This window comes from Brucella sp. NBRC 12953 (genome assembly GCF_040369775.1).
GTDB lineage: Bacteria > Pseudomonadota > Alphaproteobacteria > Rhizobiales > Rhizobiaceae > Brucella > Brucella pseudogrignonensis.
The window spans coordinates 346,029-403,300 of sequence record NZ_BAABSV010000006.1; the positions used below are offsets into that span (position 1 = coordinate 346,029).

Consider the following 57,272-nt stretch of genomic DNA (forward strand, 5'->3'; position numbering starts at 1 on the left):
GATCGTTGGAACGACCCGGCTTTTGCAATCTATAATCCGATCACTTAATCACGGTTGCCAGTGAGGATTTCACGCTTACCAACATGGTTAGCCGCGCCGACAAGGCCTTCCTGTTCCATACGCTCGACAAGTGAAGCCGCGCGGTTGTAGCCAATGCCGAGGCGACGCTGGATGTAAGAAGTCGAGCACTTCTTATCACGCAAAACAACCTTCACAGCCTGCTCATAGACATCGTCACTGTCTTCCGAACCCATTGTCGAAGCGTCGAAGACTGCAGTGTCCTGCACGGTATCTTCGTCTTCCTCGTCTTCGGTAACAGTCGCCAGATAATCTGGACGGCCCTGTTCCTTCAGATGATTCACGACCTTCTCAACTTCTTCATCCGAAACGAATGGGCCATGGACGCGTACAATGCGGCCACCACCGGCCATATGCAGCATATCGCCCTGACCGAGAAGCTGTTCGGCACCCATTTCACCAAGAATGGTGCGGCTGTCGATCTTCGACGTGACCTGGAACGAAATACGGGTCGGGAAGTTGGCCTTGATCGTACCGGTGATAACGTCAACCGAAGGACGCTGCGTCGCCATGATAAGGTGGATACCAGCAGCACGCGCCATCTGTGCAAGACGCTGCACAGCACCTTCGATGTCCTTGCCCGCAACCATCATCAGGTCGGCCATTTCGTCGATAATCACGACAATATATGGCATTGGCGTCAGGTCGAGTTCTTCCTGAACATAGGTTGCTTCGCCGGTTTCCTTGTCAAAGCCGGACTGCACCGTGCACATGACGGTTTCGCCCTTGCCCTTGGCAGACGCTGCACGCTGATTGAAGCCTTCGATGTTGCGAACGCCCAGACGTGCCATCTTGCGATAGCGGTCTTCCATTTCGCGCACGGCCCATTTCAGAGCCACAACGGCCTTCTTTGGATCGGTCACCACCGGCGTCAGCAGGTGCGGAATACCATCATAGATGGAGAGTTCCAGCATCTTTGGATCGACCATGATCAGGCGGCATTCTTCCGGCTTGAAGCGGTAGAGCAGCGACAGGATCATCGTATTGATGGCGACAGACTTACCCGAACCGGTGGTACCAGCTACGAGCAGGTGAGGCATCTTTGCAAGTTCTGCGATGATTGGCTCACCACCAATGCCTTTGCCCAGGCAAAGCGGCAGGCGGTAGTTCGAGGATTCGAACGTGCGGGAGTCAATCATTTCGCGCAGATAGACGGTCTCACGATTGGCATTTGGCAATTCGATGCCAATGACGTTACGTCCCGGAACTACGGCAACACGCGCGGAGAGTGCCGACATCGAACGCGCAATATCATCAGCAAGTCCGATCACGCGGGACGACTTAACGCCGGGAGCTGGTTCAAACTCATAGAGCGTGACGACAGGGCCGGGACGAACATGAATGATTTCACCACGTACACCGAAGTCTTCCAGCACGCTTTCGAGCAAGCCAGCGCTACGCTCAAGCATTTCCTGCGTGATGACATTGCCATCAAGCGAAGGCGGTTCCTGCAGCAGATCACGCGGCGGAAATTCATAGTCTCCATGCATGACGACAGCTTCTGTCCGGGGGAGGGGCTGCGGCTGATAAAGAGCAATTGAAGGGGCTGTCTTCGCAGGGGCTTCAACCTTTGGCGCTTCTGCAACAGGTGCAGGAGCAACAACTTCCTCAACCACATGCTCTTCTGCTTCAGCGACAGTAAGCACGACTTCATCTTCCGTTGCTTCAGCAGCAACATCAGTGACGACTTCGACAGGTGCCTGAGGTGCAGCCACTTCGATATGCGCACGAGGTGCTTCAATCTTCACTTCTGCAATGGGAGCAGCAACTGGCTGTGGAGCTGGAGCAACCTGAGCAGGCTGAACGACTTCAGCAACCGGAGCAGGCTGTTCCACGACAGCAGCAGGTGCCTCCTGAGGCTTGCCCTTGTTCCATTCAACCGTGCGGAACTGTGCGATGATCGATTCAACAGTCGGCGTAGCACGCTTTGGCGCTGCAACTTCTGCAACAACGGCAACAGGCTGAACTGGCGCAGTATCGAAATCAAAGCTTTCCCAAAAAGCAAAATCCGACAAATGTGCGAATGCCGAGATAGCTGCGGCTACATTTGCTACAGGCTCAACCTCAATCGATTGGGCAGCCAAAACAGGCGCCACTTCTACAGGCTGGACCACGGTTTCGGCTGGTACGGTCGTCAGAACAGGCGGCACGGGTGCGACAGGTGTGCGAACCATATTCTGTGAAACGGAATGCTGAAGAGCAGCAACAGCCATTGGCTGAGCTTCTGCAACTTTTTCGATCTCGATCGGAGCATGATCAGCTTCCACCTCTGCAGGCTTCGCACGACCATTGATATCCGGCAGATCTTCACCGCGACGACGCACAAGATCAATCTCTGGCGTGCGGGTGAAACGTACATTCGCACCAAGCGAAAAATACGATTTCCACGTCCCGTCCGAATTTGGCGAATGCGCTCCCAACGGGTCGCGCTGCGGCTTCTGCTCTGGAGCAGACTCTGCACGATTTCCATCTGTATGGGGAAGATTTTCTCTCAAATTACGCATGATACCCGAACCATAGATATGTCGCCTGAATGAGCCTTAGTAATAAAAAATGAAGGTTAACAACCCCCTTCATAATTCACTCAAAACCGACAAATTTCTTTGGTCACATCAATCGACCCAGGGCATTAACTTGTAGAAGAAAACAACATTTTATTATTAAATAACAATGAGATAAATATTTAAAATAATCTATTTTATTAAAACATCAGAAAACTTCTGCTCGGTTTACGAGCCGTGGAAGCTGTACTGCCACGGCCCTTTCATCAGACTCAGTGAGACTCGGAACTTTTAAGCCAATCCGCCAAGGAAATACCGCGATTTCCGCCACGGCCAACAAAGGTTTCAGCCGCACACATGGAATTCAGCACGGCCTCCTGTGTGGCCTCTGCGGCGGCCCGGAAAAGAATGTCGATACGATTCTCGTTCAGAGCCTTTAATGAAATCAGGTCGGATGCTTCATCGTGATCGAATGTTGCAGCCGTTGAAAAACCAATAGCAATATCGCCGCTGCCATTGCCCCAAAAAGCACCGAGGCGAGCCAATCCCGCACCACAACGTTTCGAAACACGCTTTAATTGCCGATGTTCGAGCGGCACATCGGTTGCGAGCACAAGGATAACCGAGCCTCTTTCCGGTTGCGCAATGGTCTTAGGCGATGGCCTGCGCCCATCCGGCAGAATCAGATCGCCAGTGCGCCCAAAATTCGTGAGCGCCAAAATGCCAAGGTGATAGGTTTCGCCATCCAGATCAAACCGACGAGATGCACTACCAACACCACCCTTGAAACCGAAGCATGTCATGCCGGTTCCTGCACCGACATTGCCCTGAAGAAAATGATTGCTGGCATTTCCAAGTGCTAGCCGCGCATGATCCTCAGTTATCGCCAAAGCCTGAATATCATTGAATGGCCCATCATTACACTCGAGAACAACGGGATTGACGGTTGCGGTCGTCCTGCCGATATCAGGATTTGCGGCAATTGCCTCACGAATAAGGGCATTAGCGCAAGTTCCGATGCCAAACGTGTTGGTGAGCAAAATAGGGGTCTCGATAGTGCCCAATTCCTCCACCTGCATCAGACCGATGCTTTTGCCAAAGCCGTTGATGATATCGCAGGCGCCCAGAACTTTCTGCCGATAGAGATTGCCGCTGTGAGGCATGATGGCCGTGACGCCGGTATTAATGTCGCCGTCTTTAACTGTGTGATGCCCCACCAGAACACCGGGAACATCGGTGATATCGTTCTTTTCGCCTGTTGGCATTGTTCCACAAACGATACCAAAATCTCTTGCCGTATAGGTCATGCTCTCATCCCACCTCAATATATCAACAGTCCTAGACGTTTTTGAGATCGCGCGAAACTCACAAACAGACATTGAGGCGTGACCAGAAAACCGCACGTTAAAGATACTTATGCTCATTTTAAGCAAAAGTGTCTTATTTCGATCAAATCACGATTGACAGACGAGGCTGAGAGGCGCAGCAAAAGCACCGTAGAATTTCGGCCGGAAAGAGGGGATCATCGCGGCATGAAAGTTACTATCGAACAAACGCTCGATCAGGCCGGAGCCGGCCCCTTCCAGCGCAATCTTCTCGGTGTATTCGGACTTGTATGGGCTGCAGATGCCATGCAGGTGCTGGCGGTAGGTTTTACCGCAGCCTCAATCGCCGCAACTTTCGGCCTCACCGTTCCACAGGCATTGCAGACTGGTACGCTGTTCTTCTTCGGAATGTTGATTGGCGCAGCACTGTTTGGCAGGCTTGCCGACAAATATGGTCGCCGCCGCGTTCTTCTCATTACAGTTGCATGTGATGCAGTGTTTGGCTTGCTGTCTGCTTTCTCGCCGAACTTTGCTATTCTTCTCGGCCTTCGCTTTCTGACCGGTATTGCGGTCGGCGGAACCTTGCCCGTTGATTATGCAATGATGGCTGAATTTCTGCCATCCAAGAATCGTGGCCGCTGGCTGGTTATGCTCGAAGGTTTCTGGGCTGTTGGCACAGTGATCATTGCGCTTGCTGCGTGGGCCGCAAGCCTTGCAGGCGTGGCCGATGCGTGGCGCTACATTTTCGTCGTTACCGCCGCACCGGCTTTGATCGGCATCTGGCTGCGTATCTGGATTCCTGAATCCCCGATGCATTTGCTCAAAACCGGTCAGACACAAGAAGCAAAGAGTGTGATGAATCGCGTTCTGCGCCGTAATGGCAAGCCGGAGCTGCCACCAAAGGCTGTTCTTGATGCACCGCTTCTGGTGACAAACGAAAAACTTCTTTCACCAAATCTGCGTCAGCGCACGCTGACCACGCTGGCGATATGGTTCCTTGTTTCTGTATCCTATTACGGAATCTTCACCTGGATACCGGCCAAACTTGCGAGTGATGGCTTCGGCTTCGTGCGTGGTTATGGCTTCCTGGTCGTCGTTGCACTGGCACAGCTGCCCGGTTATGCGCTGGCCGCATATGGCGTCGAGGCTTGGGGCCGTCGTAAAACGCTGATTGGCTTCCTGTTCATCAGTGCCGCTGCCTGCGCACTTTTCACTGTCGCCGGAAGCTCTGCCCTGGTTGGCGCATCGATCCTTATCATGAGCTTTGCTCTGCTCGGCACATGGGGTGCGCTTTATGCGTTTACGCCGGAGCTTTATCCGACAGCATTGCGTGCAAGCGGTATGGGCGCGGCCGGCGCTATGGCACGCCTTGGCGGATTGCTTGCACCTTCGGCGTTGGCGATTGTCGTCACACAGAGCTTCAATACGGCTGTTGCAATGTTTGCAGGCCTGCTGGCGCTTGCGGGAATAATCGCCTTCTTCATCAATGTGGAAACGCGAGATAAGGCGCTCAACTGATAAAAAAGCGCCCGGGTTTCTGGTTTGAAATCCGGGCGCCTTTAGTTTAAATTACTTTATTAATTAATGCCATCTAACCATTGTATTTTATAGTTTTTATATGCTTCATTAGCTGGATTGAAGATACGTTCAGACATTGCCGGAACTGCGGCTCCGGCAAGTAAAGCAGCCCCCATCGCAGTTCCCGTCGTCCCTGAAACAGCAACCACATCTCGACCAGCGAAACCTGCCAGAGCATGAAGATAGATGCTGTTTGCCGCGAATGGACCTTCGACGATTATCGGACCATCGGCACCCAGAAGCTCAAGGCAACTTTGCGTCATCAGTGCTGCATAAAGGCAGGAAGCTACATAACGCTCCGCTGGGCTTGCATCTTCGGCGTTTAACCAGCGTAGTGAAGTATCCGGATACGGCCCGCAACCCGGCACAGCAGAAGGTAAAGCCATGATGCCGTGTGCCAATACCTGATCCAGAACGCGTTCATGCACTTGTTCGCTCGGGGGCGTCAGATTTGCAGTCATCATGTCGAATTCGCGTCCGCCCATATAGCGGGCAGAGGGAACAGCGCGACCATAGGCATCGACATTGGCGAGCGTATCGCGTTCCGGATCAAGCCCTTCGAGATCACCGCCAACTGCAAAACTCACAACCCATGTACCCGTCGAGACAACCGAAAAGGGCGGCTCACGATCCATGAGATGCGCAAGCAAGGAGGCGTTTGAATCATGGATACCGCAATAGACGGGAACAGTGGCGACAAGCCCGATTTCCTGCGCGAGTTCGGGCAGCAGATTGTCCAACGCATCGAATGCCGATCGAAGCGGCGGAAACTTGCCCTCAAGGCCAAGGCTTTCGACCAGCGACGAATAAGTACCGCTTTTCGGCAGCCACAGATCCGTATGGCATCCGAGTGATGTCAGCTCGACCGCAGGAACCCCGGTCAACCTATAGGCCCAGTATTGCGGATAGGTCACGACCAGCGCCGTTTCAGCAAACTGTTCAGGAAAAACTGTCTTCAGATAATGAAGCTGTGCGCCGACATTGAGCCCCAGCGAAAGTGTCGGTGAATAGGTCAGCGCGAAGTCCGGCTTGATGCGCGCATAGGCTTCGCGAGTTTCAGCACCATAATCATGCTCGTAATCAAGCATGGGCATGGCAAGCTCACCATCCTTGTCGAGCAATACTGCACTCGCACCATGGGTTGTAATCGAAATAGCGTCAAAGCCCGTGGCTTCTGCAAACTCGGTAAGGCTTTTCAGGAAAAAGCTCCACAGCGTCTCCAGATCATAATGCGGATAAGGGCCATCGTGCAGCACTGTGTTTGGGATGCGCCGCACGGCAATCTCTTCACCTGTTAATGCATCAAGCAGAACGGTCTTGGCATTGGTTTTGCCGACATCGAGAATGGCAATATGCTTCATGACATATGAAAGACAGGTTTGAGGTCGATGGAAATCGGCGAATTATCGGCATTCGTTTCCATGATGTCAGCCATATGCGCCCACCATTTCTTCATGACCGGATGATCTGGCAGCGCTGACATACCGTGCGTCTTGGTTCGGGTAAGCGTGCCGAAAAGGATATGTGTGTCTTCATCCAGCCATATCGAATAATCAGACACTCCGGATTGCTGCAGCAGATCGATAAGCTCGGGCCAGATTTCATCATGACGGCGCCGGTATTCTGCTTCCTGACCGGGATGAAGCTTCATACGGAAAGCATAGCGTTCACTGGTCATGACTTTTGCCTCGCTTTGAATTTGCGCCCGAGGATTGGCAGCGAGATCGTGATAATCAGCAAAAGCCCAATGAAGATCGACATGACAATGCCCGGCACATTGAGAAGGCCGAGACCGAAGGTCACAAGCCCCATCACAAAAGCCGCTATTACAACGCCGATGATGCTGCCTGCGCCACCGAGGATCGACACACCACCGAGCACGACCATCGTGATGATTTCAAGTTCCCAGCCCTGTGCAATGGATGGCCGGGTAGAGCCAAGGCGCGAGGTCAGGCACACGGCAGCTATACCGCTCATCAGCCCCGTCAGCATGAACAATGTAAACTTCATGCGTTCGACAGGGATGCCCGAAAAGCGCGAAGCAAACTCATTATTGCCGATGGCATAAATGCGTCGTCCGAAAGTGGTGGCATGCAGCAGTATGCCGAAAATCAGTGCGAAAGCGATGAACAGCACAAATTCAAACGAGAAAACCCAGACGACATAGCCCTGTCCGAAATAAGCAAAGCTTTCCGGATAACCACCATAGGCTTTGTCGCCGAGCACAATATAGGAAATGCCACGAAACAGACTCATCGTACCGATGGTGACAACGATAGACGGAAGCTTAAGTCCGGCCACGAGCCCGCCATTGATCGCCCCGCAAACAAGACCTGTACCGATACCGATCAACACGAGACCGGGCGTGCCTACACCCATCTGTGCTGCGGCCCCCATGGCGGTCGATGCTAAAGCAATGATCGCAGCGACCGACAGGTCGATCTCACCGGAGATGATGAGCAACGTCATTGCAAAGGCAATGAGCGCTTTTTCAGTGAAATTGAACGTTGCGTCTGAAAGGTTCCAGGCATTGAGGAAATATGGCGAGGCAAATGAATTGGCGATGAAAATCGCAATCGCTACGCCAAGCAACAACATTTCCCAACTGGCAAACAGCCGCGTGTAGGACGTTCCCAGCCGGTCCGGGATATGACGGCGTTCCGTTATCTCGCTCACGCTGCTGGCTCCTCATAAGTCTTTGCGGCCTTGTCGCGCAGAATGATACGTCCGCCGCGTTTCTCCTGTCGGGCATTGAAGATCACGGCTGCGATGATAACTGCGCCGGAAATCGCCATTTGCCAGAAGGGTGAGATGTTGATGACGGGCAGGGCGTTTTTGATGACGCCTAGAAACAGCGCACCCAGCACTGCGCCAAAGGCCGTGCCAATGCCGCCGATGATTGAAATCCCGCCGATCACGCAGGCAGCAACGCTGTCGAGTTCAAATCCGTTGGCGATATCCACATAAGCAACCGCATAGCGTGAAACCCAGAGATAACCGCATAATCCTGCCAACGAGCCGGACAGCACAAAGGCGAAGAAGCGCGTGCGGCCCACATCGATACCGGCATAGACCGCAGCCGTCGGATTGCCACCTGATGCATAAAGTGCTCGGCCAAAGAAGCTGCGAGTGAGCAGCACATAGATGAGGCCGATGATGAGCAGTGCCGTCCAGCCAAGGAGCGGAAGCCCCAGAAACACCGTGCGCGGCGTATTAAGAAACGGCCCGGTCATCTGATGAGCATTGACCCAGCCACCACCCGACAGAACAAAGGCCATGCCGCGATAGATGGTCAGTGTGCCAAGTGTGACCACAATGGCTGGAATATCCAGCTTCCAAACCAGAATGCCATTGATCGCACCCAGAATGGCACCAATACCTACGGCTGCAACAATCAGCACGACCAGCGGTATTTCAGGGTAGGCGGCATTGAGCATCGCCACCGCCATGCCGGTAAATGCCAGATTGGCCGCGACCGAAAGATCGATGGACTTTGTCAGGATCACCGACATCTGACCCAGAGCCAGAATAATCAGGATCGACGTGTCGTTGAAAATGTTCGCGAGATTGCGCGGCGAGCTGAAACCCGGCGCACGCATTGAGAACAGCCCGATCATGATCGCAATGATGACAAGAAGCAGGAGTTCGCGCTGTTTGAGAAGCTGTTTCATATCTTACTCCGCATTCTCACCGGCATTTCCAGTGGCCGCACGCACCAGAACTTCGGCATCAAGGTCGGCACGATCAAAAATGCCTTCCACCAGTCCTTCGCGCATCACCATGACGCGATCCGACATGCCTATAATTTCGGGTAGTTCGGACGAGATCATGATGATGCTCAGTCCTTCCGCAGCCAATTCGCTGATAAATTCATGCACAGCGGCTTTCGAGCCAATGTCGATGCCTTTGGTCGGTTCATCGAGAATGATGACCTTTGGATGGGTCGCGAGCCATTTACCGATAACCACCTTCTGCTGATTGCCACCGGAAAGCGTTCCCACCGGCACTGAAAGTGCGGCGGCGCGCAAATCAAACCGCTCGGCATATTTGCGTGCGAGCTTGAATTCTTCCGCCATGCGCAGAAACCCGCGCCGCGATGTGCGCGTCAGCGAGGGGAGCGATACATTCTGAAAAATCGGCATCTGCAAAACCGCGCCATGCCGTCCGCGCTCTTCTGGCACATAGACAATGCCTTGAGCAATTGCATCGCCCGAGCGGCGGATTTTGATTTCCTTGCCTTCCAGCACAACTTGACCGGATGAGGGCGTCGTCATGCCAAACAGCGATTGCGCGAACTCAGAACGACCAGCGCCCACCAGACCATAGACACCGAGGATTTCACCGCGCCGCAGTTCAAAGGATATATCGCGAAACTCGGTCGGATGAGAATAATTCGCAACCTTCAGCACTGTGTCGCCAAGCGCAACATCCTGCTTGGGAAAAGCCTTTTCCACCGAACGTCCAACCATCAGCCGGACAATTTCGCGTTCATTCATCTCCGACAATAGTCCGTGCCCGACCGCACAACCGTCGCGGAAAACCGCATACCGATCCGCTATCTCATAGACTTCATCGAATTTATGGCTGATGAACAGGATTGCTTTGCCCTGCGATTTCAGTCGCTCGACGATGCGGAAAAGATCATCAACTTCTTTGCGCGACAGAGCTGCTGTCGGCTCATCCATGATGACGACGCGGGAATCCACCGAAAGCGCACGCGCAATCGCCACCAGATGCCGCTGCGCGATGGAAAGTTCTCGTAGCTTGATACGAGCATCAACCGTGATTTCCAGCGAAGAGAGCAGAGCCTGTGCCCGTGCAAAAACTGCCGCCCAATTGACGAAGCCAAGCTTCGTGCGGGGCGCGTGGCCGAGATAGATATTCTCGCCAACGGATAATTCGTCGAAAAGCACTGTTTCCTGATGAATGGCGGTTACACCGGCGTCGGTCGCATCCTGCGCAGTCGAAAAATGAACCGGCTGACCATCAATCAGAATTTCGCCTTCGTCCGGGTGATAAATTCCCGTCAGAATTTTGACAAGCGTCGACTTGCCCGCTCCGTTTTCGCCGATCAGTGCTGTTACCTGGCCTGGATAGAGCGCGATATTGACGTTATCGAGCGCTCGCACTCCGGGAAATGTTTTGGCAATGCCGCGCATTTCCAGCAAAGGCGTATCCGGATGGCCGGCAGGCAACACCGATTGCCCGCTTTTCTGCAAAGCTGCATTCATCAGAAATACCTGAATTCAATTCGGAAAATAATGGCGGTGCAAGATTATCCTTCGCACCGCCAGCCACAGTCTTAAAATTAAAAGACCTTGGAGAATTCGTCGATGTTCGACGCGTCATAGACAAATGGATCACTCATCGCGGCTTCGCCGTTTTCGCCGATCTTGATTTTGCCCATGCGACCGGCTTCGATTTCCGAGCCAGGCTTGCCGTCTGCATCACCCTTTACGAGATGATAGGCAATCTGCGTTGCCGAATAACCCAGATCGATCGGGTTCCAGATCGCGAATTCCTTGGTTGCACCCGACTTGATGGCGCCAGCCATTTCAGACGGCAGACCAAGGCCGGTTACATAAACATCGCCGATTTTGCCTGCGTCTTTGACAGCCTGCGAGGCAGCAAGCACGCCAACCGTAGTTGGAGCAACAATCACCTTCACATCAGGATTGGAAGTGAGCAGGCCCTGTGCTTCACGGTAGCTTTTGTCGGCAAGGTCATCACCGTAAACGGTGGTGACGAGATTAAGGCCCGGAAAATCCTTGAGCTGCTTCTTCATCTCGTCAATCCAGATATTCTGGTTGGTCGAGGTGGTCGTTGCCGAAAGGATCGCGAAATCACCCTTACCATCTGGCAAATGATGCGCTGCCAGCGTCAGGCACATTTTGCCGATCAGATCGTTCGATGATGGATTGAGATGGACGATGCGGCCTTCAGGCGCGACACCGGAATCCCACGAGATAACCTTGATACCGCGCTGCGCAGCCTTCTTGAGTGCTGGAACAACCGCATCCGGATCGTTTGCAGAGATTGCAATGGCATCCACGCCTTGCGCAATCAGCGAATTGATGACTTCAATCTGACCTTCGGCAGTCGTTGTCGTTGGGCCAGTATAGATGACTTCAACGCCACCCAGTTCCTTGGCAGCTTCCTGTGCGCCCTTATTGGCCGCTTCAAAAAAGCCATTGCCCAACGATTTCGCAACGAGTGCGATTTTCATGTCGGCAGCCTGTGCGGCATTCGCCATGAAAGCAACAGCCAGCGCTGTGCTCAATGCCAGTTTCTTGAAAAGTTTCATGTCCCATTCCTCCCGATTAAGAACATTCATATGTTTGGTTACAGCTTAGGCAACTTCTGTGGCTTCCCCCCGTTCGTCACCCTTGCCAGCATTTGCAGAGACCTGCGCTACGATGAGCTTGATGCCCGCATTCTCCACCATTCGCCGCGCATCATCCGAAATGCCTTCATCGGTGATCAGCGTGCTGACCCGATCAAGAGGGCAGAGGATAAGGCTTGAGCGACGTGTGAATTTCGATGAATCGACCATCAGGACAATTTCGTCCGCCTGGCCCATGAGTTTCTGCTCGCTCTGGATAATCAGGGCGTCAGCTTCCATCACGCCGAGAGGGCTGACACCCTGACAGCCCATGAACATGCGGCGTCCGTAGAAGTTACGGATCACATCATTATCGAATGGCGACAGAATAAGGCTCTGATCACGATAGATCGCGCCTCCCGGCACAATGACCGTGCTTTTTGACTGGCGCAAAAGGTGTTCAGCGATGGCAAAGGAATTGGTCAGCACCTGCAGACGACGCGCCGCGAGATAATGCACCATCTGGAAAGTCGTAGAACCACCGTTGATGATGATGCTGTCGCCTTCTTCGCAAAGCGAAACAGCTTCGCGAGCAATCACGCGCTTGCAATCCGTGTTTTCCGATTCCGAAACCTTGAAAGGTCGGCCTGCAAGGCTGCCGAACTGCGGGGGATGTATAGCCTCCGCGCCGCCGCGAACCCGCTTGATACGGCCCTGCATGTGAAGCGATGCAATGTCGCGCCGAAGGGTCGCTTCCGACGCCTCCGTCAATTCCACCAGATCCTGAATGGTGATCACCGGCTTTTCCTGAACAGCACTCAGGATAATACGGTGGCGCTCTCTTTCGTGCATGGCTCCTCCTTTTTCTTGTATCGAACACAAATGCGGGCAGTGTCAATCATAAACAATCATCATAGTGCACTAAAATAACATATATGATTATTTATGATCGTTTTTGATTGACAATAATTTGCACAATACGCCATATCTTTTCCCAACATGATCGTTTGTGCGTGAAAAAGAAAGCGCGCATTCCGGTCTTCACCATAAAACGGGAGGATGAAATGGTGGCCCAAAGCAGGCTCTTGGATAATCGCTGGGATGACGCCAAAGCGGCAACGTTGGATGAGCCAGGCAAGCTGCTTTATCGTTCAAACCTGCTCGGTTCCGATAAGCGCATCACCAATTATGGTGGCGGGAATACATCGGCAAAAGTACAGGAAATCGATCCGCTGACCGGCGAACAGGTTCCAGTACTTTGGGTCAAGGGCTCGGGCGGCGATGTCGGCACCATTATGCTCGACGGCTTTGCTACGCTTTATCAGGACAAGCTCGACGCGCTGAAAGGCATCTATAAGGGCGTTGAAGACGAAGACCGTATGGTCGGTTTCCTTCCGCACTGCACATTCAATCTCAATCCTCGTGCCGCTTCCATCGATACGCCGTTGCATGGTTTTGTGCCATTCACCCATGTTGATCACATGCATCCTGATGCGATCATCGCAATTGCCGCATCAAAGAACTCACGCGAGCTGACTGCCGAGATTTTTGGTGATGAAATTGGCTGGCTGCCATGGCGTCGTCCGGGCTTCCAGCTTGGTCTCGACCTCGAAACCTTTGTGAAGTCAAATCCGAATGCAAAGGGCGTAGTCCTTGAAAGTCATGGTCTTTTTACCTGGGCCAATGACGCTAAGGACTGCTATGAACTGACGCTTGCCATTATTAACAAGGCTATCGAGTGGCTTGATAAGAAGGGTGAAGGCAAGGCCGCTTTTGGCGGTTCCGTGACCCAAAGCCTGGATGTTTCGGAACGCCGTTCAATTGCTGCGCGTCTCATGCCAGAGATACGCGGGTTGATCGGAAAGGAAGAGCGCAAGCTTGGCCATTTCGATGATCAGGATGCGGTTCTGCAATTCGTAAATTCAAAAGAACTAGAGCCACTCGCACGCCTTGGCACATCTTGCCCGGATCACTTCCTGCGCACGAAAATTCGCCCGCTTGTGGTTAATTTCGATCCCGCTAAACCGGATGTTGATGGTGTCGTTGCTGGCCTTGAAGCTTCACTCGAAGCCTATCGCGCCGATTACACGCGCTATTATGAGAGCTGCAAGCACGACAATTCCCCGAAAATGCGCGATCCCAACCCGGTCATTTTCCTGATCCCCGGTGTCGGCATGTTGTCTTTTGCGCGTGACAAGGCGACAGCACGTATTGCCGGTGAGTTCTACGTCAATGCGATCAATGTCATGCGCGGCGCATCATCCGTATCTGAATATCAGGGGCTGCCCGAACAGGAAGCCTTCGATATTGAATATTGGCTGCTTGAAGAAGCCAAACTCCAGCGTATGCCGAAGCCTAAAAGCCTAGCCGGGCGCATTGCCTTGATCACCGGTGGTGCAGGTGGCATCGGCTATGCCACCGCTGAACGTCTGGCAGGTGAGGGCGCTTGCGTGGTTCTGGCAGATATCGATGCAGAGTCGCTCAAAACCGCTCACACAAATCTTGCCAAGCGTTTTGGCTCCGATCAGGTTCGCAGCGTCGAGCTGAACGTCACCAATGAGCGTGCCGTCATCAACGCTTTCACAGAGGCAAGTGTTGAACTTGGCGGCATTGATATACTGGTTTCAAACGCCGGTATTGCATCGTCTGCTTCGGTCGAAAATACCGAGCTTTCGATGTGGAACCGCAATATCGACATACTTGCTACGGGATATTTTCTTGTTTCTCGTGAGGCATTCCGGCTTTTCCGGCGTCAAAAACTTGGCGGAAACGTGGTTTTCGTTGCTTCCAAGAATGGGCTCGCCGCTTCGCCGGGCGCATCCGCCTATTGCACGGCAAAGGCTGCGGAAATCCATCTGGCGCGTTGTCTTGCCCTTGAAGGTGCCGAAGCTGGCATTCGTGTGAACGTGGTCAATCCGGATGCTGTGCTGCGCGGTTCGAAAATCTGGGACGGCGAATGGCGCGAACAGCGTGCAGCGTCATCGAAGATTGATGTGACGGAACTGGAAGAACATTATCGCAAGCGCTCGCTGCTCAAGCTCAATGTACTGCCGGAAGATATTGCTGAAGCGATCTACTTCCTTTCAAGCGATGCATCTGCCAAGTCCACCGGCAACATCATCAATGTGGACGCCGGAAACCAGCAGAGCTTCCCGCGTTAATTACTCAGAAGGCAGGTAAGGCGATCTTGCCTTCCTGCCTTTTATCCAAGAAATTGAGGACATTCTGGGAGGAACCATGTCCGAACAACGTATTGCAGCCGATTTCATCGCTGAACACAATTCCGGCTTTGAGAATGCACAAAAGAGCGACTATCAGGCTCTTGGCGAACAACTTGCTCGCCGCGGCATTGAAATTGAAAAAATCACTGAGAAAGTTGCAAAATATTTTGTCGCTGTTCCCTCGTGGGGGACTGGAACGGGTGGTACACGCTTTGGCCGTTTCCCCGGTCGCGGTGAGCCGCGCGGGATTTTTGACAAACTCGACGACTGCTCGGTCATCAACGAACTTTCACGCGCAACGCCGAATGTTTCGCTGCATATTCCGTGGGATAAGGCTGATCCGAAAAAACTGAAAGCCCATGCAGAAGCACTCGGGCTCGGTTTTGACGCGATGAATTCCAACACGTTCTCGGATTCGGCTGATCAGCAGCATTCCTATAAATATGGCTCGCTTACCCATGTCGATCCGGCCGTGCGTGCTCAGGCTGTTGAACATAATATTGAATGCATCGAGATCGGAAATGCCATTGGTTCCAAAGCTCTGACCGTCTGGCTCAGCGATGGTTCAAACTTCCCCGGCCAGCAGAATTTCACCCGCGCATTCGAGCGTTATCTGCATTCGATGGGTGAAATCTATAAAACACTTCCGGATGACTGGCGGCTGTTCTCTGAGCACAAAATGTATGAGCCAGCCTTCTATTCGACAGTCGTTCAGGATTGGGGCACGAATTACCTTATAGCCTCGACGCTTGGTCCAAAGGCGCAATGTCTGGTCGATCTTGGCCACCATGCACCAAACACCAACATTGAAATGATCGTGGCGCGGCTGATCCAGTTCGGAAAGCTCGGTGGCTTCCATTTCAATGACAGCAAATATGGCGACGACGATCTGGATGCGGGATCGATTGATCCATACCGTCTGTTCCTCGTTTTCAACGAGCTGGTCGATGCCGACTATCGCGGTGTAAAGGACTTCCATCCTGAACATATGATCGATCAGTCGCATAATGTGACCGACCCGATTGAAAGCCTGATTTCGTCTGCCAATGAAATCCGCCGCGCTTATGCGCAGGCGTTGTTGGTGGATCGGGAAGCGCTGGAAACCTATCAGCAGGAAAACGATGCCCTGATGGCATCCGATACGTTGAAGCGCGCTTATCGTACCGACGTCGAGCCAATTCTGGCAGAAGCGCGTCGTCGTACCGGCGGAGCAATCGAGCCGATTGCGGCTTATCGCGCCAGCGGCTATCGCGAGAAGGTTGCGAAAGAACGCCCTGAAAGCAAAAGCGACGGCGGTGCGTTCAACTAGAGCGCGTTCGATCTGAATATTTGTTTTAACGCGCATCGCGAAAAAAATGCGCGTTCCAAATGAATGCAGAGAGTTAAAGACAACCCGCATCTAATTGGATTTATTTAGCTTTTCTGAATGTAAGATTATAGCGATTTCGACCAAGTTGCGGATACTCTCCATCCTTCAATGGCAGAATGCCATGATAGAAGAGTCGGGATGGTCCACCCCAAACGACCACATCGCCGTGGTGCAGCACGAATTTGCGTACCGGGTCACTGCGCTGCAATCCGCCGAATTGAAATGTCGCGGGTAGTCCCAGCGACACAGAGACAATCGGATTTTTGAAATCCTTCTCGTCCTTATCCTGATGCAAAGACATTTTTGCGCCGGGTTCATACCGATTGATGAGACAGGCATCCGGCAAGAAATCAGGATAACCGGCTTCGTCCGCAGCACTTTCTGCAAGATCGCGAAATGCCCCCGGCATTGAAGGCCACGGCTTTTCCGTTTCAGGATCAACGGCGCTGTAACGATAGCCCTTCCGGTCCGTCACCCAGCCAAAAGACCCGCAATTGGTCATAGCAACCGACATGCGAAATCCGCCTGGCGTCGTCATATTCCGAAAAGATGCATCATTCTCAACATCTTGCATGGCGTTGAGAATTTCGGCTTCGTTTGCGAGCGCAAATCCCCGCAAAAGAACGGCACCATCGGCAAGCTTTTCTCGAGTTTCAAGCTGGGAAAACAGATCAATCATAAGGTCATTCTAACACAAAGCCGCACAAGAACGTCCCGAAAATTGCTTTCATATTATCGCCTCTCTTGACAGAGCCGAAGACTCGTAACATATAAAGTTACATGAAAAAAGATAGCAAACTTTCGGGCGTCCTCCACGTCCTCCTTCACATGGCTGAGTATAAAAAGCCCGTGACCTCCGAAGTCCTCGCAAAAGCGATGGGCACCAATCCCGTTGTCGTGCGTCGCGTCATGAGTGGTCTGCGAGAGCAGGGCTATGTGCGCTCCGAAAAGGGTCATGGCGGCGGATGGGAGATCGCTTGCGATCTTAGCAAAGTCACGCTGCATGACATTTACAACGCCATAGGCAAACCGTCGCTGCTTGCAATGAGCAATCGCACAGAAATGCCGGGTTGCCTCGTCGAGCAGGCCGTCAACGCATCGCTTAACAAAGCATTCAGCGATGCAGAAGAGCTTTTATTGAAACGTTTTGGCGAAGTGACACTCGCCATGTTGAGCGCGGATTTTCATCAGCGCGCGATTGAACGCGGCGCAACTTTCGACTTGGAGACAGCCCATGACGCATCATGATGTGATTATTATCGGTGGCAGCTTTGCCGGACTTTCGGCGGCGACCTATGTGGCGCGCGGCAGACGCTCGGTTCGCGTGATCGATACAGGCAAGCCACGCAACCGCTTTGCCGAACATTCACATGGTTTCTTCGCTCAAGATGGAAGCAGCCCGGCAGCGATGCTCGAAACGGCAAAAGAGCAGGTTAAAGCCTATCCGACTGTAAGAGTAACGGAGGGTAAAGCTGTAAACGGAACCGGGCAGATTGATGACTTCTCGATTGAACTCGAAACAGGCGAAATCGTCAGTGGGCGCAGACTGATCTTTGCCTTCGGCATTTCTGACGTTTTGCCAGATTTACCGGGGTTGGCTGAACGCTGGGGCAAATCGGTTATTCATTGCCCTTATTGCCATGGCTACGAGTTCAGCGGCAAAAAACTGGGCGTGTTGAACCTTTCGCCGATGTCGTCTCATCAAGCCATGCTTATCTCCGAATGGGGACCGACCACATTCTATCTGAATGGCGGTGAAGAGCCTGATGCTGCAACTTTGGCAGAACTCGAAAAGCGTGGCGTCACTATTGAAGCGAAACCGGTCGCAGGCATAAGAGGTGAGGGAACATCCATCTCCGAGATCGAACTTGCTGACGGTCGCCTGTTGCAAGCTGACGCATTATTCATTGGACCATCCAACCGCCTGAACAGCCCGCTCGCTGAGCAATTCGGCTGCACATTGGAAGACATGCCGCTTGGAAAAGCCATTAAAACTGATGAAATGAAAGCGACAAGCATTCAGGGTATCTATGCCGCCGGCGACATTTCAAGGGGCGCACATAGTGTTGCATGGTCCGTTGCGGATGGTGTTTCCGCTGGCGTTTCCACCCATCGGTCTTTGGTATTTTAGATTTATATCACTTTATAAGAAAACGGGGCCAACGCCCCGTTTTTATTTAATTTAGTCGTTTGTACCAAACCGCTCTTCGCTCAGCGCTGCGGCCATGAGAGCCTTCGTATAATCCTCATAGGGGTTATCGAAAACCTGTTCTGTATCGCCTTGCTCGACGATCTTTCCGTTCTTCATAACAATCACATAGTCGGACACGGCACGTACCACCGCCATGTCGTGACTGATGAAGAGATAGGAAAGCCCGTGTTCCTTCTGCAGATCACGCAAGAGCGTAACAATCTGCTTCTGCACGGAACGATCCAGCGCACTGGTCGGCTCATCAAGCACGATCACCTTTGGTTTCAGGATCATTGTGCGTGCGATGGCGATACGCTGGCGCTGGCCACCTGAGAACTCGTGCGGGTAGCGATTACGCATTGCCGGGTCCATGCCGACTTCGCGGAGCGCTTCCTGCGCGCGACGATCCCGTTCCTTTGCCGAAAGGTTCGGTTCATGGATAAGCAGACCTTCGGTGATGATCCGGCCGACGGTCATACGCGGGCTAAGCGATCCGAACGGATCCTGAAACACCAGCTGAAGCTCACGGCGCTTGGGCCGCATGGCCTGCGATTCCGTCGGTAACTCTTTGCCCAGATAAGCAATCCGACCTTCTGACGGAAGAAGGCGCAGGATCGCGCGGCCAAGTGTCGATTTACCTGACCCAGATTCACCGACAATCCCGATGGTCTGGCCTTCCTTCAAGGTCAGAGAAACATCATTTACCGCCGTCATGTAGGTAGCGGCACCAAGCCAGGGCTTATTGATAAGGAAGTTCACCTTCACATTATCAGCACGGATAAGGACCGGCGCTTCTGCAGGCGGAGACAGCTTTTCACCTTCCGGCTCTGCATCAAGCAGCATCTTCGTATAGGGATGCTCTGGCTCGGTAAAAAGCTTTTCCGTCTCGTTGGTTTCCACCACTTCACCCGAACGCATCACATAGACGCGGTCGGCAAAGCGGCGAACGATACCAAGATCATGGGTAATGAACACAACCGCCATCCCCAGCCGCTGCTGAAGATCAGCCAGCAGGTCGAGAATTTGCGCCTGAATGGTGACATCCAGAGCCGTTGTCGGCTCATCGGCAATGAGAATATCCGGCTCATTAGCCAGCGCCATGGCGATCATCACGCGCTGGCGCTGACCACCTGAAAGCTCGTAAGGGTAGCTATCGATGCGGCGTTCCGGTTCAGGAATGCCGACCAGCTTCAGCAGTTCCAGAATACGTGGCCGTGCCTGCTTCTTGCTCAATCCGCGGTGATAGCGCAGGGGTTCTGCCAGCTGATCGCCAATCCGATAAAGTGGATCAAGCGATGTCATCGGCTCCTGAAAGATCATGGTGATCTTAGCACCACGGATTTTGTTCAGCGCCTTATCGGACATGCCGATAAGATCCTGACCGCGATAAAGCGCCTGTCCTGTCGCTTTACCGTTTTGCGCCAGCAATCCCATCATCGCCATGGTGGTCTGGCTTTTGCCAGAACCGGACTCACCTACGATTGCGATTGTTTCACCAGCTTTGACATCGAGATTGATGCCGCGCACAGCATCAATGGGACCGTCATGCGTGTCGAAAGTGACGCGAAGATCGCGAACGCTCAGAATATTTTCTTTTGTCATCTCAGCGATCCTTCGGGTCAAGACTGTCGCGCAGACCGTCGCCAAGGAAGTTCAGCGCAAACAGGATGATGGTGAGGGTTGCGGCAGGCCAGATCAATTGCCAGCTTGCGCCGCGCATGTTCTGAGCGCCTTCCGAGATGAGGAGGCCGAGCGAGGTGAGGGGATCCTGCACGCCCAGACCAAGGAACGAAAGAAGGCTTTCAAGCAGAATGGCTTTTGGCACCAGAAGCGTCACAAAGACAATAACCGGCCCCAAAGCATTCGGGATAATATGGCGGGTGATGACGCCGCGACGGGTTGCGCCGAGCGCTTCTGCCGCCTGCACAAATTCCTGCCGCTTGAGGCTCAATGTTTGTCCACGCACGATGCGCGCCATATCCAGCCATTCGGTTGCACCAATGGCAATGAAGATGATGAAGATCGACCTCCCGAAGAAGACGAGCATCAATATGACGAAAAAGATGAAGGGCAGGGAATAAAGAATATCAACAAGCCGCATCATGATGTTGTCGGCACGGCCACCGAGATAACCCGAAATAGCACCATAGCCAACGCCAAGTACCAGAGCCATGGCTGAAGCCAGCAAGCCGATTGCCAGCGACATGCGCACACCGATGAAGATGCGGGTCATGAGATCGCGGCCAAGATTATCTGTACCGAGCACAAAATAGTTGCGCGCGACATTCAATGTCAGCTTGCCACTCAAACCATCGGCAGCAAGTTCGATCTTAGGATTACTGAACAGGTCCGAGCGCTGGAAGTAGCGAAGAACGCGCTCATCGGTCGGGCGTTGCGCAGTGAAGTCAATGACCACATTGCTTCCGGTCAGTTCTGGCTCAGCTGATGCTGTGAGGCGAGCACGAGCCAATTCACGTTCCAGTCCCGGCATGATCGTGTCAGCGCGCGGATAGGCTTCCAGACTTGGAGCCACGCGAACAAACTGCGGATAGATCTTGTCATAGGGATGCGGGCTAAGCATCGGCCCGAAGATACCGACAAGTGCAAGCACGATCAGCACGATAGCACTTGTTACAGCTGCCTTGTTCTTGCGCAGGCGCAGCCATGCGTCCTGCCAGAGTGAACGGCTTTGTACTGAACCAAGCTTTTCCGTTTCAACGGCTGCAGTAAAATCAGTCATAGCGAACCCTCGGATCAAGCCATGCATAAAGAAGGTCGACGATGAGATTGAACACCACGACAAAAACGGAAATGACGACAACGGTTCCCATCACCATCGTATAATCGCGGCTCAGCGCGCCTTGCACGAAGTAACGGCCAATGCCGGGGATACCGAAGATGGTTTCAACGACAACCGAGCCAGTAAGGAGAGCAGCAGCTGTCGGCCCCAGATAGGAAACCGCCGGCAACATGGCAGCACGCAGAGCATGAACGCCAACGACCACGCGCGCGGGCAGGCCGTAAGCGCGAGCCGTCCGAACATGATTGGCGCGCAAGGCTTCAATGGTTGCGCCGCGCACGAGGCGCGCAATAACGCCAACCTGCGGCAGCGCCAAAGTCAGCACCGGCAATATCCAGTAAAGGATATTGGCCGAAGACCAGCCACCAGCCGGCACCCATCCGAGTATGACGCCGAAAAGAAGGCTCAAAAGAGGAGCAACAACAAAATTCGGTGTGGTAATGCCAAAAGTGGCGAGTGCTACAACGAAATAATCAATCGGAGAATTCTGTTTCAGTGCCGCGATTGTACCGAGAAATGTTCCGATAATCGCAGCCAGACTAAGGGCCAGCGCACCAAGCATAATCGAAACCGGAAGGCCGGAAGCGAACAAGTCATTGACGGTGAAGTCGCGGCGCGTGAAGCTTGGGCCAAGATCACCGCGCAACAGATTGCCCAGATAAATCAGATACTGCTGCCAAAGCGGCGCATCCATATTGTAGGCTTTCTTGAGGTTTTCGAGGATCAGCGGATCAATCGGGCGCTCAAGGTCGAAAGGACCACCCGGCGCAAGCCGGATAAGGAAGAAAGTCAGTGTGACGATGATAAAGATAGTTGGTATTGCACTACCCAATCGTCGGAGCGTGTAGCCCAGCATTTTTATTTCCCTTCTTTGCCGGAACGCTCAAAAAAGCGACCCGGCAAATCCCACTAAGGGCGTTCCTGTTTTTGTTTAGCCTTTTATCGACAGCCAGTGTGTGGCGTGCGAATTCATCAGGTTGTCGTCGTAGCCTTTGACCTTGTCAGCAACCAATGCGGTAGATGAATAGTAGAGCAGAGGAATAGCAGCCCCGTCTTGAAGCAAAATCTTCTCTGCATTGGTGAGGATTTTCGCCCGTTCACCCAAATCTGCTGTGATGGCTGATTTCATCATCAGCGCGTCATAGTCCTTGTTCGACCATTGCGCGTAGTTGAAGTAGCTGTCGCTCGTGAAGAGTGACAGAAACGAGTTCGGATCATTGTAATCCCCAACCCAGCCATCGCGTGCGATATCAAACATGCCTTTTTGCTCAAGATAATTGAAATAGGTCGTGCCATCGACTTCGTCGAGCGTGGCATTGATACCAATATCCTTGAGCATGTCGGCAATCGCCGCCATCGTGTTCTTGTGATTTTCCGATGTGCTATATCTCAGCACTATCGACAGACTACCAGGTGTGAAACCGGCATCTGCCAACAGCTTTTTTGCCTTGTCTTCGCGATCAAGAATGTCTTCTTTGGCGTAGCTTAGCTGCGGTCCGTCTTTAACGTAATTATTGATGCCGGGAGGCACCATCGAGCTGGCAGGGAGCATTGTACCGCGCCAGACTTCCTGTGCCAGAAAATCACGATCAATCGTCATTCCAATGGCTTGTCTGACACGAGGGTTGCGCAACTTGCTGGAAGGCTCACCTTTGATATCGATGTAATAAATGCCCAGCAGCGGCGCCTGATGAAACCATTTACCGAGGTTCTGTTTCACATAGTCCATCTGTTCAGCGGCAACATCAGAGCAGATATCAACTTCTTTCGCCTCAAACCGGCGCATACAGCTGGAGCGGTCCTGAAACGGTATCCAGTTTACCTGATCAATCTGAACATGCTCCGCATCCCAATAGTAGGGATTTTTCTTCATAACGATCTTGTCGTTCGGATTGAAACTGACAAGCTCATAAGCGCCATTGCTGACCATATGGCCTGGCTGGCTAAACTTTGACCCGAATTCCTTTACGGCTTTCGGATTGACCGGAAATCCGGTGTTATGGGTCAATAATTCAATGAAATATGGAGTAGGGGCGTTGAGCGTGATCTGGAGCGTTTTGTCGTCCAGTGCCTTCACGCCAAGCTGATCAACGGACATATGGCCAGTCGCGATCTGCTCGGAGTTTTTGATTGAATAAAAGACACTGGCGTAGCCCGCAGCCGTCTTAGGGTCCATCAGGCGGCGAAATGAAAACTCGAAATCGCCTGCCGTTACTGGATCGCCATTCGACCATTTTGCATTGTCGCGCATGTGAAAAGTATAGGTGAGGCCATCGGGCGAAATTTCCCATGATGTCGCCGCACCGGGAACTGCTCTGCCGTGGCTATCCTGCGCCACCAGTCCCTCATAAAGATCTTTTAAAACGCGGTCTTCCTGAACTGTAGTGGTGAGCTGCTGATCCAGCGTTGAAGGATCCATATCATTGCCACGGTTAAGCACAATTGCAGCAGACGCGGCGCTGCCAAGCGAAATCAGGCAAACGCCTGCCAATAAAATTTCGCGAACCATCGTGAAACTCCCATAAGTCTTAAAAAATATCTGTCCCATGAAAAGAGGGACCCTCCGACCCTCCCAGGTCGAAAGAAAAAGGGGCCGCGCCCAAAGGCGCAGCCCGAACTGAAAATTTATTGTTTGAACGAGAGCCAGCGGGTTTTGTGGCTGTCCATAAGGTTGTCGTTCCAGCCATCGATCTTGTCAGACACAAGAGCGCGCGAGGAATAATAAAGGATAGGAATATTGCTCATGTCATCGAGCTTGAGCTGCTCGGCTTCAGCCAGAACCTTGGCGCGGGCATCCAGATCAAGGATCTTCGCTGCTTCAGCCATCTTCGCATCATATTCCGGGTTTTTAACCTTGGAATAATTGAAGCTGACATCACTCTGGGCAATGTAGAGGAAGTTCTGCGGATCGTTGTAATCGCCGATCCAGCCAGCGCGTGCGATATCGAACGGGCCGTCTTCACGCAGGAAGTTGAAGTAGGTAGCGCCTTCGGTTTCGTTGAGCGTTGCCTTCACACCGATATTTCCAAGCTGATCGGCAATTGCTGCCATCGTGTTCTTGTTGTTTTCAGATGTGTTGTAGAGCAGCTCAATCGAAAGCGTGTTTGGCTCAACGCCTGCTTCCTTCAACAGCTCTTTGGCCTTGTCTTCACGATCCAACATGTCGTCGGAATAGTCGAGCTTAGGCGCATCCTTGACGTAGTGGTTGATACCTGGAGGAACCAGCGAATAACCTGGGAGCATGGTGCCCTGCCAGACCTGATCGGCAATGAAATCACGGTCGATCGCCATGGAAAGAGCCTGACGAACGCGCGGATCTTTCAGCTTGCTGTCAGCAGTCTTGCCTTTGACCGGCAGATAATAAACCCCGAGATAAGGTGCCATACGGAATTCGTTGGCGAGGTTCTTCTTCACATAATCCATCTGTTCGGCTGGAACGTCCGAGCAGACCTGAACTTCCTTGGCCTCGAAACGGCGCATGCAGCTGGCGCGGTCTTCGAATGGAATCCAGTTGATGGTATCGATCTTGACCTGATCGGCTTCATAGTAGTTCGGGTTCTTCTTCATGACGATTTTGTCGTTCGGCGTGAAGCTGACCAGTTCGTAAGCGCCGTTCGTCACCATTTTCCCAGGTGTCGTGAACTTGTCGCCATTTTCTTCAACGCTCTTCTTATGCAGCGGGAAGCCGGTCTGGTGCGTCAGAAGTTCAAGGAAATAAGGAGCAGGGGAGTTGAGCGTCACCTTCAGCGTGTGATCGTCTACAGCTTCAACACCCAGCTCATCGACAGGCTTTTTACCACCAGCAACGTCTTCCGCGTTCTTGATGACAAACAACATGCTCGCATAGCCGGCAGCTGTCTTAGGGTCCATCAGACGGTGAAAAGCGAAGCTGAAATCACCAGCAGTTACCGGATCGCCATTCGACCATTTCGCGTTATCGCGCAGATGGAAAGTGTAGACCAAACCGTCTTCCGAAATATCCCATGACTTCGCCACACCCGGTACGGCTTCACCATTCGCGTTCTGGATGGTCAAGCCATCATACAAATCGCGAAGTACGTTGCCTTCAGACACGGTGGACGTGCGATGATGATCGAGCGTTGCCGGATCAGTGTCATTGCCGCGATTAAGAACGACCTCAGCCGATGCCGCTCCCATCAGTGTCAGAAGACACACGCTTGTCAGTAGAGTTTTGCGAAACACGATGAACCCCTCCTAGGTAATTTTTGAAATGGCGTGCATCTTATGGATAAGATTGGTTCTTGCAAGAGAAGTTCTCAAGATACTGAATTAGTTACCAGATTGACTACGCTGCAGCTAATTTAGAAGGCAAAAAACTGGTACGCAATGGCGATTTTAAAGCGCTTTTGAATGCAATCTCAGAGGATGAAAAATCAAGAAAACTCCATATTTTGCGGCACTTTTATAAGCTGCTGCCAGCATTTTTATGCAGGCTACGACATCCGATTCGCTTAAATTTTCACCAGAGTTTTCGAGTTGTGGAAAACACGCAAAGGAAAGCGCCATTTGAACTTGGTTTGAGTGACCATCACCGCATCATATTGGGGCGGGCAGAAATGTTTCATCTCAACAAGTTGCTGGCTTTTCATTCTTTTGTTTGTTCCATAACATACGTTATGCAATCCACATTTGCGCTCTGGTACATTCTATTTTAAACTGCAACATGCCAATGAATTCATGTGGTTAGCCATGGAGGAAATTGGATGTCGAATTGCTACTCACAGATCACTTTGGCGGAACGTCGCCGGTTATTTGAGCTGAAACAGCTTAAACTCCCTCTCGGCGATATTGCGCGGCTGATGGGCCGTCATCGCTCGACGATCTATCGCGAGATCAAGCGCAACAGCTTTCGGGATGCCGAGATTCCAGACTATAATGGCTATCATAGTGTTGTTGCCGACAACATCAGCAAAGACCGCAGAATGCGGTTGCGCAAGCTCAGACGTTACCCAGAGCTGCGCAAGTTCGTCATTGAACAATTGGAAGCACACTGGTCACCAGAGCAGATCTGCGGCCGACTGATTAGCCATGATCTGAGCGCGATACGTCTATGCGCAGAAACGATCTATCGCTTCATTTACTCAAAGGAAGAATATGGGTTAAAGCTGTATGAGCATCTGGCCGAGATGCGCACAAAGCGCTGCCCACGCGGCACCAGAAGATCGCGCAGCTCCCGCATTCCAGAAGCGTTTCGCATTCATCAACGTCCTGATTTTATTGGCAATCGTCTGCAATTCGGCAATTGGGAGGGTGATTTGATCATCTTTGATCGTGACCTCGGAGAAGCCAATGTCATGACACTTGTTGAACGCAAAAGTCGTTACTGCGTCATCATTAAAAACAGCAGTCGGCACTCAAAGCCTATCATGAACAAAATCATTCAGGCCTTTGCAGCGCTGCCTTATCATGCACGCCGCAGTTTTACCTTTGATCGTGGTTCCGAGTTTATGGGTTATAGGGCTTTGGAGGATGGAATGGGGGCAAGAAGCTGGTTTTGTGATCCAAATTCACCCTGGCAAAAAGGCACTATTGAGAACATCAACAAGCGCATCCGACGGTATTTACCCAGCAATACGGATCTGGCGCAGGTCAGCCAGGCTCAGTTAACCGCCCTCGCCCATAAGCTCAATGCGACCCCGCGCAAGTGTCTTGGATTTAAGACACCCGCAGAGGTGTTTGCTAAACTTTTGCAGGAAGCAGCTTAATCAGATACCCTCACCGCCGGCATGATGCAGTTGGGGTAGCTTTTCCATCTCTTCAGAGCCAACCACGATCCCAGGCAGGCTCTCCGTGCAGATGATCGACCAGATAATCCACCAATGCGCGCACTTTGATCGCCAGATGCCTGGCTGGAGGATAAACAGCGTAGATGCCCAGCGGCTTATCTTCGTAATCACGGAGCAATTGCTGCACACGGCCATCACGAATGGATGGCCCAGCGATGAATGTGGGCACATGCGCAATGCCCAGACCAGCTGCAGCAGCCTCCAGACAAGCTTCGCCGTTGGAAAACTGCAGACGTCCTGAGATGGCAGCTGACTGGATCTCACCATTCTGCGCAGGCTTGAATCGCCATATGAAAGGATCCCGGAAATTCGTGTCGATAATACAGCTATGATCAGACAGGTCGCGCGGATGCGTGGGTAAGCCCTGCTCGCTAACATAGGAAGGCGCTGCAACCAACACCACACGCGCGTCGCAGAGCCGTCTCGCAATCAAACTGCTATCAAGCGGTTTGCCGATGCGAACACCGATATCGAAGCCCTCGTCCACCAGATTGACGATGCGATCTGAGAAACTAACGTCAATTTGTATATCTGGAAATGTTTTCGCAAACTCCAAGAGGATTGGGGTCAGCTGCAATGTCCCGAAAGACATGGGCGCCGTCAGCCTTATACGCCCGCTCGGCGCGCCGGATGCGTTGCGTACAGATGCATCCAATGCATCAAAATCCTGCACCAAACCTTTGATACGCTCATAATATGCGTAGCCGACCTCTGTCGGCGAAAGCGCTCGTGTTGTGCGCTTTATAAGCTGAACACCTAGACCAGCTTCAAGCTTGGAAATGAGTTTCGACGCCTGCCCGCTGCTCGTGCCAAGCCTTTGAGCAGCAGCTGAAAAACTGCCCGTATCAAGGACCGCGACAAACATCCGCTCACTATCAAGGCGATCCATTGATTGTTTCCGTACTGGCTATTTTAACACTGCTTTTGTGCAAAATAGCCAAAATATGGAAATAATCAAAGCTGCTCGTCAGATTTGCACGCTTGCAATCCCCGGTAAATCTGGACCAACCGGAACAATGCCTGTGGGGTTTAACGCCTTGATCGAATAATATCCCCGCTTGATATGGTCAATATTGACCGTTTCACGCACGCCCGGAATATTCAGAACGCGCAACAGCCAGCCACTCAGCGCCGGATAATCCTTCAACTGACGGAGATTGCATTTGAACAAGCCGTAATAGGCAGCATCAAAGCGTATGAGCGTCACAAACAGCCGAATATCCGTTTCCGTCAGGCTCTCGCCAAACAGGAATGGACCTTTTCCATCGAGCTTTTCCTCAAGCACAGCAAGCGCCTTAAATACGTCGCGGAAAGCTTCCTCATAGGCGATCTGCGTTGTGGCGAATCCCGTGCGATAAACGCCGTTGTTGAGCCGAGGATAAATATACTCGTTCAACTCGTCGATTTCTGAGCGCAATGCTTCCGGATAAAAATCGAAATCTGCGCTGGCAAGATCGCCAAAACCTGAGTTGAGCATCCGAAGAATGTCAGCGGACTCATTGTTGACGATGGTCTGTTTTTGCCTGTCCCACAGCACAGGCACTGTAGCGCGGCCCGTATAATGTGGATCTGCTTTGGTGTAGATCTCGTGCATATAAGTGGCGCCATTGAGACCATCACGATCAGCACCCGGATAGTCGCCAAATCGCCAGCCCTGATTGGTCAGAGCAGGTTCGACCACCGAGATCGAAATTGCATCTTCCAGCCCTTTGAGCTTACGGCCGATTAAGGTGCGCGACGCCCATGGGCAGATATAAGCGACATAAAGATGGTAGCGACCTGCTTCTGCTTTGAAGCCCGCCTCACCCGTTGGACCTGCGCTACCGTCGGGAGTTATCCAGTTTCGAAAGCCGGAAATCTGGCGCACGAAACCGCCCTTTTCATCTTTCGCTTGAACTGGCTGCCAGTCTTCTGTCCACTTACCATCTACAAGCATGGCGCTTAATCCTTGAAAATTGTCGTTAGAATTGCGGAGAGTTCCCTCCCCGCATATCCAGCAAATGGCGATGTCTGCTATTTAGGCAGATGCACCCGGCTTCACAGCATAGGCGCCATTGCCACCCAATGCCACGACGATAAGCCCTACGATCCAGAATGCCGGAAACTCCCAACCACCATTGGCGTTGGTGAAAAAGAAGCCAGCTGCACCGTGAACGGTGAAAATCGCACCGAGCAGGATTGGAATAAGAGCAACAGCTGCAATGCGCGGAAAGATGCCGATAATCAGCGCGATAGCGCCGACGACTTCCCAGAGAATCGTTACGTAGGCAAACCAGCCAGGCAGACCAAGCGATCCGAAAAATGCTGCCGTTCCTGCAGGTGTGAAGACGAAAATTTTCAAGCCAGCATGGGCGAGAAAGAGAATGCCGAGTGCCAGACGCAGAATAAAAATAGCATAAGGCGCAGTACGATTGTCGATCACGATAGACCTCATTTCCGATGATGAATGTTTGAGGCAGACCATGCCGAAAAGCGCCGATAATGATTAGATAGCCAACGCGAAATGAACTTCTTCCAAAATGGAAGAAATCAAAAAATCGCTTATTTTCTCGCATTTAGCCATCTTGCAGCTGACGTCAGATCGCATTAACAACAGCCTCATTCTTGCGGAGAATTTTTATGGCAGTTGGACGCCAATCTATGCCGCCGCTCAACGCGCTTGTCGTCTTCGACAGCGCTGCACGGCTTGGCAGCTTTTCGCGCGCGGGTCTGGAGCTCGGCCTCACCCAAAGCGCCGTCAGTCGTCAGATTGGCAAACTTGAAGCGTTCATCGGCTCCAAGCTGTTCAACCGCCTCCCCGTTGGCGTTCAGCTCACCACAATGGGTGAAAGCTATGCCTCAGATGTCAGCCGCCTGCTCGGCGATTTGACGGCAGTCACCGACGGCCTACGTGCCTGGACAGGCCCACGACAGATAACCATTGCCTGTTCGCGCGGCATTGCCGACCAGTGGTTCTTGTCGCGTGTTGGAATGCTGAAAGCGGAACTTCCCGGCATCGAAATCCGGCTGCGCGTGACCGACGATGTGGCGCATTTGCGCCTCGATGAATTTGATCTGGCGCTGTTCTATCGCAAGGAACGTCCGATTGGTGTGAATCTAACCGTACTGGGGCGCGAAGAAGTTGTGCCGGTTTCTGCCCCCGGCGTGGCAAACATCATGGAGCAGGAAGCGCCGGTTCTGCTCTCAATCGAAGACACCATGCGCGAATGGCAAGGTTGGCCTGAATGGTGGCAGGATGCGCGGCTTTCCCCTCCTCCCGGCGCACTGGAATGGCGCTTGGGCGATTATGGCCTCTGCGTTGCAGCGGCCACGCAAGGAATCGGCATCACGCTTGGCTGGACTTGGCTCATCAAAGAGCAGCTTGCAGCAGGCACGCTCGTACCCGTCCACGATCATATGATGCGATCAGACGCTTACTTCTATCTGATGCGGCCAGCCGACCGCCATCAGCGCAAAATCGTGCGTGAAGTGTCCGACTGGCTGATTGCAAGCAATGGAACGGACGCAATCACGTAAAGATGATGAGATTTATTCGGCAGGTATAACAGCTGCACGACGACGAGCCATCATACGGAACCGTACGTAACCAACGACAGTAAATACCAGCCAGGCCACCTGCGTGATGATGGAACCCAGATTGAAGTTCCACGAGAGCGAATAAATCAGCGCTACACCGCCAAGAATATTGAGCACGGTGATGATGGCATCGTCCACCGTGTAAATACGTAGCTGAATCAGGGCATAAGCAGAAAGATAGAAAACTGCACCCAACAAGCCAACAATATCCGGCAAACTCATTTTGATCTCCACGATCAGCAAAATTTCAATCGCAGAGGCAACTTTTTTGTGGAAGAAGCGCCACCGCAGGTCTCTGTGGAATGCTCCTTTATCCCTGTTCCCACAAAAGCCAAGAGGTACATTTGGCATGGGGGTATGCATAAAAGTCATATCATAAAAACCGCTTATAACCCTTGAAAGTTTCGAGCTGTGTGGGCTAGTCCAACCCGCAAAATCGATTTAGCTATGCATAAAATACAAGCTAAGACTTCAACAGGGGTAACGCATGACTGAGTACCGAAACGATTTTAACCTCTCCCGCCGCAGCTTCATGACAGGCGCCGCAGGTCTTGGCCTTCTCGCCGCTACTGCCATGAGCGGTCTGATCACCTCGGCAGCAGCCGCTGCAGCCGATGGCGCGCCAAAGAAGGGCGGCGTTCTCAAGCTCGGCATTGGCGGCGGCTCCACCACTGACAATTTCGACCCACGTCTTCTCAAGGATTGGGTTCCGGTTAATCAGGCTTACATGCTGATGAACGGCCTCGTCGAAATCGACGCCGACAACAAAGCCGTGCCTGAGCTGTTTGAAAGCTGGGAACCATCAGCCGACGCCAAGGAATGGACCTTCAAGGTTCGTCAGGGCGTAACCTTCCACAATGGCAAGACGCTTGACGCCGACGACGTCGTTTATTCGATCAATCTGCACCGCGGCGAAACCACATCCGGTGCGCGTTCGCTCGCATCTGAATTCACTGATGTCGTCAAGGTTGACGCTGGCACAGTCAAGATCACGCTGAATAGCGGCAATGCTGATCTGCCATACATCTTGTCCGATTATCACTTCCTCGTCGTTCCGAAAGACTGGACCGATTTCAACAAGCCGGTTGGCACCGGACCTTTCGTTTTCGAGCGTTTCCAGCCGGGCGTGCGTTCGCGTTTCACGCGCAATGAAAGCTACTGGAAGCCAAATTCCGCATGGGTCGATGCGGTTGAAGTGATCGTCATCAATGACGTGTCTGCCCGTACCAACGCCATGATGTCCGGTCAGGTTCACGCTATCAACCAGCTCGACTTCAAGACGGTTGATCTGTTGAAGCGCAATCCGAACCTCAACATCGTTCAGTCGTCTGGTGGCCAGCATTTCTCTTTCCTGATGGATTGCACGCAGGCGCCCTTTACCGACAACAACGTCCGCCTCGCCGTCAAGCACGCCATTGACCGCGAACAGCTGCTCAAGACCGCTTTGCGCGGCTATGGGCGTCTGGGCAATGACAACCCGATCCCAAGCACCGATCCGTTCTTCGATGCAGCACTGCCACAGCGCGCTTACGACCCGGAAAAGGCCAAGTTCTATCTGAAGCAGGCAGGCATGGATTCGCTGAAAATTCAGCTGTCCGCCTCGGATGCCGCCTTCACGGGCGCTGTCGATGCAGCAGCGATCTTCCGCACCGCCGCCGCCAAGTCAGGCATTGAGATCGATATCAAGCGTGAGCCAGCAGACGGATATTGGGACAATGTCTGGATGAAAGCGCCCTTCTGCATGTCTTATCGTGGTGGTCGCCCGACTGCCGATCAGGCTCTGTCGATCGCTTATGCATCCAACGCTTCACAAAACGATACGCATTGGAAGAGCGCTGATTTCGACACCAAGCTGCTCGAAGCCCGCGCAATGCTCGATCAGGCCAAGCGCAAGGAAATCTACGCTGAACTGCAGGCCATGATCAGTAATGATGGCGGCGCGCTTATCCCAATGTTTGGCGACTATCTCGACGCCACCTCCAAGAAGCTCAAGGGCGTGACCACGCATCCGATGTTCAATCTGATGGGCGCTCGCCTTGCCGAAAAAGTCTGGCTGGAAGCATAAATGTTCGTTCTAATTCTCAAGCGTGTGGGGCTCGGGCTCCTCACGCTGTTCCTCGTGTCGGCGTTGATTTTCGCCGGCACGCAGATTTTGCCGGGTGACGTGGCGTCAGCCATTCTCGGCCAGAATGCCACGCCGGAAGCTCTTGCGACGCTGCGCGAAAGCCTTGGTCTCAATCAACCGGTCCTCGCACGCTATTTCGCGTGGCTTGCTGGTTTTGTGACTGGTGATCTTGGTACTTCGCTTGCCAACCAGCAGCCGGTAGCCGATCTTTTGTGGCCACGTTTCTGGAACACGATGGCGCTTGCAGCCTTTGCAGCGGTCATCAGCGTTCCTATCGCTATTCTCCTTGGCCTTATCACAGCGGTAAAGCGCGGCGGCATTTTTGATCGTGTTATCAATATCGTAGCGCTGGCTTTTGTCTCTCTGCCTGAATATTTCCTTGGCCTGCTGCTGATCCTGTTCCTGTCGATCCGCTTTAATCTGCTGCCGAGCCTTGCCGACACCTATGAGGGCATGACGTTCCTCGAATGGGTGCAGGCCACTGCCCTGCCCGCGCTGACGCTGGTGCTCGTCACGGTTGCGCAGATGATGCGCATGACCCGTACCGCCGTTTTGTCGGTTATGGATCAGGCCTATGTCGAAACGGCATATCTCAAAGGTCTTCGCACCAAGCGCGTCGTGACCAAGCACGCTTTGCCAAATGCGGCGGCGCCTATCGTCAATGTGGTGGCGTTCAATATCGCTTACCTCATCACCGGCGTGGTGCTTGTTGAAGCCGTGTTCAACTATAACGGCCTTGGCCGCTTCATGGTTGATGCCGTTTCCAAGCGTGACCTTCCGCTTGTGCAGGCTGCGGCCCTCGTCTTCGGTGCGGCCTATGTCATTCTCAATATCATCGCCGATGTCGCTGCCATCGCGCTCAATCCGCGCCTGAGGCACCCACGATGAAGACAATGAAGAAATCTATTCCTTTGACGGCGTGGGTTGGTCTCGCCATCGTCACGCTGTGCCTTTTGATGTTCCTGTTTGGCCCGTTGATCGCGCCTTATGGTCAGGAAGAAATCGTCGGCGCGCCATTTGATCCGCCATCGGCACAGTTCTGGTTCGGTCTTGATCAGAATGGCCGCGACATGCTCTCGCGCCTGCTCTTTGGTGCGCAGATGTCGATTGGCGTCTCGCTTGCCGCATCGCTCCTGTCGTTCAGCGTTGGCGTGCCGCTCGGCTTCCTCGCTGCCATTTTCGGCGGCTGGGTCGATACGGTTCTGTCGCGCATTGTCGATACCGTCATGTGCATTCCTGTGCTCATTTCGGCACTCGTCATTCTTCAGGCGCTCGGCTCGTCACTGCCGGTTCTGATCATCACCATCGCATTGCTCGATTCCACCCGCGTGTTCCGTTTGGCGCGTATCGTGGCGCAGGGCGTCAATGTACTGGAATATGCCGAAACCGCCCGTCTTCGCGGCGAAGGGCTTGGCTGGCTGATCTGGCGTGAAATCCTGCCAAACACGCTGCCGCCGCTGATTGCGGAATTCGGCCTGCGTTTCTGCTTCACCTTCCTTTTCGTGGCCGGCCTGTCGTTCCTCGGACTTGGCATCCAGCCGCCATTTGCGGATTGGGGCGGCATGGTGAAGGACAACCAGCAGGCTATTCTCTATGGCCTCTACGCACCGCTGTTCCCGGCGGCTGCAATCGCCATCCTCACTGTTGGCGTCAACCTCGTTGTTGACTGGCTTTTGGCCGGACGCACGACCACGCAGGGAGCTGATCGATGAGCAAGGATATCGTTCTTTCCATCTCCGACCTCGTCGTCAAAGCACCCAATGGCGCAACGCTTGTCGATCATGTCGATGTGACGCTGAAGCGTGGCGAAGTGCTTGGTCTTATCGGTGAGTCCGGTGCAGGCAAGTCCACCATTGGACTTGCAGCCATGGGCTATGGTCGTGGCGGTTGCAAAATCGCTGAAGGCACTATTGTCGTTGACGATATTTCGCTGATGGACGGCACCCGCGAGACCCGTGAAAAGGCGCGCGGCGCACGCATCGCCTATGTGGCGCAAAGTGCGGCGGCATCGTTTAATCCGGCACATCGTATTGGCGATCAGATCATGGAAGGCCCGCTTTATCACGGCCTCATGACCAAAGCCGAGGCCAAGGCATGGATGCTGGAACTGCTGCACACATTGCAGCTTCCAGACGCTGACACCTTTGGCGATCGCTATCCGCATCAGGTTTCCGGTGGTCAGTTGCAACGTGCCATGGTTGCCATGGCCATGTCCTGCCGCCCGGATATTCTGGTGCTGGACGAGCCGACAACCGCGCTTGACGTGACCACGCAGATCGAAGTGCTCGCACTCTTGCGCAGCCTGATCCAGCGTTACAACACCGCCGCACTTTACATCACGCATGACCTTGCAGTAGTAGCGCAGATCGCCGACCGCATCATGGTTCTGCGTCATGGCAAATGGTTGAGCTTGGTTCTGCCGAGCAAATTCTCGAAGCGCCAAAGCAGGAATATACCCAGCGTCTGGTGTCCGAACGTGAAGCCAGCATTTCGGGCGAACAGGCCGAGCACAAGACCGGCGAAATCCTGCTCGAAGTGAAAAATGCGACGGCTTATTACGGCAAAAAGCTCGTTCTGACCGATGTGGGTTGTTACATCCGTCGTGGCGAAACCCTTGCGGTCGTGGGTGAATCTGGTTCCGGCAAATCAACGCTTGCGCGCGTTATTGCAGGCCTTCCGCCGCATTCAAGCGGCATTATCACCCTCGCCGGACAGCGGTTGGAAGCAAACTACAAAAAGCGTTCGCGTGAAGAACTGCGCCGCATTCAGCTTGTTTACCAGCTTCCTGACGTGGCACTAAACCCACGCCAAACCGTTGGTGAAATCATCGGTCGCCCGATGAAGTTCTATTTCGGCATGAATGAAGATCAGCGCGAGATCGAGGTCAAGCGCCTGCTTGAACTCATCGGCTTGCCTGTCGACTTTGCAGACCGCCTGCCGGGTGCCCTTTCGGGCGGACAGAAGCAGCGTGTGTGTATCGCCCGCGCGCTGGCGGCAAAGCCTGATCTTATCATCTGCGATGAAGTCACTTCAGCGCTCGACCCTCTGGTCGCTGAAGAAATTCTCAGGCTCCTGCGTAAATTGCAGGATGAATTGCAAGTGTCATATCTCTTCATCACCCACGACCTTGGCGTCGTACGTCGGCTCGCCGATCGCACCATGGTGATGCAGAAGGGCAAGGTGGTCGAAACCGGCACCACGAAGGCAATCTTCGAACCGCCTTATGAGCCCTATACGGAGCAGCTCATCACATCCGTTCCGGAGCTGCGCCGCGACTGGCTGGACGACATCCTCAAGGCTCGCGCCGCCGTCTAATACCAGTCGATCTGTCGATGCGGCGCTAATGCCGCATCGAAACTTTTAATAAGTAAGTGGAACCGATCATGACCGTAAACGTCACCGAGCATCTGTGGATCACTCTCAAGGATGGCACCCGTCTTGGTGCGCGCCTGTGGCTGCCTGAAGGCGCCGAGGCAAATCCCGTTCCTGCCGTGCTCGAATATATTCCATACCGCAAGCGCGACGGCACGCGCGGTCGCGATGAGCCAATGCATGGCTATTTCGCACAGAACGGCTATGCCGCGATCCGCGTTGATATGCGCGGCACGGGCGAATCCGACGGTCACATGGCCGACGAATACATCCAGCAGGAACAGGATGATGCGCTTGAAGTCATCGCCTGGATTGCAGCGCAGCCATGGTGCAGCGGCAATGTCGGCATGATGGGCAAGAGTTGGGGTGGCTTCAACGGCCTTCAGGTCGCCGCCTGCCGTCCGCCTGCATTGAAGGCAATCATCACCGCCTATTCGACCGACGACCGTTTCCGCGACGACATCCACTACATGGGCGGCCTGCTGCTCAATGATAATCTGTGGTGGGGCACGATCATGCTCGCCTATCAGTCGCGTCCGCTCGATCCGGCGATTGTGGGTGCTGGCTGGCGCGATGCATGGATTGAACGTCTGGAGCGTCTGCCGTTCTTCCCTGCCCTATGGCTCGAACATCAGCATTACGACGAATATTGGAAGCATGGCTCGATCTGCGAAGACTGGTCTGCGATCCAGTGCCCGGTTCTCGCCATTGGTGCATGGGCCGACAGCTACACCAATGCTGTTCCGCGCCTGCTCGAAAACCTTCAAGTCCCTGCCCGCGGTATCATCGGCCCATGGGGTCATGTCTATCCACAAGACGGCCTTCCGGGTCCGGCAATCGGCTTCCTGCAGGAAGCAGTGCGCTGGTGGGACCAGTGGCTCAAGGGCAAAGAGACCGGCATCATGGACGAGCCGAAGCTGCGCGCCTATATCTGCGACACCATCGAGCCAACCGGCTCGCGCGATTTCACCAATGGTCGCTGGGTCGGTGAAAAGAACTGGCCATCGACCGAAATCGCACACACGCCTTTCGCGCTTAGTGCTGACTTCACGCTGGGCAAGGCCGATGCAGCCAAGGGCGTACTCTCGATCTCTTCGCCAAACAGCCACGGTAAGGCCGGTGGCGAATGGATGGCGACCGGTTGCCCCGGCGAACACCCAACCGATCAGCGTCTTGACGATGGCGGTTCGCTCAACTTCGACACCGCTGTTCTCGCCGAAGACCTCGAAATTCTCGGCGCGCCGGTTGCACGCCTGACATTCACCGTCGATCAGCCGGTTGCACAGGTTTCGCTGCGTCTGAGCGACATTCTGCCGGATGGCCGTATCACCCGCGTCAGCTATCAGGTCTTCAACCTCAACCACGTCAACGGCCATGACAAGCCGGAAATGCTGGTTCCGGGCAAGACCTATGAAATCGCAATCAAGCTCAATGACAGCGGTTACAGCTTCAAGAAGGGTCATCGCATCCGTCTTTCGGTCGCGACCGGCTACTGGCCGATGGTCTGGCCATCGCCAAAGCGCGTGACACTGACGCTCGACACCGCTTCGTCGGCTCTCGATCTGCCCGTGCGCCCAGCCTCTGCCGATGACGCGAAGGTCGCGTTCCAGAAGCCAGCGCATGGCCCTGCAACGCCAATGACCCAGCTTGATCCGGGCAGCGTGCGCCGCTGGACCGAGCAGGATCACGTCACCGGCGAAACGCTCTATGTGACGGAAGGCATTGGCGGTCTTTTCGGCGAAGGCATTTTGCGCTTTGACGATCTCGGCACACAGCTAAGCCACAGCCTTAAGCGTGAACTGCGCATCAATGACAATGATCCGCTGTCCGCCTCTTATGTGCTGACACAGGCCTATCAGATGGGCCGCGAAGGCTGGATGATTGACATCGAAAGCACCATCAAGATGCATTCTGATGCTGAAAACTTCTACATTTCCGGTGTTCTGACGGCAAAGGAAAATGGCGAAGCGGTCAAGACGCGCGAGTGGAACCAGACCATTCCACGCGATCATCTCTAATCTATACGACCCAATAAAAAATACCCCCGCGTCTAACGCGGGGGTATTTTTATGTCTAAATTTCAGTCGTTAAGCAAAACAGCGGAATATAAATCCCGCCGTTTTCTCCTTATGCAATCAGTGCGAAACTTGATTGCGGACCTTGGCAACGTCAGCAGCAGATACTGCACCAGCCTTGTTGCCCCAAGCCGAGCGAACAAAGGTTGCGAGCTGTGCAACTTCATCATCCGTCAGACGATCAGCATAGCCCTGCATCACCAAGCGCATAGGACGCTTCTCGGTCGAAGGCACTTCGGCACCGTGCAGAATGATCGAGACCAACGGCTTCACTTCCGAACCCGTGACCAGATCATTAGCTGCCAGTTCCGGGAAGATGCCAGGAGCACCCTTACCCGTCACAAAGTGACATGCAGCGCAGTTATCGAGGTAAAGACGTGCGCCGACTGGCATGTTCGGAGATGCTTCAGTCAGCATCTTTGCAGTCTCTTCACCTGCGGCATCTGCCGGAGCGGCTGGAAGTGCCGTCGGAGCTTTGACCGCAAAGCTCTCAGGAACTTCGACAGCTGCGCCATCGATCCCCTTGAGGAAGGCAGCAATCGCCAGAGTATCGGCATCCGTCAGGTGCTGAAACGACTGCTCGACTGCCAGACCCATTTCGCCGTTTGCGGTCGAATGTGAATTACGACCGGTTGCCAGATAGGAAGCCATTTCCTCAATGGACCACTTCTGAGGTGCCGACTGTGGGCCACGCAACGAAGGTGCATTCCAGCCATCGACGACACCGCCCGTAAGGAAGGCCTTGTCGCCAACCTGAACACCGTCCTGCGCCATCAAAGCATTGCGCGGGCTGTGACAGGCAGCACAGTGGGCTGCACCTTCAACCAGATACTGGCCACGTTCCTGAACTTCGTTCTTACCGGCGGGCGTGAAGCCAGCCTTATGGTTCAGAGCGAGCCAGTTCCATGCGCGGATACCGAAGCGCATGTTGAACGGGAAGCCAAGTTCGGTCTGCTGCACTTCGTTCTTTACCGGCTCAACTTCATGCATGAAGTAGTCGTAAAGCGCACGGACATCTTCCTCGTTCAGCTTACGATAGTTTTCGTAAGGCATGGCGGGATAAAGATGCACGCCATCGGCACGAATGCCATCATAGAGCGCTGCGCGGAACTGATCGAGTGTCCAGTTGCCGATGCCGGTTTCCTTGTCCGGAGTGATGTTTGTCGTCCAGATCGTGCCCATCGGGCTCGCAATCGCACGGCCACCGGCAAACGACTTGCCGCCTTCTGCCGTATGACAAGCCATACAGTCGGAAGCATACATCACATATTCGCCCTGCCCCTTTGTAGGCTTCCAATCAGCAGCAAGCTCTTGTGTTGGCTTGGTCAGCTGTACCGGAACAAACAGGAATGCGAGAAACGCGATAATTCCAAGAACGACCAGAACGCCGATAATGCGAAGAAAAGTTTTCATCACTATTCTCCTCAAACCAACGGACGTGGATTGGAAAGATACTGCGTACGGATCGCGTGAGCGGTCCAATAAGCCAGACCACCGAGCAGACCAGTCGGGTTATACTGCGTGTTCTGCACGAAGTTACCCGCACCCAGCATGAAGACGTTGTGCTTGTCCCACGCTTGCGAGAAGCGGTTGACCACACCTTCACGCGGATTGGCCGACATGGTGTGACCGCCCGTCGTATGCGTCGTCTGATAAGGACGAACGTCAAACTGTGCGCCTTCCTTTTTGAAGGATGACTGCATCAGGTCCGGGTTCATCGTCTTGGCCAATTCTTCCGCCTTGCCCTTCATGAACTGGGTCATCCGGATATCGTTCGGATTCCAGTTGAAGGTCATGCGCATCAGCGGACGGCCATGCGGGTCTTTATAGGTTGGATCAAGATCCAGATGGTTGGTCTTGTAGGCCATAACGGAACCGTGGGTTCCGATGTTCATCGAATGACCATACCACTCAGCAATTGCGCTCTTCCAACCTGCACCCCAACCAGGCGTGCCCGAAGGAAGCGTCATGCTGCGGATCGGTTGACCGTTGGTCTGTCCCGAACGCCAATAAGCACCACCGATGAAGCCTTCACGACCAAAGTCGATCTGGTTTACACCAAAGTCATCAATGCACATGCCGTTAGCGCCTGTCCCAATGAACGGGTTGAACTCTTCATTCTTGAAGAAGAGTGTCACGCCGCCTGTCAGCTGGTAAGCGTAGTTACGGCCAGTCACACCCTCGCCCGTTGCCGGATCGTAAGGCTTGCCGATGCCCGAAAGCAGTGCCAAATGCACGTTGTTGAGCTGGAACGAAGCCATGATGACGATGTCGGCTGGCTGGAAGACTTCTTCCTGCGTCTTGTCGTCAAAATAGGTAACGCCGGTTGCAGTCTTGCCGTCCGGTGCCATTTCGATACGCAGAACTTCAGATTCCGTACGGTATGAGAAGTTCGGCATACGCTTGAGCGCATCCAGAATGGTCGTCTGAGGCGATGACTTCGAATACTGGTAGCAGCCGAAACGCTCACAGAAGCCGCAATGGTTGCACGGCCCCATCTGCATGCCATATTCGTTCACATAGGCAGTCGATGCGATGCCGCCCGGCGACGGGAACGGGTGATAACCCATGGCCTTTGCTGCATCGGCGAACTTGCGACCATCCCAGGTCGTGTGCATTGGAGGCATCGGATATTCGTTCGAGCGCCATCCTTCAAAAGGATTGCCGCCCTCAACGAGCTGACCCTTCAGATTACCTGCCTTGCCGGAGATACCAGCAACACGTTCGAAACGGTCGAAGAACGGTTCCATTTCGTCATAGGTCACAGGGTAGTCGCCAAGAAGCATGTCTTCCGGGATGATCTGCTCACCCCAGTTTTCTAGAACATGCGAACGAAGACGCAGTTCTTCTGCCTGTGGGCGCCAGTTCAGGCCGTTCCAGTGCGTGCCGGCACCGCCGACACCGTTGCCCGGAAGGAACGAACCGAAGCTGCGGTAAGGCAGAGCGGTTTCACCTTCATTGCGGCGAACTGTAACTGTCTGCTGGCTTGCGCGCTGCATCATCTTGAGGCGCACGCCGTATTTCAGCTCATCGATCATGTTCGGATATTTGAAATCCGGAACGGTGTTCTGGTCGTGACCGCGCTCAAGAGCGACGATTTCAAGACCTTCCTGCGCCAATTCCATAGCTAGAATCGCGCCTGTCCAGCCGAGGCCAACAATGACCACGTCTTTTTTCTTTTCCTGACGTGCCATTTTTAAGCCCTCTCGCCCTTGATCGAAACAGGGCCTAGTGGGTAGCGAACATTGTAACGCTCAACCCATTCCTTGTAGCTGCCGCGAGCACCGGGGAAACCGATATAGCTCCACGACTGCATACCGTGATTGCCGCCATACATCGGGTCGGCAAAATACCCTTCCTTGGTGTTCTGCAAAAGAATACCGAAGAACTCGCGCAGTTCTGGCTGCAAACCAACTTCACCCTTCTGAAGGGAAGTCAGCGCTGCGTCCTGTTGCTCGGCAGTCAGTGCCGAGAAGGCAGCGCCATATTTCTGCTCGCACCAGCCGTTGAATGCCGGGATAGCCTGACGATAGATCTGCGCGGGATTGAGTGGGGTCTGCCAACCGCGTGTCGGGTCTGCAGATGCGTCATGAGGGCCGACCATATACCAGTCGTCTGCACGGCCGTAGTCGCCAGCGAGCTGAAGGTCGATGAATACAGGAACACGGGTTTCGATAGCGCCTGGGCCATCACCGTCAGAGGGGATCAACCTTGCCGTAGCGGCGAGGATGAAAGTCCATTCAAGATCATTAAAATATTGGCGTTCGTATTGATCGAGTGCAACAGGGGGCGTCGACTGTTGCGCCTGAGCTGACACAGCCAGTCCTGAAAGCATCACGCTTGCTGCGGAGGCTTTCAAAAAGCTGCGCCGGCTCGGATAGCCGGGGAGGTCGGTCATTTGTCGTTTCCTGCCGATTAGGTGGGTAAGACTGTTAAATTTGTTTCGGGGGATTCCATATATATTATGGCATTATGAAACAAAGTGCCTCGTTATACAAACATTTGCCACAATTCAAATTTCGAGAATCCGGTTTGTTTATAGGGGTCGAGACCGACACCGCTATGAATGGCAGCTTCGCACCTTAGAAAAATTATAAATTAAATAATGAATTCAAAGGGATGATTTATCTAAAATCACGCTAAATCTTGTTAAATATTTTCATATTTTCTCATGTGCACAAAACCGTGATCAGGCTCGAAATCCCCTCTTCCGAGCCATAACTAAGTCACGATTCTCTCGGCATTCGCGGCAAACTTGTCAGCAGTTTTCGCGTATAGGCATGTTGCGGATTGGCAAGAATTTCGCGCGTATTACCCTGTTCAACGATCCTGCCCTTTTCAAGCACGATCAGTCTTTCACAAAGCAAAGCCACAAGTGCGATATCGTGCGAAACAACCACGAAAGTCGTGCGTTCAGACAAAGTCCGCATGAGATCGATGATACGCGCACGCGTGGTAAGATCGAGCGCGCTCACCACTTCATCGGCTATAATGAGGTCAGGATTGGCGACAATCGCACGCGCAATCGCGATACGCTGACGCTGACCGCCGGAAAACTCATGCGGATAACGTGTTGCTGCATCTTCTGGCAGATCGACCGCAGCCAGTGCTTGGGCGACAGCCTGCGCAATGTCCGTCTCGATTTTCAGCGAGCGCAGCGGTTCAGCAATGATGTTGAACACGCGCTGGCGCGGATCGAGTGAGGAATAAGGATCCTGGAAAACCGCCTGCACGGAACGGCGAAAGCCCCGCATGAAGCTGCGGTCTTTGATGTTGAGCTTCTGGCCGCGAAAATTCACATTGCCTGACGTTGCAACCTGCAACCCCAATAGCAGTTTGAGCATGGTTGTCTTGCCGGAGCCAGATTCACCCACAATGCCAAGATTGCTGCCGCTTTCAAGCGTGAGATCGATGCCATGCAGCACGGTTTTGCCGCCACTATAGGCGAAGGAAACGTCGGAAAGATCGATGAGGCTCATCGCGCCACCTCCAATGCAGCGTCGAAGGCACGCGCGGCAGCAACCAGTCCCTTGGTATAGTCGTCAACGGGATTGGCAAAAAGTGTAGTTACTGGTCCCTGCTCGATCAAATTGCCGTGCCTGAGCACGAGCGCTCGCTCGGCAATGCTCGAGACGACCGGCAGATCGTGGCTGATGAACAAAAGCCCCATGCCTTCATCGCGAACGAGTTGCTCAAGAAGTTTAAGGATTTCCGCCTGTGTCGTCACATCGAGCGCGGTTGTCGGCTCGTCCGCGATCAGCAGTTTTGGCCGACAGGCAAGCGCCATGGCAATCGCAGCACGCTGGCGCTGGCCGCCCGAAATCTCATGCGGCCATGAGCGGGCAATGCGGGTCGGTTCCGGCAGGGATACGCGATCCAGGAGCGCAATAACCTCGCGTTCGAGTTCCGCTTTGCCAAGCTTGCGGCCATCGCGCGACGCACGGCGCTGGACCACTTCGGCTACCTGTTTGCCGATGCGCATCAGCGGATTGAGCGCAGTCATCGGTTCCTGAAAGACGGCGGCGACGCTTCGTCCACGCAGCGGAACAAGCGCACGATCACGCGCCCCGATAATCTGATGGCCTTCAAGCGTGATAGAGCCGCTTGCTTTCATTCCGTCCGCAAGCAGTCCCATGACGGCCAATGCGGTCAGTGATTTGCCGGAGCCGGATTCACCGATCAGGCCGACGCGCTCGCCCTGCGCAACCGAGAAAGACACGCCAGAAACGAGAACGCGGCCAGCTGTTTCGATCTCCAGATTTTCAACGTTCAGCAATGGGCTCATCGTTGCCTCCTCCGCGTTGGATCGGCCACATCGCGCAAGCCATCTGCAAAAAGATTAAGCCCGATGACGAGCAAAACGAGTGCCAGACCCGGTGCGATTGCACCGAAGGGAGCCGTATAAACCGAAGCCTGCGCTTCCTGCAGCAATCGTCCCCAGGATGCGTTTGGTGGTGGCGCGCCAAGCCCAAGATAAGACAATGAAGCTTCGGCGATCACAGCAAGCCCGAACTGCAGCGCGAAATTGACAATCAGTGTCGGCCAGATGTTCGGCAGCACATGGATACGAACGACACCGAGCCACGAAGTACCGGAAATGCGCGATGCTGTAACATAATCCATCGCCAGAACGCGTTTGGCGAGAATGCGGGTCAATCGCGCGACAATAGCAGCACCAGCAATGCCGATTGCGAGAATAGCGGTCGAAAGGCTCGCACCATCGCTTGAAGCGACGATCAGCATGGCAAGCAACAACGTCGGAAAAGCGATCAGAATATCGAGCGTTGCAGCCAGCATATCGTCGAGTGTCTGCGTCGCAAAAGCAGCCAGAACGCCGATGGTGACACCGATCACAGCGCTGATAGCGACGGCTCCGAGCCCGACAAAAAGTGCGATGCGCGAGCCGACCATGATCTGTGTCATCAGATCGCGCCCCAGCCGGTCTGTGCCTGCCCAGTGCTCCCATGATGGCGCTGCCAGTCGTCCGCCAACCATGTCGCCGACCCCATAAGGCGTCCAGAAAAGGGTAAGCAGTGCAACAACGACATGAATGCCAACAAGAATACCGCCGACCACGAGCGGCCAAGGCAATCGGTAACGTTGCGAAGATGTAGTGATGCTGCTCATGCGCGGCCTCCCGCAGACCGGCTGCGCAATCGCGGATCGATCAAACGTTGCACCAGATCGCCAGCGAAGCCGACCAGAAGAACCAGCAAAGTAGAGACAAACAAAACGCCTTGGACATTGGGATAATCACGCTGCTCGATACCCAAAAGCAGCATGGAGCCGAGGCCGGGGAGCGAGAAAACGCGCTCTACCACCACAGCGCCGAGAAGCGTTGAAGCGAGTTCGATACCAAGGATTGAAATCACAGGAACCGCGCCATTGCGGATGCCGTGACGGATCAGCGCTTGCGAGAATGTGGAGCCCAGCGCGCGTGCCGTACGCAGATAATCGCTGCCCAATACATCCTGTGTTGCCGAACGAACATAGCGGATAAGCGATGCCGACATGACGATGGCAATGGTGATGACCGGCAATGTCAGTGACTGAAATGCAGCAGGTGCTGATTGCCATCCACGCGATGGAAAACCACCCGATGGAAACATGCGCAGTTTTACTGCAAACACCCAGACCAACAGAATGCCGATCCAGAAAACCGGCACCGCAATGCCCAATTGTGAGATCACTGAAATGATCGAGCCATACCAGCTTTTCTGGCGCACGACCGACAGGATGCCGAGTGGCACGGCGATGATGATCGCCAGCACGAAAGCCATCAGTGTCAGTGGCAGCGTCACGATCAGGCGTTTGCCGATTTCAGTCAAAACAGGTGCGCCGCTGACAAAGGAATTGCCGAGATCAAAGCGCATAAGTGAGCCGATGAACTGTGTGAATTGCTGATAAAGCGGGAGGTCGGAGCCGACCTGTTTACGCGCAGCTTCAATCTGCGCGGCGTCAGCACCAACCGAAACCAATGCATTTGCTGGATCACCCGGCAAAAGGCGCAGCAGCAAAAACAGAACGATAGCTGCAACGAATACCGACAGGATCAGAATGGCCGAACGGCGCAAAATATAGGCAAGAATGGCGAATACCTCTCGGGCATGAGGGGCAGCTTTTTACCCTCTTGAATATGCGATAACGCCGCCGGAAAATAATTCAGGCGGCGCTTCGTGTCGAGTATCAGTTCTCGATTATGGACAGCTGATTAGTTGTCTGTTTTCTCAATATCATAAGCAAAGAACTGTGAGTTCAGACCATTGACCGGATAGCCGCTGACTGACTTTTTCGAAACCACGATCTGCGGATAGAGGTAGAACCAGTTGCTGGCTGCATCTTCTGCAATGATCTTATTGGCTTCGGTCAGCTTGGCCGTCTGTTCATCGGTTGTGGAGCTTGCTTCAGCTTCCTTGATAAGATCAACAACCTTCGGGTTGTTATAGCCCCAATAGAAATCCGGATTGCCGTAGAACACGATATCGCGGTGGTTCACATGCTCCTGCAAGGTCGCCTGGAAATCATGCGCCTTATAGACCTTCGTGTACCATTCATTGGCCGTGATGATGTTGATGTTCACCTTCACGCCGATCTTGGCCAGTTCGCTCTGGATGAACTGCGCTGCAATCGGGTGCGGGTCATAGTTCGGCGTATCGATGGTGAAGCTGAAACCATCCGGATAGCCCGCTTCCTTCAAAAGCTCCTTGGCGCTTTCAGGATTATAGGCATCGACCCCGGTCAGATCGACATACCAGGGATCTGTTGGCGGAACGAACGAGCCGATCAGTGTGCCATAGTCGCCCCAAACTGCGTTCAGCAGCTTCTTGTCGTCGATGGCACGCGCCAGCGCCTTACGAACCTTTACATTGTCGAACGGTGCAACGCGGTCGTTATAAGCAAGAAGCAGCTTGGTCGTGGACTTGCCTTCACTGACGGTAAAATCAGGATTGTCCTTGAACTGAGCCAGCGAATCCGGGCTTTGCACCGAGGTGATGATGTCTACCGAGCCAGTCAGAAGCGCATTGTTGAGCGCGCTTGCATCGGTGAAATACTGGAAGACAACCTCTTCGTTTTTTGGCTTGGTGCCCCAGTAACCGTCAAAGCGCTTGATCGCGAGCGATGAACCACGACGCCAGTCTTCCAGCGCGTAAGGTCCAGTACCATCTTCCTTCGATTGGAAATCGGTCGCTTCGTCATTCACAACCCAGACATAGCTGAGATTGTATGGCAGCGAGATCGAGCGGGACGAAAGCTTGACGACGACAGTTTCATCATCTGGCGTTTCGATGCCTGTAATGGTCTTGAGGCTGCTTTTGCGCGAGCTTTTAGATTCAGGCGCTGCAACACGCTCGATGGAGAACTTGACGTCCTTCGCGGTAAGCGGCGCACCCGAATGGAACTTGACGCCCGGCTGAAGCTTGAACGTGTAAGTCAAACCATCGTCGCTGACCGTGTAGTCCTTGGACAGAACCGGCTCAACTGTGCCATTGTCGTCCAGGCGAAACAGCGCTTCATAAACGTTGCCGTTAAAGGCTTCATTGATGCCCTGACCTGCGCCTGCAGTGTTATCGAGGTTCTGCGGCTCGTAGAGCGACCCGATATTGATGGTGGCGTCCGGGTTGCCTTGCTGCGCATGAGCCTGAGCGAACGAGCCGAATGCCAGTGCAACGGTAAGTGCCGTCGTCAGACCCCAGTTGCTAAAATTCATTTTGCGATTACGAATGGTCAAACCGCTCATTTTATTCTCCTGCTTCGAGGTCGCCATAAGGCCCTCAGTTGATACAGGTTATACAGCGACCGTCAGAGCATCGATAAGCGGTGCAGCTGTGCTATACGGGGATTCTTTAGAAGATTATTCTATAATAAACAAAATTGGTAGATGATTTATCCTTCACCATAGGCTGATACTCATCAACAGCCAAAATTGAGTTATCAAGCCACTCGCTCTTATATAAACGACTACAAACCAAAGGCTGGCGATGCAAAATTGCAGTCTGTTGGTCCAGTCGCCGAAATTGCATCCTAAATCGCATTGAGAGAACATGATGAGCCAGATTGATCGCGCCAGAAGCCAGTCTCTTCTGAGAGCAGCAGGGCTTGATGCGCTTGCACTGTTTCAGCCCGAAAACTTCCGCTATGCGACCGGTGTTGCAGCTGGTGTTGCGACGATGTGGGGTCGGGCGGGTTCGGCAATTGCGCTGGTGCCAACCGATGAAAAGGCAAAACTCGGCGTCGTTATCAGCGATCATGCCTATGCTGCTGCAGCGCATCTTGGCGACAGAATCGATTTCCGCACCCACCGCATCTGGATTGATATGGTGACGGTAGAAAATGCCAGAACAATTGAAGACATCAATGTGGCATACAGGCAGGCAAACAATGTCGGTCCACGCGCCGAGACATTTGATCAGGATGCAGCTTTCAGGCTTTTAAGTGATCTGCTGGCCGAGCGTGGGCTTTCCAAAGCGCGTATCGGCGTTGATCTGGAGTTCATGCCAGCAGCTGATTTTGCAGCTCTCAAAAAAGCACTTCCATCGGTTGATTGGCAGGATGCTTCCATTCTCGTCAAGCGCCTGCGCCTTATCAAGAATGCCCGCGAAATCGAGTATCTGCGAAATGCAGCCCGTTATGCAGAAAGCGGGCTGGAAAATATGCTGAACACCGCCCGACGTGGTTCCAGCCTGAATGCGCTTTCGGCAGCCTGGCTTGATGGCGTCTCACAGGAAGCCAACCGGAATGGTCAGGTCCTTTCCGGGCATTGGGCTTACATCTCGACCGGCCCTGATCTTCAGGACATGAAGGCCGAGCTTAAAGAAGGTGATCTTGTGAAAGCCGATGTCGGCACGCTCATCAACGGTTATTCTTCAGATGGTGCGCGCACTTATGTCTGCGGCAAGCCCGATCCGCTTGCCAGCGAGATCTACAAGGTGCTGCAGGAAAGCTTTGCGGTGGGCGAAGCGCTGTTAAAGCCCGGTACGCGGTTCTGCGATGTCCATGCAGCAATGCTTGGCATCATGCGTAAGCGCGGTTTCAGCGAATATTATCGCGGCCATTTTGGCCATTCGGTGGGTGCGGCCGTTGGCATTGAAGAATGGCCGTTTATCTCAAGCAGCAACGAAATGCTGATTGAACCAAACATGGTGCTGGCGCTGGAAACACCGTTTTACGCCAATGGGCTCGGTGCGCTGATGATCGAAGAACAGTTTCTGATAACCGAAAGCGGTGCGCAAAGCATGAACAGGCTTTCGAGGGAGCTGCTATCCATCGGCTAGACAAAGCCGTTCGATGACAATTAGTCGTCGCCTGCGATGGCTCGCTCGCGGCGGCGGCGCTTCCATGGCCATTCGCCGTCGATCTCCGCTTCCAGTGAAAAGCTGAGGAAGGTTCTGATCAGAACGATAAGGCCCAGCAAGCCAACGCTTTCCCATGTGAGCGGCGAAATAATGGTGGCGATAATGTCGGCACCGATCAGGATTTCGAGGCCCAGCAGAATGCCGCGACCGAGATTTGCGCGGTAACGCGTATAAGCATTCTCGCCCGATACAACGAACACATCCTTGAGATAGATAAGCGTTGCAACGGCCACGCCGATAATGATGACGGAGACACCAAAGAACTCAAGCGCGGATGCCATCGGCTCCAGTATCGGCGCAATCAGACTTACAAATTCGCCGCGTTCCGCACCCGCATTCATCCTATCCGTCCCCTGCCCGTTAACCGGCAATCAAAACCTATCGCGAAAAACTTAAAAAGATGCGGCAAGTCTCCCCGCCGCATCTTTTATCATTTCAACATTCAAGCCTGAATGAAAGCCAGAAGATCAGCGTTCAGAACATCGGCATTGACCGTCAGCATACCGTGCGAGAAGCCCGGATAGGTCTTGAGCGTGCCGTTCTTGAGAAGCTTGATCGCCTTAAGTGCGGCATCCGCAATCGGCACGATCTGGTCGTCTTCGCCATGCAGAACCAGTGTTGGCACGCCGATAGCCTTGAGGTCTTCCGTCTGGTCGGTTTCAGAGAAAGCCTTGATGCCTTCATAATGTGCCTTTGCGCCGCCCATCATGCCCTGACGCCACCAATTCTGGATTACGCCCTCCTGCACATTCGCACCATCACGGTTGAAGCCATAGAAAGGGCCTGAAGGAACATCGCGGAAGAACTGGGCGCGGTTTGCTGCGAGCGCCGAGCGGAAGCCGTCAAACACTTCAATAGGCAGGCCTTCCGGGTTGGCTTCTGTCTTGAGCATCAGCGGAGGAACTGCGGAAACCAGAACCGCCTTAGCAACGCGACCTGCCGGTTCACCATGCTTGGCGACATAGCGGGCGACTTCGCCACCGCCGGTCGAATGGCCAATATGCACGACACTCTTGAGATCCAGCGCTTCGACAACCGCAAAGGCGTCAGAAGCGTAATGGTCCATATCATGACCTTCGGAAACCTGAGCCGAACGACCGTGACCACGGCGGTCATGGGCGATAACGCGATAGCCTTTCGAAAGGAAGAACAACATCTGGGCATCCCAGTCGTCCGAGCTCAGTGGCCAGCCATGATGGAACATAATTGGCTGTGCATCCTTCGAGCCCCAATCCTTGTAAAAGATTTCGGTGCCGTCTTTTGTGGTGATAAAGCCCATGGTGTTTTCTCCTTCGGATGAGATGTTGGTGGTGTTGGTCTGAGTTGTTTCTGCGAGAGCCAAACCGGCTGGCAGTGAAATCGTTGCAGCAAGTGCTGCGCCTGTAAGCAGAATGTCGCGACGGTTGATGATTGTGGAAGTGCTTTTCATTCTCTGTGTGCGGACGCTGTAGTCGGTTTTTACGTGCACCTTCTTCTCAAAACCGGTTTCCAATTTTGGGAGAGATGCTGCAGCGTCACCTTTCTGCCTGTTGCGTTGTTCGATGGAGGGATATTGCGCCATTGCATCACTGCAAACAATTGCAATAATTATTTCGATACTATTGTCTAAAATGTAATTATTGATGCGTAGTTGGTCGTAATCCGTGCGCGCGGGCTACACAGACCAAAAACTTCAAGCGATCAGTTCTGGATTGAATTTCGTAAGTAGAGCCATCACGCTGGCTCGAGATAACCCAGGCGCCGACTACGGCGCCCGAGTAATTTGAATCAACGCGCGTCCCAAACCGTATGAAACGGCTTTCGGAACAAAATGCGCTTTAAACGGCCCAGCAGGCGCAGCCGAGTGCGCCGAAGAAGCCTTTGAGATCACCAATCGGCAATTGTGAGCCCCATGCTGCCGCATGATCATGACCATGAACGCCACAACTGTTCGAGCAGCCACATGTGGAGATTGCAGTGCGGCGAAGACTGTTTTTGCCAGCACCTTCCGGCTCGCCCCATGCCGCATAGCCCCCGAATTTACGCACCGGCGACCAGTCAGGCATTGCAGGCGGAATTGGGTTTTCATCCAGATCCTTGAAGGCGTTTGCACCATAGACAACCTTGCCGCCAACCATGGTCAGATCCGACGTCAAGAATGAAATCTCGTCTTCGCTGCAATTGAAGAAGTCTTTGTCTGGCACCACCAGATCAGCGAACTGACCCTTTTCAATACGGCCTTTCTTGCCTTCTTCATTAGAGAACCATGTGACCTTTTCCGTCCACATGCGCAGCGCTGTTTCACGATCAAGACAATTGCGGCGCGGATAAAGCTGCATACCGCCAACCGTCTTGCCGGTAATCATCCATGACAGCGAGACCCACGGATTATAGGATGCAACGCGCGTCGCATCCGTACCTGCCGAGACATGCACGCCTTTGGAGAGCATCTTGCCAATCGGTGGCGTCACTTCTGCGGCTGCATGACCATATTGCTCGACGAAATATTCGCCCTGATAGGCCATGCGGTGCTGCACGGCGATACCACCGCCAAGTGCTGCAATACGATCAATGGAGCGGTCCGAGATGGTCTCGGCATGGTCAAAAAACCAGTTCAGGCCTTCAAGCGGAATGTCCTTATTGACCTTTTCAAACACATCAAGCGAACGGCTGATGGTTTCGTCATAAGTAGCGTGCATTCGCCATGGCCAGCGGTTTTCAGCCAGAATTCTGACGACATCTTCCAGCTCGTCTTCCATTTCCGGCCCCATATCCGGGCGCGGCTGACGGAAATCCTCAAAATCGGCGGCAGAAAACACAAGCATTTCGCCTGCACCGTTATGGCGGAAATAGTCGTTGCCTTGCTTGTATTTCACCGAAGCCGTCCAGTTGAGGAAGTCTTCCTTCTCTTCCTTCGGCTTCTGCGTGAAAAGATTATAGGCCAGACGCACAGTCATCTGACCTTCATCTGACAATTGCTGAATGACTTCATAGTCATCCGGATAATTCTGAAACCCACCACCCGCATCGATCACGCCGGTCACGCCAAGACGGTTCAACTCACGCATGAAATGGCGGGTCGAGTTGACCTGATATTCCAGTGGCAACTTTGGACCTTTGGCGAGCGTCGAATAAAGAATCCCTGCGTTGGGCTTGGCAAGCAACAGGCCGGTCGGGTTGCCATTGGCATCACGCAAAATTTCGCCACCCGGAGGGTTTGGCGTATTCTTGTCATAGCCAACTGCACGAAGCGCTGCGCCATTGAGCAGTGCGCGATCATAAAGATGGAGCAAAAAGACAGGCGTATCGGGCGCAATCGCATTGATTTCTTCAATGGTTGGAAGACGCTTTTCGACAAACTGATGTTCGGTAAAGCCACCAACCACGCGCACCCATTGCGGCGCGGGCGTTACCGACACCTGCCGCTTGAGCATGTCCATGGCATCGGCCAGCGAGCGCACCCCATCCCAGCGCAGTTCCATATTGAAGTTGAGACCACCACGCACGACGTGGGTGTGGTTGTCGATAAGGCCCGGCAATGCACGACGACCTTTCAGGTCGATCTTGCGGATCGTAGAGCCTGCATGGCCAAGCACTTCTTCATCCGTACCGACCGCGGTAAAAATGCCGTCCTTGATTGCAACAGCCGAAGCTGCGGGATTTGTGCGGTCAAGTGTCGTGAATTTACCGTTGTAGAGAATGATATCTGCGGTCATGAAATCGTACCTTCTGTGGCCTACGCTGAATTAATCGCAGGAATCGCTCAATGAAATTGCTTGGGCAGTCAGGCTTATCTTGAAAATGTACCCATTTCCGCACGCGCTTGATAAGCAAATTACACATCGCCGTTTTGCTTTGCGTCTTTACGATCTGCGAGTGACTGTCCGGATGGCATATGGCCGAATACATGCGGTTTGACCTGATGAAGCCATGAAATAACCGCAGGTTCTTTAGCCATAATGGACTTTGCAAAAGGAATGATCTGCTCGCCAGCCAGAATGCCTAACAGTCCGATTAGCGCCACCATCGGTGGCGCGGGCGAACGAACATTGAGCAAGCTATAGATGACACCAACCAGAATGCCGGCAAAGAGCGATAAAACATAGATTTTCACAGGCACACCTCCAGTTGGTGATATTTGATCAGTGACCTTCGGAGGCGTTGAACATGGTCTTGGCGTAGATGATACCCAGACCATAAGAACCGCCGAACTTCTTGGCGATTCCTGTTGTCATCTCGTAAGTCTGCGTACGCGCCCAGTCGCGCTGGAGTTCAAGCAGATATTGCAGCGATGTCATCGGCTGTGCGCCTGCCTGCACCATACGGTCCATGGCGCGATTATGCGCCTCATCGGAGACGTCACCGCAGGCATCGGAAATCACGTAGACTTCAAAGCCCTGATCAAGGGCCGACAATGCAGGACCGACAATGCAAACGCTCGTCCAGAGACCGCTGAGAACGATGCGCTTCTTGCCGATGCGGTTGATTTCATCGATGACGGATTCGTCTTCCCACGTATTCATGGAGGTACGGTCGAACAGCACCTGACCGGGGAAGGCATCGGTGATTTCGTTGAACATCGGGCCGGAGAAGCTCTTTTCCGCAACCGTTGTCAGAATGGTCGAAACGCCAAAGCCCTTAGCACCATTTGCGACCAACGCCGCATTGTTGCGTAGGTTTACAGCATCGATATTCTTGGTTGCAAAGGACATCTGCGACTGAAAATCGATCATGATCAGCGTGTGATCAGACGGCGTCAGCAGTTTCGATCCCGGTGTAGCGGTTGCAGTCAGGGCCATATCTTTCCTCGGCATGAAGCGCATCCTCAAAAAGACGCACGTTAAAGCTCTTGGTATCCAGGCGCCCATTATGGCTTGCCGAGCTGCTACCCTTCTTGTCATCCAGTCGCAAAAATTGGATGTTTTTATCGCGTGCTTTGTACAAGACTGCTATGGTCCACTTATACCCACCAGAGGAAACCTCACATGTCGCGACACACTTCGGCGAGCAATCAGTATATGGAATATATACGCCCGAAGGAGGATACGACGGTTTATTCAAGCGTGCTCAACCAGGGGATGGTGACGGCCACGCGAATTACACGCAGCGCTCCGAATTTCGGCTTTGTCGATCAGCATGTCACTGAAGATGCCTTCATGCTCTCGGTACAGCTCAAGGATTATCATGGTGATCTCTGGGTGGATGGCAAGAAGGTGGATTTTCCTGCAAGCCATAAAGGCAACTTCACGCTCTATGATTATAACCGCATCTGGCAGGCAGACCTGAAGTCGGCCTTCGATTGCGTGAATTTCTATCTTCCACGCAGCGCATTTGTTACTCTGGAAGAAGATTTCGGTTCTCGAAAGGTGGAAAACTTCAATGTTCTGCCGGGTGCAGACATTGCCGACAATACCATTCGCGGCCTGACAGAAGCACTTTTGCCCGCATTGGAAAATCCCGCGCAAGCGAGCCGCCTGTTCGTCGATCACGTCGGGCTGGCGCTTGCCATGCACATGGCTGCGACTTATGGCACGGCCGAACTGCGCGCTCCAGCCCCGACCGGCGGGCTCGCGCCATGGCAGCTCAAGCGCGCAATGGCAATCATGGATTCAAAACTCGATGGCGATATCCCTATTGCCGTCATTGCCCAGTTCTGCGGATTGTCGCCGTCTTATTTTACCCGCGCCTTCAAGATCAGCACGGGAATGCCACCGCACAAATGGCTGCTCAAGCGCAAGGTAGAGAAAGCCACGAACCTGCTGCGCACGACGCGGATGAGCTTGAGTGAAATTGCCGTCGATTGCGGCTTTGTCGATCAAAGCCATTTTACCCGCGTCTTCTCAAAGGCCATTGGTGCAGCGCCCGGCCAGTGGCGCAAAAGCATTAATTCATAAGCTGAGACGTTACGCTTTACGATAACGCCTGCGCCACATGCCAGGCGCTTCACCGACAATCTCGGAAAAGACCCGCGTGAAGTGGCTTTGGTCTGCAAAGCCACAGGCCAAAGCAATTTCGGCAATCGATGTACCCGCAATCAGCATGTCGCTCGCCTGCGCGATCCGATATTCAATCAGCCAGCGATAAGGCGTCTTGCCAAAAGTTTCCTTGAAAGCCCGCATGAAATGACTGCGCGACAGGCTGCAGGCATCGGCCACATCTAAAATGGAAAAATCGGCATTCAGATGTGCGGCGAGAAACTCGGTTGCCCGACGTTCCTGCTTCAGAGAAAGCGTGCCCTTGCGCTCATGGGGAAAATAAAGCCCGCCATAGGTCTGCGTGAGATGAACCATAATTGCGAGTTCGATCTGTTCAAGAAACACCGTACTCGCCAGATCCGGTCGATCCAGAAATGGCAGCAAGGCTCGCGCCAAACCGAGGACAACGTTGTCAGTCGCACAATGAACATTCTGCAGCGTCCTGAATTCCGGACGTCCGGCTTCCTCTGCAAAAGCACGAATATCAGCGAAAGGAATCCGGAACTCTATATCGTCGAAAGGAGAAAGCTGGTGCCTTTTCCACTCCCGGCTGAGTTCTGCAATTGCCAGCGAACCCTCGTTTCGCGCCCCTTCATAGACCAGACTTCCACCACACCAGAGCTTCTGCAGTCGAAGGTCTGTGAGCTGGGTGGTGATACTGAAGGCTTCCTCATTGGATAACACATCTTCGAGCGGCATCGCCTCGCCCGGAAAATGGCGGCGCATCACAGTCATCGCCGACATTTGCATCAGCGATTTGGTGATACCGGGTGTTGCCTGCTCCGGGCGATCCATTGCGTCACTCTTATCTTGGCCCGAATGGCTTTCTTCAAAACTGGACACCATCAGTGATAAACCGACTTTCGCCACAGACCGGGCGATACACCTGTGGTGTCGACAAACCTGCTTGCCAATGCGTTCTCGCTTGAAAAGCCGCAGCGGCTTGCAACCTGCTTGATTGTCAGCGAACGATCTTTCAGCAGAAGCTTCGCGTGTTCGAGTCTGATTGCCATTAACCAGGCCTCCGGCCCGATGCCTGTGCTGTTGCGAAAACGAATGCTGAATTCACCAACCGGCACACCGATGGAAGCTGCGATTTCGGTCACGGAAATGTCTTCGCCATAGTTTTCCGACATGAACTTCTTGGCGCCTGTTTCCTGCCAGATTGAAAGGCCGGTTTCTTCAGAGATCGCGGCAAGCTCCGGCTTTGCTCCCTCATGCAGAAGATGCGCGCAAAGTGCAGTCGCTATGTGCTGTAGCAATGCCGGATGAAATGTATTGGCATAATCAAATAGCGGCAGAAGGGCTGTTCCCAGATTGGCAATCACCTCATCCGCCTCACCGCGTCTGCATCGCAGATCCCTGGCTCCATCGGAAGCGGTCAGTGCCGAGGTTTCGGTAAACAATGTGCGTGGCAGCACGAAGGCCAATGCGTGCAGATTGCTATGAAGAACAATTGAAGCGCCCTGCTTGATGTCGATCAGGCAGACTGTGTTCTGCGGATAAAGCTTTGGCGCAAGGAAGCGCTCGCCATTCTCGACGTCACCGTGAACGGTATCCGCGAGATAAAGCATCATGAAATAGGCGTCACTGGCCGGGATATCGATCTTCGGCATTTCATCGCGGCCAAGCTTTCTATGCAACTTCGTTACATTGAACTGCGCCGCTTTCAAAGGAACCGTCGTTAGAGCCGGAGCGTCAGGAACACCAAAACGTGAACCGATACAATCATTGTCAAAATGCGATTTCAAAACTCCCCCCAGCCGATACCGCCATTCACCTAAACTTGTTTGGTTGTTGGAGTTCACATTCGGAACCAACGTAGAATTGCCAACATTCCTACCTGAAAGCCCACTTCAAGTCCTGAACAAATAGCACGCAGGAACATGGTTTTATTGTAAATTCCTGACCTTTACAGGCGTTGAGCGCCTCATCAAGACATACCTTATTCTGCCACTTTTCCGCCTCACACTGTTCACATATACTTGAATAAACCGTGTTGTCTTGGACATTCTGCCCGTTTCAAGGGTTTATTGTCTACTCTTTGAGATACAATCTGTGAACCAAACGGTAGCTAGGCGCAGCCGATTGAAAGGCCTATCTCTTGGTCATCGAAACGACGAAC

At 53.4% G+C, this 57,272-nt stretch carries 47 protein-coding genes and 1 pseudogene; 14 read left to right on the plus strand and 34 right to left on the minus strand.

What is annotated here, in order from left to right; genetic code table 11:
* Positions 1-44 precede the first annotated feature (44 nt).
* Both ABWV94_RS16570 and ABWV94_RS16575 read right to left on the minus strand, forming a co-directional pair.
* Complete coding sequence (locus ABWV94_RS16570) at positions 45-2,582, minus strand: DNA translocase FtsK (RefSeq protein WP_353414461.1); 2,538 nt, start codon at positions 2,580-2,582, stop codon at positions 45-47.
* 269 nt (positions 2,583-2,851) lie between these two features.
* Complete coding sequence (locus tag ABWV94_RS16575) at positions 2,852-3,886, minus strand: DmpA family aminopeptidase (protein WP_353414463.1); 1,035 nt, start codon at positions 3,884-3,886, stop codon at positions 2,852-2,854.
* Positions 3,887-4,111: 225 nt separating this feature from the next.
* On the opposite strand from ABWV94_RS16575, the gene ABWV94_RS16580 reads away from it, so the two are divergent.
* On the plus strand, positions 4,112-5,422 hold the full coding sequence (locus ABWV94_RS16580) for an MFS transporter (protein WP_007879144.1): 1,311 nt from the start codon (positions 4,112-4,114) through the stop codon (positions 5,420-5,422).
* Between the two features lie 59 nt (positions 5,423-5,481).
* Here the strand turns inward: ABWV94_RS16580 and ABWV94_RS16585 are convergent, their stop codons facing one another.
* The 7 genes from ABWV94_RS16585 to ABWV94_RS16615 form a co-directional block, all read right to left on the minus strand.
* A complete protein-coding gene (locus tag ABWV94_RS16585; protein WP_353414465.1) occupies positions 5,482-6,843 on the minus strand; it encodes an FGGY-family carbohydrate kinase in 1,362 nt (453 codons plus the stop codon).
* Positions 6,840-7,160 (minus strand): L-rhamnose mutarotase, encoded by a 321-nt coding sequence (gene rhaM, locus ABWV94_RS16590; protein ID WP_353414467.1) that lies wholly within the window; start codon positions 7,158-7,160, stop codon positions 6,840-6,842. The genes ABWV94_RS16585 and rhaM overlap by 4 nt, the downstream gene beginning before the upstream one ends.
* Positions 7,157-8,158 (minus strand): ABC transporter permease, encoded by a 1,002-nt coding sequence (locus ABWV94_RS16595; protein WP_353414469.1) that lies wholly within the window; start codon positions 8,156-8,158, stop codon positions 7,157-7,159. The genes rhaM and ABWV94_RS16595 overlap by 4 nt, the downstream gene beginning before the upstream one ends.
* A complete protein-coding gene (locus ABWV94_RS16600) occupies positions 8,155-9,153 on the minus strand; it encodes an ABC transporter permease (RefSeq protein ID WP_194779646.1) in 999 nt (332 codons plus the stop codon). The genes ABWV94_RS16595 and ABWV94_RS16600 overlap by 4 nt, the downstream gene beginning before the upstream one ends.
* Positions 9,154-9,156: 3 nt before the next feature.
* Positions 9,157-10,713 (minus strand): sugar ABC transporter ATP-binding protein, encoded by a 1,557-nt coding sequence (locus ABWV94_RS16605; RefSeq protein WP_353414472.1) that lies wholly within the window; start codon positions 10,711-10,713, stop codon positions 9,157-9,159.
* A gap of 77 nt (positions 10,714-10,790) precedes the next feature.
* Entirely contained in the window at positions 10,791-11,786 is a 996-nt protein-coding gene (gene rhaS / locus ABWV94_RS16610; RefSeq protein ID WP_064321715.1) for a rhamnose ABC transporter substrate-binding protein, read from the minus strand.
* A 45-nt stretch (positions 11,787-11,831) separates the two neighbouring features.
* Entirely contained in the window at positions 11,832-12,656 is an 825-nt protein-coding gene (locus tag ABWV94_RS16615) for a DeoR/GlpR family DNA-binding transcription regulator (protein WP_353414474.1), read from the minus strand.
* A gap of 212 nt (positions 12,657-12,868) precedes the next feature.
* Between ABWV94_RS16615 and ABWV94_RS16620 the strand changes: the two genes are divergently transcribed.
* Positions 12,869-14,965, plus strand: a complete 2,097-nt coding sequence (locus tag ABWV94_RS16620) for a bifunctional rhamnulose-1-phosphate aldolase/short-chain dehydrogenase (protein ID WP_353414476.1) — start codon at positions 12,869-12,871, stop codon at positions 14,963-14,965.
* Between the two features lie 76 nt (positions 14,966-15,041).
* Positions 15,042-16,334 carry an L-rhamnose catabolism isomerase gene (gene rhaI, locus ABWV94_RS16625; protein ID WP_231195391.1) on the plus strand — a complete coding sequence of 431 codons (1,293 nt, stop codon included), beginning with the start codon at positions 15,042-15,044 and terminating at the stop codon, positions 16,332-16,334.
* A 100-nt stretch (positions 16,335-16,434) separates the two neighbouring features.
* Here the strand turns inward: rhaI and alkB are convergent, their stop codons facing one another.
* Positions 16,435-17,073: a DNA oxidative demethylase AlkB gene (alkB, locus tag ABWV94_RS16630; protein ID WP_112806271.1), complete on the minus strand. Its 639-nt coding sequence runs from the start codon at positions 17,071-17,073 to the stop codon at positions 16,435-16,437.
* 101 nt (positions 17,074-17,174) lie between these two features.
* Between alkB and ABWV94_RS16635 the strand changes: the two genes are divergently transcribed.
* On the plus strand, positions 17,175-17,642 hold the full coding sequence (locus ABWV94_RS16635; RefSeq protein ID WP_064321710.1) for an Rrf2 family transcriptional regulator: 468 nt from the start codon (positions 17,175-17,177) through the stop codon (positions 17,640-17,642).
* Positions 17,629-18,525, plus strand: coding sequence for an NAD(P)/FAD-dependent oxidoreductase (locus tag ABWV94_RS16640; RefSeq protein WP_353414480.1), 897 nt, complete (start codon positions 17,629-17,631; stop codon positions 18,523-18,525). Before ABWV94_RS16635 ends, ABWV94_RS16640 begins: the two co-directional genes overlap by 14 nt.
* 51 nt (positions 18,526-18,576) lie before the next feature.
* Here ABWV94_RS16640 and ABWV94_RS16645 read toward each other — a convergent pair whose 3' ends face one another.
* From ABWV94_RS16645 to ABWV94_RS16665, 5 genes are all read right to left on the minus strand, one after another.
* Positions 18,577-20,187, minus strand: a complete 1,611-nt coding sequence (locus ABWV94_RS16645; RefSeq protein ID WP_353414482.1) for an ABC transporter ATP-binding protein — start codon at positions 20,185-20,187, stop codon at positions 18,577-18,579.
* A 1-nt stretch (position 20,188) separates the two neighbouring features.
* Positions 20,189-21,325: an ABC transporter permease gene (locus tag ABWV94_RS16650; RefSeq protein ID WP_079213841.1), complete on the minus strand. Its 1,137-nt coding sequence runs from the start codon at positions 21,323-21,325 to the stop codon at positions 20,189-20,191.
* Complete coding sequence (locus tag ABWV94_RS16655; RefSeq protein ID WP_007879123.1) at positions 21,318-22,241, minus strand: ABC transporter permease; 924 nt, start codon at positions 22,239-22,241, stop codon at positions 21,318-21,320. Before ABWV94_RS16655 ends, ABWV94_RS16650 begins: the two co-directional genes overlap by 8 nt.
* Positions 22,242-22,316: 75 nt before the next feature.
* The gene (locus ABWV94_RS16660) at positions 22,317-23,894 is read right to left on the minus strand and encodes a peptide ABC transporter substrate-binding protein (RefSeq protein WP_353414485.1); all 1,578 of its coding nucleotides are present in this window, start codon (positions 23,892-23,894) and stop codon (positions 22,317-22,319) included.
* A gap of 116 nt (positions 23,895-24,010) precedes the next feature.
* Complete coding sequence (locus ABWV94_RS16665; RefSeq protein ID WP_064321705.1) at positions 24,011-25,588, minus strand: peptide ABC transporter substrate-binding protein; 1,578 nt, start codon at positions 25,586-25,588, stop codon at positions 24,011-24,013.
* Between the two features lie 521 nt (positions 25,589-26,109).
* Here ABWV94_RS16665 and ABWV94_RS16670 point away from each other — a divergent pair.
* Complete coding sequence (locus ABWV94_RS16670) at positions 26,110-27,111, plus strand: IS30 family transposase (RefSeq protein ID WP_353414487.1); 1,002 nt, start codon at positions 26,110-26,112, stop codon at positions 27,109-27,111.
* Between the two features lie 52 nt (positions 27,112-27,163).
* Here ABWV94_RS16670 and ABWV94_RS16675 read toward each other — a convergent pair whose 3' ends face one another.
* The 3 genes from ABWV94_RS16675 to ABWV94_RS16685 form a co-directional block, all read right to left on the minus strand.
* Positions 27,164-28,081, minus strand: a complete 918-nt coding sequence (locus tag ABWV94_RS16675) for a LysR family transcriptional regulator (protein WP_007879108.1) — start codon at positions 28,079-28,081, stop codon at positions 27,164-27,166.
* A 78-nt stretch (positions 28,082-28,159) separates the two neighbouring features.
* Entirely contained in the window at positions 28,160-29,128 is a 969-nt protein-coding gene (locus ABWV94_RS16680) for a glutathione S-transferase family protein (protein ID WP_353414489.1), read from the minus strand.
* Positions 29,129-29,209: 81 nt separating this feature from the next.
* Positions 29,210-29,614 carry a DoxX family protein gene (locus ABWV94_RS16685; protein ID WP_007879092.1) on the minus strand — a complete coding sequence of 135 codons (405 nt, stop codon included), beginning with the start codon at positions 29,612-29,614 and terminating at the stop codon, positions 29,210-29,212.
* A 197-nt stretch (positions 29,615-29,811) separates the two neighbouring features.
* On the opposite strand from ABWV94_RS16685, the gene ABWV94_RS16690 reads away from it, so the two are divergent.
* The gene (locus ABWV94_RS16690; RefSeq protein WP_064321701.1) at positions 29,812-30,708 is read left to right on the plus strand and encodes a LysR substrate-binding domain-containing protein; all 897 of its coding nucleotides are present in this window, start codon (positions 29,812-29,814) and stop codon (positions 30,706-30,708) included.
* A 12-nt stretch (positions 30,709-30,720) separates the two neighbouring features.
* Here the strand turns inward: ABWV94_RS16690 and ABWV94_RS16695 are convergent, their stop codons facing one another.
* Positions 30,721-30,990: a CBU_0592 family membrane protein gene (locus ABWV94_RS16695; RefSeq protein WP_039860778.1), complete on the minus strand. Its 270-nt coding sequence runs from the start codon at positions 30,988-30,990 to the stop codon at positions 30,721-30,723.
* Positions 30,991-31,255: 265 nt separating this feature from the next.
* Between ABWV94_RS16695 and ABWV94_RS16700 the strand changes: the two genes are divergently transcribed.
* The 5 genes and pseudogenes from ABWV94_RS16700 (at position 31,256) to ABWV94_RS16720 (ending at position 38,283) form a co-directional block, all read left to right on the plus strand.
* On the plus strand, positions 31,256-32,833 hold the full coding sequence (locus tag ABWV94_RS16700; protein WP_353414491.1) for an ABC transporter substrate-binding protein: 1,578 nt from the start codon (positions 31,256-31,258) through the stop codon (positions 32,831-32,833).
* Positions 32,834-33,781 (plus strand): ABC transporter permease, encoded by a 948-nt coding sequence (locus ABWV94_RS16705; RefSeq protein ID WP_007879087.1) that lies wholly within the window; start codon positions 32,834-32,836, stop codon positions 33,779-33,781.
* 5 nt (positions 33,782-33,786) lie between these two features.
* Positions 33,787-34,605: an ABC transporter permease gene (locus ABWV94_RS16710; protein WP_374891833.1), complete on the plus strand. Its 819-nt coding sequence runs from the start codon at positions 33,787-33,789 to the stop codon at positions 34,603-34,605.
* Positions 34,602-36,208, plus strand: a pseudogene (locus ABWV94_RS16715) (ABC transporter ATP-binding protein). Before ABWV94_RS16710 ends, ABWV94_RS16715 begins: the two are co-directional and overlap by 4 nt.
* 68 nt (positions 36,209-36,276) lie before the next feature.
* The gene (locus tag ABWV94_RS16720) at positions 36,277-38,283 is read left to right on the plus strand and encodes a CocE/NonD family hydrolase (RefSeq protein WP_353414494.1); all 2,007 of its coding nucleotides are present in this window, start codon (positions 36,277-36,279) and stop codon (positions 38,281-38,283) included.
* A gap of 117 nt (positions 38,284-38,400) precedes the next feature.
* Here ABWV94_RS16720 and ABWV94_RS16725 read toward each other — a convergent pair whose 3' ends face one another.
* The 8 genes from ABWV94_RS16725 to ABWV94_RS16760 all read right to left on the minus strand — a co-directional run bounded on the left by ABWV94_RS16725 (position 38,401) and on the right by ABWV94_RS16760 (position 47,578).
* Positions 38,401-39,753 (minus strand): c-type cytochrome, encoded by a 1,353-nt coding sequence (locus ABWV94_RS16725; RefSeq protein WP_353414496.1) that lies wholly within the window; start codon positions 39,751-39,753, stop codon positions 38,401-38,403.
* A gap of 11 nt (positions 39,754-39,764) precedes the next feature.
* On the minus strand, positions 39,765-41,534 hold the full coding sequence (locus ABWV94_RS16730) for a GMC family oxidoreductase (protein WP_064321695.1): 1,770 nt from the start codon (positions 41,532-41,534) through the stop codon (positions 39,765-39,767).
* Positions 41,535-41,536: 2 nt separating this feature from the next.
* Positions 41,537-42,238 (minus strand): gluconate 2-dehydrogenase subunit 3 family protein, encoded by a 702-nt coding sequence (locus ABWV94_RS16735; RefSeq protein ID WP_113486308.1) that lies wholly within the window; start codon positions 42,236-42,238, stop codon positions 41,537-41,539.
* Positions 42,239-42,566: 328 nt separating this feature from the next.
* The gene (locus ABWV94_RS16740) at positions 42,567-43,319 is read right to left on the minus strand and encodes an ABC transporter ATP-binding protein (protein ID WP_353414499.1); all 753 of its coding nucleotides are present in this window, start codon (positions 43,317-43,319) and stop codon (positions 42,567-42,569) included.
* Entirely contained in the window at positions 43,316-44,125 is an 810-nt protein-coding gene (locus ABWV94_RS16745) for an ATP-binding cassette domain-containing protein (protein ID WP_007879073.1), read from the minus strand. Before ABWV94_RS16745 ends, ABWV94_RS16740 begins: the two co-directional genes overlap by 4 nt.
* On the minus strand, positions 44,122-44,967 hold the full coding sequence (locus tag ABWV94_RS16750) for an ABC transporter permease (RefSeq protein ID WP_353414501.1): 846 nt from the start codon (positions 44,965-44,967) through the stop codon (positions 44,122-44,124). The genes ABWV94_RS16745 and ABWV94_RS16750 overlap by 4 nt, the downstream gene beginning before the upstream one ends.
* Positions 44,964-45,914 (minus strand): ABC transporter permease, encoded by a 951-nt coding sequence (locus ABWV94_RS16755; protein WP_353414503.1) that lies wholly within the window; start codon positions 45,912-45,914, stop codon positions 44,964-44,966. The genes ABWV94_RS16750 and ABWV94_RS16755 overlap by 4 nt, the downstream gene beginning before the upstream one ends.
* A gap of 137 nt (positions 45,915-46,051) precedes the next feature.
* Positions 46,052-47,578, minus strand: a complete 1,527-nt coding sequence (locus tag ABWV94_RS16760; protein WP_353414505.1) for an ABC transporter substrate-binding protein — start codon at positions 47,576-47,578, stop codon at positions 46,052-46,054.
* 307 nt (positions 47,579-47,885) lie between these two features.
* On the opposite strand from ABWV94_RS16760, the gene ABWV94_RS16765 reads away from it, so the two are divergent.
* Complete coding sequence (locus ABWV94_RS16765; RefSeq protein WP_353414525.1) at positions 47,886-49,112, plus strand: M24 family metallopeptidase; 1,227 nt, start codon at positions 47,886-47,888, stop codon at positions 49,110-49,112.
* A 20-nt stretch (positions 49,113-49,132) separates the two neighbouring features.
* Here the strand turns inward: ABWV94_RS16765 and ABWV94_RS16770 are convergent, their stop codons facing one another.
* From ABWV94_RS16770 to ABWV94_RS16790, 5 genes are all read right to left on the minus strand, one after another.
* Positions 49,133-49,534, minus strand: coding sequence for a DUF1622 domain-containing protein (locus tag ABWV94_RS16770; RefSeq protein WP_112814587.1), 402 nt, complete (start codon positions 49,532-49,534; stop codon positions 49,133-49,135).
* A 101-nt stretch (positions 49,535-49,635) separates the two neighbouring features.
* A complete protein-coding gene (locus ABWV94_RS16775) occupies positions 49,636-50,472 on the minus strand; it encodes an alpha/beta fold hydrolase (protein WP_353414527.1) in 837 nt (278 codons plus the stop codon).
* A 538-nt stretch (positions 50,473-51,010) separates the two neighbouring features.
* A complete protein-coding gene (locus ABWV94_RS16780) occupies positions 51,011-52,888 on the minus strand; it encodes an amidohydrolase (protein ID WP_353414508.1) in 1,878 nt (625 codons plus the stop codon).
* Between the two features lie 119 nt (positions 52,889-53,007).
* Entirely contained in the window at positions 53,008-53,286 is a 279-nt protein-coding gene (locus tag ABWV94_RS16785) for a XapX domain-containing protein (RefSeq protein ID WP_353414510.1), read from the minus strand.
* 28 nt (positions 53,287-53,314) lie between these two features.
* On the minus strand, positions 53,315-53,965 hold the full coding sequence (locus ABWV94_RS16790; protein ID WP_200636110.1) for a hydrolase: 651 nt from the start codon (positions 53,963-53,965) through the stop codon (positions 53,315-53,317).
* Between the two features lie 192 nt (positions 53,966-54,157).
* Here ABWV94_RS16790 and ABWV94_RS16795 point away from each other — a divergent pair, with 192 nt between their 5' ends.
* A complete protein-coding gene (locus ABWV94_RS16795; RefSeq protein WP_353414512.1) occupies positions 54,158-55,066 on the plus strand; it encodes a helix-turn-helix domain-containing protein in 909 nt (302 codons plus the stop codon).
* Positions 55,067-55,075: 9 nt separating this feature from the next.
* Here ABWV94_RS16795 and ABWV94_RS16800 read toward each other — a convergent pair whose 3' ends face one another.
* Both ABWV94_RS16800 and ABWV94_RS16805 read right to left on the minus strand, forming a co-directional pair.
* Positions 55,076-55,942 (minus strand): AraC family transcriptional regulator, encoded by an 867-nt coding sequence (locus ABWV94_RS16800; RefSeq protein ID WP_353414514.1) that lies wholly within the window; start codon positions 55,940-55,942, stop codon positions 55,076-55,078.
* A 50-nt stretch (positions 55,943-55,992) separates the two neighbouring features.
* Complete coding sequence (locus ABWV94_RS16805; RefSeq protein WP_353414516.1) at positions 55,993-56,898, minus strand: AraC family transcriptional regulator; 906 nt, start codon at positions 56,896-56,898, stop codon at positions 55,993-55,995.
* Between the last annotated feature and the right edge of the window lie 374 nt (positions 56,899-57,272).

What these genes read in the sequence shown, in the direction of transcription:
- ABWV94_RS16570 (WP_353414461.1), bottom strand. Translation starts at nt 2,582, where the DNA reads ATGCGTAATTTGAGAGAAAATCTTCCCCATACAGATGGAAATCGTGCA.
- ABWV94_RS16575 (WP_353414463.1), bottom strand. Translation starts at nt 3,886, where the DNA reads ATGACCTATACGGCAAGAGATTTTGGTATCGTTTGTGGAACAATGCCA.
- ABWV94_RS16580 (WP_007879144.1), top strand. Translation starts at nt 4,112, where the DNA reads ATGAAAGTTACTATCGAACAAACGCTCGATCAGGCCGGAGCCGGCCCC.
- ABWV94_RS16585 (WP_353414465.1), bottom strand. Translation starts at nt 6,843, where the DNA reads ATGAAGCATATTGCCATTCTCGATGTCGGCAAAACCAATGCCAAGACC.
- rhaM (WP_353414467.1), bottom strand. Translation starts at nt 7,160, where the DNA reads ATGACCAGTGAACGCTATGCTTTCCGTATGAAGCTTCATCCCGGTCAG.
- ABWV94_RS16600 (WP_194779646.1), bottom strand. Translation starts at nt 9,153, where the DNA reads ATGAAACAGCTTCTCAAACAGCGCGAACTCCTGCTTCTTGTCATCATT.
- ABWV94_RS16605 (WP_353414472.1), bottom strand. Translation starts at nt 10,713, where the DNA reads ATGAATGCAGCTTTGCAGAAAAGCGGGCAATCGGTGTTGCCTGCCGGC.
- rhaS (WP_064321715.1), bottom strand. Translation starts at nt 11,786, where the DNA reads ATGAAACTTTTCAAGAAACTGGCATTGAGCACAGCGCTGGCTGTTGCT.
- ABWV94_RS16615 (WP_353414474.1), bottom strand. Translation starts at nt 12,656, where the DNA reads ATGCACGAAAGAGAGCGCCACCGTATTATCCTGAGTGCTGTTCAGGAA.
- ABWV94_RS16620 (WP_353414476.1), top strand. Translation starts at nt 12,869, where the DNA reads ATGGTGGCCCAAAGCAGGCTCTTGGATAATCGCTGGGATGACGCCAAA.
- rhaI (WP_231195391.1), top strand. Translation starts at nt 15,042, where the DNA reads ATGTCCGAACAACGTATTGCAGCCGATTTCATCGCTGAACACAATTCC.
- alkB (WP_112806271.1), bottom strand. Translation starts at nt 17,073, where the DNA reads ATGATTGATCTGTTTTCCCAGCTTGAAACTCGAGAAAAGCTTGCCGAT.
- ABWV94_RS16635 (WP_064321710.1), top strand. Translation starts at nt 17,175, where the DNA reads ATGAAAAAAGATAGCAAACTTTCGGGCGTCCTCCACGTCCTCCTTCAC.
- ABWV94_RS16640 (WP_353414480.1), top strand. Translation starts at nt 17,629, where the DNA reads ATGACGCATCATGATGTGATTATTATCGGTGGCAGCTTTGCCGGACTT.
- ABWV94_RS16645 (WP_353414482.1), bottom strand. Translation starts at nt 20,187, where the DNA reads ATGACAAAAGAAAATATTCTGAGCGTTCGCGATCTTCGCGTCACTTTC.
- ABWV94_RS16650 (WP_079213841.1), bottom strand. Translation starts at nt 21,325, where the DNA reads ATGACTGATTTTACTGCAGCCGTTGAAACGGAAAAGCTTGGTTCAGTA.
- ABWV94_RS16655 (WP_007879123.1), bottom strand. Translation starts at nt 22,241, where the DNA reads ATGCTGGGCTACACGCTCCGACGATTGGGTAGTGCAATACCAACTATC.
- ABWV94_RS16660 (WP_353414485.1), bottom strand. Translation starts at nt 23,894, where the DNA reads ATGGTTCGCGAAATTTTATTGGCAGGCGTTTGCCTGATTTCGCTTGGC.
- ABWV94_RS16670 (WP_353414487.1), top strand. Translation starts at nt 26,110, where the DNA reads ATGTCGAATTGCTACTCACAGATCACTTTGGCGGAACGTCGCCGGTTA.
- ABWV94_RS16675 (WP_007879108.1), bottom strand. Translation starts at nt 28,081, where the DNA reads ATGGATCGCCTTGATAGTGAGCGGATGTTTGTCGCGGTCCTTGATACG.
- ABWV94_RS16680 (WP_353414489.1), bottom strand. Translation starts at nt 29,128, where the DNA reads ATGCTTGTAGATGGTAAGTGGACAGAAGACTGGCAGCCAGTTCAAGCG.
- ABWV94_RS16690 (WP_064321701.1), top strand. Translation starts at nt 29,812, where the DNA reads ATGGCAGTTGGACGCCAATCTATGCCGCCGCTCAACGCGCTTGTCGTC.
- ABWV94_RS16695 (WP_039860778.1), bottom strand. Translation starts at nt 30,990, where the DNA reads ATGAGTTTGCCGGATATTGTTGGCTTGTTGGGTGCAGTTTTCTATCTT.
- ABWV94_RS16700 (WP_353414491.1), top strand. Translation starts at nt 31,256, where the DNA reads ATGACTGAGTACCGAAACGATTTTAACCTCTCCCGCCGCAGCTTCATG.
- ABWV94_RS16705 (WP_007879087.1), top strand. Translation starts at nt 32,834, where the DNA reads ATGTTCGTTCTAATTCTCAAGCGTGTGGGGCTCGGGCTCCTCACGCTG.
- ABWV94_RS16710 (WP_374891833.1), top strand. Translation starts at nt 33,787, where the DNA reads ATGAAGAAATCTATTCCTTTGACGGCGTGGGTTGGTCTCGCCATCGTC.
- ABWV94_RS16720 (WP_353414494.1), top strand. Translation starts at nt 36,277, where the DNA reads ATGACCGTAAACGTCACCGAGCATCTGTGGATCACTCTCAAGGATGGC.
- ABWV94_RS16725 (WP_353414496.1), bottom strand. Translation starts at nt 39,753, where the DNA reads ATGAAAACTTTTCTTCGCATTATCGGCGTTCTGGTCGTTCTTGGAATT.
- ABWV94_RS16730 (WP_064321695.1), bottom strand. Translation starts at nt 41,534, where the DNA reads ATGGCACGTCAGGAAAAGAAAAAAGACGTGGTCATTGTTGGCCTCGGC.
- ABWV94_RS16735 (WP_113486308.1), bottom strand. Translation starts at nt 42,238, where the DNA reads ATGACCGACCTCCCCGGCTATCCGAGCCGGCGCAGCTTTTTGAAAGCC.
- ABWV94_RS16740 (WP_353414499.1), bottom strand. Translation starts at nt 43,319, where the DNA reads ATGAGCCTCATCGATCTTTCCGACGTTTCCTTCGCCTATAGTGGCGGC.
- ABWV94_RS16745 (WP_007879073.1), bottom strand. Translation starts at nt 44,125, where the DNA reads ATGAGCCCATTGCTGAACGTTGAAAATCTGGAGATCGAAACAGCTGGC.
- ABWV94_RS16750 (WP_353414501.1), bottom strand. Translation starts at nt 44,967, where the DNA reads ATGAGCAGCATCACTACATCTTCGCAACGTTACCGATTGCCTTGGCCG.
- ABWV94_RS16760 (WP_353414505.1), bottom strand. Translation starts at nt 47,578, where the DNA reads ATGAGCGGTTTGACCATTCGTAATCGCAAAATGAATTTTAGCAACTGG.
- ABWV94_RS16765 (WP_353414525.1), top strand. Translation starts at nt 47,886, where the DNA reads ATGAGCCAGATTGATCGCGCCAGAAGCCAGTCTCTTCTGAGAGCAGCA.
- ABWV94_RS16770 (WP_112814587.1), bottom strand. Translation starts at nt 49,534, where the DNA reads ATGAATGCGGGTGCGGAACGCGGCGAATTTGTAAGTCTGATTGCGCCG.
- ABWV94_RS16775 (WP_353414527.1), bottom strand. Translation starts at nt 50,472, where the DNA reads ATGGGCTTTATCACCACAAAAGACGGCACCGAAATCTTTTACAAGGAT.
- ABWV94_RS16780 (WP_353414508.1), bottom strand. Translation starts at nt 52,888, where the DNA reads ATGACCGCAGATATCATTCTCTACAACGGTAAATTCACGACACTTGAC.
- ABWV94_RS16795 (WP_353414512.1), top strand. Translation starts at nt 54,158, where the DNA reads ATGTCGCGACACACTTCGGCGAGCAATCAGTATATGGAATATATACGC.
- ABWV94_RS16800 (WP_353414514.1), bottom strand. Translation starts at nt 55,942, where the DNA reads ATGGATCGCCCGGAGCAGGCAACACCCGGTATCACCAAATCGCTGATG.